General features: G+C 60.2%; 45 protein-coding genes, 1 tRNA gene and 2 pseudogenes. 38 read left to right on the top strand and 10 right to left on the bottom strand.

Annotated elements, in window-relative coordinates:
- The 8 genes and pseudogenes from ACMV18_RS01245 to ACMV18_RS01210 all read left to right on the top strand — a co-directional run.
- Positions 1 to 249: pseudogene (locus tag ACMV18_RS01245) on the top strand (hybrid sensor histidine kinase/response regulator); the annotation flags it as partial.
- A 2-nt stretch (positions 250 to 251) separates the two neighbouring features.
- Positions 252 to 959: a response regulator transcription factor gene (locus ACMV18_RS01240; RefSeq protein WP_420816377.1), complete on the top strand. Its 708-nt coding sequence runs from the start codon at positions 252 to 254 to the stop codon at positions 957 to 959.
- A 35-nt stretch (positions 960 to 994) separates the two neighbouring features.
- A complete protein-coding gene (locus tag ACMV18_RS01235; protein ID WP_420816375.1) occupies positions 995 to 1,906 on the top strand; it encodes a DUF4394 domain-containing protein in 912 nt (303 codons plus the stop codon).
- Positions 1,907 to 1,949: 43 nt separating this feature from the next.
- A complete protein-coding gene (locus tag ACMV18_RS01230) occupies positions 1,950 to 2,513 on the top strand; it encodes a methylamine utilization protein (protein ID WP_420816374.1) in 564 nt (187 codons plus the stop codon).
- A complete protein-coding gene (locus tag ACMV18_RS01225; RefSeq protein ID WP_420816373.1) occupies positions 2,510 to 4,855 on the top strand; it encodes a putative bifunctional diguanylate cyclase/phosphodiesterase in 2,346 nt (781 codons plus the stop codon). Before ACMV18_RS01230 ends, ACMV18_RS01225 begins: the two co-directional genes overlap by 4 nt.
- A 55-nt stretch (positions 4,856 to 4,910) precedes the next feature.
- Positions 4,911 to 6,017, top strand: a complete 1,107-nt coding sequence (locus tag ACMV18_RS01220; RefSeq protein WP_374256273.1) for a PA0069 family radical SAM protein — start codon at positions 4,911 to 4,913, stop codon at positions 6,015 to 6,017.
- A 114-nt stretch (positions 6,018 to 6,131) separates the two neighbouring features.
- On the top strand, positions 6,132 to 7,616 hold the full coding sequence (locus ACMV18_RS01215) for an argininosuccinate synthase (RefSeq protein WP_420816372.1): 1,485 nt from the start codon (positions 6,132 to 6,134) through the stop codon (positions 7,614 to 7,616).
- Between the two features lie 60 nt (positions 7,617 to 7,676).
- Positions 7,677 to 7,994 carry a pyrimidine/purine nucleoside phosphorylase gene (locus ACMV18_RS01210; protein WP_374256271.1) on the top strand — a complete coding sequence of 106 codons (318 nt, stop codon included), beginning with the start codon at positions 7,677 to 7,679 and terminating at the stop codon, positions 7,992 to 7,994.
- Positions 7,995 to 8,078: 84 nt separating this feature from the next.
- Here the strand turns inward: ACMV18_RS01210 and murB are convergent, their stop codons facing one another.
- Positions 8,079 to 9,143, bottom strand: coding sequence for a UDP-N-acetylmuramate dehydrogenase (gene murB, locus ACMV18_RS01205; protein ID WP_420816371.1), 1,065 nt, complete (start codon positions 9,141 to 9,143; stop codon positions 8,079 to 8,081).
- A 35-nt stretch (positions 9,144 to 9,178) separates the two neighbouring features.
- Between murB and ACMV18_RS01200 the strand changes: the two genes are divergently transcribed.
- From ACMV18_RS01200 to ACMV18_RS01190, 3 genes are read left to right on the top strand one after another with little or no spacing between them, the layout of a single operon-like run.
- Positions 9,179 to 9,670 (top strand): YajQ family cyclic di-GMP-binding protein, encoded by a 492-nt coding sequence (locus tag ACMV18_RS01200; RefSeq protein ID WP_420816370.1) that lies wholly within the window; start codon positions 9,179 to 9,181, stop codon positions 9,668 to 9,670.
- 18 nt (positions 9,671 to 9,688) lie between these two features.
- Entirely contained in the window at positions 9,689 to 10,342 is a 654-nt protein-coding gene (locus tag ACMV18_RS01195; RefSeq protein WP_420816369.1) for a retropepsin-like aspartic protease family protein, read from the top strand.
- A 13-nt stretch (positions 10,343 to 10,355) separates the two neighbouring features.
- On the top strand, positions 10,356 to 11,093 hold the full coding sequence (locus tag ACMV18_RS01190; RefSeq protein ID WP_374256264.1) for a pseudouridine synthase: 738 nt from the start codon (positions 10,356 to 10,358) through the stop codon (positions 11,091 to 11,093).
- A 12-nt stretch (positions 11,094 to 11,105) separates the two neighbouring features.
- Here ACMV18_RS01190 and ACMV18_RS01185 read toward each other — a convergent pair whose 3' ends face one another.
- Both ACMV18_RS01185 and ACMV18_RS01180 read right to left on the bottom strand, forming a co-directional pair.
- Positions 11,106 to 12,137 carry a putative bifunctional diguanylate cyclase/phosphodiesterase gene (locus ACMV18_RS01185; RefSeq protein WP_420816368.1) on the bottom strand — a complete coding sequence of 344 codons (1,032 nt, stop codon included), beginning with the start codon at positions 12,135 to 12,137 and terminating at the stop codon, positions 11,106 to 11,108.
- Positions 12,138 to 12,156: 19 nt separating this feature from the next.
- Positions 12,157 to 13,437 (bottom strand): diguanylate cyclase domain-containing protein, encoded by a 1,281-nt coding sequence (locus tag ACMV18_RS01180; RefSeq protein ID WP_420816367.1) that lies wholly within the window; start codon positions 13,435 to 13,437, stop codon positions 12,157 to 12,159.
- A gap of 188 nt (positions 13,438 to 13,625) precedes the next feature.
- On the opposite strand from ACMV18_RS01180, the gene ACMV18_RS01175 reads away from it, so the two are divergent.
- The 4 genes from ACMV18_RS01175 to ACMV18_RS01160 all read left to right on the top strand — a co-directional run bounded on the left by ACMV18_RS01175 (position 13,626) and on the right by ACMV18_RS01160 (position 19,335).
- Positions 13,626 to 14,597: a bifunctional riboflavin kinase/FAD synthetase gene (locus tag ACMV18_RS01175; RefSeq protein ID WP_420816366.1), complete on the top strand. Its 972-nt coding sequence runs from the start codon at positions 13,626 to 13,628 to the stop codon at positions 14,595 to 14,597.
- A gap of 18 nt (positions 14,598 to 14,615) precedes the next feature.
- Positions 14,616 to 17,549 carry an isoleucine--tRNA ligase gene (ileS, locus tag ACMV18_RS01170; protein WP_420816365.1) on the top strand — a complete coding sequence of 978 codons (2,934 nt, stop codon included), beginning with the start codon at positions 14,616 to 14,618 and terminating at the stop codon, positions 17,547 to 17,549.
- Positions 17,549 to 18,088 (top strand): signal peptidase II, encoded by a 540-nt coding sequence (gene lspA / locus ACMV18_RS01165; RefSeq protein WP_420816364.1) that lies wholly within the window; start codon positions 17,549 to 17,551, stop codon positions 18,086 to 18,088. Before ileS ends, lspA begins: the two co-directional genes overlap by 1 nt.
- 110 nt (positions 18,089 to 18,198) lie before the next feature.
- Entirely contained in the window at positions 18,199 to 19,335 is a 1,137-nt protein-coding gene (locus tag ACMV18_RS01160) for an aminotransferase class V-fold PLP-dependent enzyme (protein WP_420816363.1), read from the top strand.
- 1 nt (position 19,336) lies between these two features.
- Here ACMV18_RS01160 and ACMV18_RS01155 read toward each other — a convergent pair whose 3' ends face one another.
- Entirely contained in the window at positions 19,337 to 19,957 is a 621-nt protein-coding gene (locus ACMV18_RS01155) for a rhomboid family intramembrane serine protease (protein WP_420816362.1), read from the bottom strand.
- A gap of 203 nt (positions 19,958 to 20,160) precedes the next feature.
- Between ACMV18_RS01155 and ACMV18_RS01150 the strand changes: the two genes are divergently transcribed.
- The 4 genes from ACMV18_RS01150 to ACMV18_RS01135 all read left to right on the top strand — a co-directional run bounded on the left by ACMV18_RS01150 (position 20,161) and on the right by ACMV18_RS01135 (position 23,309).
- Positions 20,161 to 21,945, top strand: coding sequence for a methyl-accepting chemotaxis protein (locus ACMV18_RS01150; protein ID WP_420816361.1), 1,785 nt, complete (start codon positions 20,161 to 20,163; stop codon positions 21,943 to 21,945).
- A gap of 33 nt (positions 21,946 to 21,978) precedes the next feature.
- Positions 21,979 to 22,063: transfer RNA gene (locus tag ACMV18_RS01145), tRNA-Leu, on the top strand.
- A 76-nt stretch (positions 22,064 to 22,139) separates the two neighbouring features.
- Complete coding sequence (gene cysM / locus ACMV18_RS01140; RefSeq protein WP_420816360.1) at positions 22,140 to 23,042, top strand: cysteine synthase CysM; 903 nt, start codon at positions 22,140 to 22,142, stop codon at positions 23,040 to 23,042.
- Positions 23,043 to 23,069: 27 nt separating this feature from the next.
- Entirely contained in the window at positions 23,070 to 23,309 is a 240-nt protein-coding gene (locus tag ACMV18_RS01135; RefSeq protein WP_420816359.1) for a sulfurtransferase TusA family protein, read from the top strand.
- Between the two features lie 19 nt (positions 23,310 to 23,328).
- Here ACMV18_RS01135 and ruvB read toward each other — a convergent pair whose 3' ends face one another.
- Positions 23,329 to 24,423 (bottom strand): Holliday junction branch migration DNA helicase RuvB, encoded by a 1,095-nt coding sequence (ruvB, locus tag ACMV18_RS01130; protein WP_374257402.1) that lies wholly within the window; start codon positions 24,421 to 24,423, stop codon positions 23,329 to 23,331.
- A 205-nt stretch (positions 24,424 to 24,628) separates the two neighbouring features.
- On the opposite strand from ruvB, the gene ACMV18_RS01125 reads away from it, so the two are divergent.
- From ACMV18_RS01125 to ACMV18_RS01115, 3 genes are all read left to right on the top strand, one after another.
- Positions 24,629 to 25,708, top strand: coding sequence for a porin (locus ACMV18_RS01125; RefSeq protein ID WP_420816358.1), 1,080 nt, complete (start codon positions 24,629 to 24,631; stop codon positions 25,706 to 25,708).
- A 174-nt stretch (positions 25,709 to 25,882) separates the two neighbouring features.
- A complete protein-coding gene (locus ACMV18_RS01120) occupies positions 25,883 to 27,307 on the top strand; it encodes a porin (RefSeq protein WP_420816357.1) in 1,425 nt (474 codons plus the stop codon).
- A 153-nt stretch (positions 27,308 to 27,460) separates the two neighbouring features.
- Positions 27,461 to 28,783 carry a porin gene (locus ACMV18_RS01115; RefSeq protein WP_420816356.1) on the top strand — a complete coding sequence of 441 codons (1,323 nt, stop codon included), beginning with the start codon at positions 27,461 to 27,463 and terminating at the stop codon, positions 28,781 to 28,783.
- A 138-nt stretch (positions 28,784 to 28,921) separates the two neighbouring features.
- Here ACMV18_RS01115 and lysA read toward each other — a convergent pair whose 3' ends face one another.
- Positions 28,922 to 30,193, bottom strand: coding sequence for a diaminopimelate decarboxylase (gene lysA / locus ACMV18_RS01110; protein WP_420816355.1), 1,272 nt, complete (start codon positions 30,191 to 30,193; stop codon positions 28,922 to 28,924).
- 172 nt (positions 30,194 to 30,365) lie between these two features.
- Between lysA and cyaY the strand changes: the two genes are divergently transcribed.
- Entirely contained in the window at positions 30,366 to 30,719 is a 354-nt protein-coding gene (gene cyaY, locus ACMV18_RS01105; RefSeq protein WP_420816354.1) for an iron donor protein CyaY, read from the top strand.
- 7 nt (positions 30,720 to 30,726) lie between these two features.
- Here the strand turns inward: cyaY and ACMV18_RS01100 are convergent, their stop codons facing one another.
- Positions 30,727 to 33,144 (bottom strand): penicillin-binding protein 1A, encoded by a 2,418-nt coding sequence (locus ACMV18_RS01100; protein ID WP_420816353.1) that lies wholly within the window; start codon positions 33,142 to 33,144, stop codon positions 30,727 to 30,729.
- 242 nt (positions 33,145 to 33,386) lie between these two features.
- Here ACMV18_RS01100 and ACMV18_RS01095 point away from each other — a divergent pair, with 242 nt between their 5' ends.
- The 7 genes from ACMV18_RS01095 to ACMV18_RS01065 all read left to right on the top strand — a co-directional run bounded on the left by ACMV18_RS01095 (position 33,387) and on the right by ACMV18_RS01065 (position 40,858).
- Entirely contained in the window at positions 33,387 to 34,466 is a 1,080-nt protein-coding gene (locus ACMV18_RS01095) for a pilus assembly protein PilM (RefSeq protein WP_374257412.1), read from the top strand.
- A 131-nt stretch (positions 34,467 to 34,597) separates the two neighbouring features.
- A complete protein-coding gene (locus ACMV18_RS01090) occupies positions 34,598 to 35,125 on the top strand; it encodes a PilN domain-containing protein (RefSeq protein ID WP_420816352.1) in 528 nt (175 codons plus the stop codon).
- Between the two features lie 8 nt (positions 35,126 to 35,133).
- A complete protein-coding gene (locus tag ACMV18_RS01085) occupies positions 35,134 to 35,817 on the top strand; it encodes a type 4a pilus biogenesis protein PilO (RefSeq protein ID WP_374257440.1) in 684 nt (227 codons plus the stop codon).
- Positions 35,817 to 36,344 (top strand): pilus assembly protein PilP, encoded by a 528-nt coding sequence (locus tag ACMV18_RS01080; RefSeq protein WP_420816376.1) that lies wholly within the window; start codon positions 35,817 to 35,819, stop codon positions 36,342 to 36,344. Before ACMV18_RS01085 ends, ACMV18_RS01080 begins: the two co-directional genes overlap by 1 nt.
- Before the next feature lie 23 nt (positions 36,345 to 36,367).
- Entirely contained in the window at positions 36,368 to 38,533 is a 2,166-nt protein-coding gene (pilQ, locus tag ACMV18_RS01075) for a type IV pilus secretin PilQ (RefSeq protein ID WP_374257415.1), read from the top strand.
- Positions 38,534 to 38,581: 48 nt separating this feature from the next.
- Positions 38,582 to 40,297, top strand: a complete 1,716-nt coding sequence (locus ACMV18_RS01070; protein WP_420816351.1) for a hypothetical protein — start codon at positions 38,582 to 38,584, stop codon at positions 40,295 to 40,297.
- Positions 40,298 to 40,303: 6 nt separating this feature from the next.
- On the top strand, positions 40,304 to 40,858 hold the full coding sequence (locus tag ACMV18_RS01065; protein ID WP_374257419.1) for a shikimate kinase: 555 nt from the start codon (positions 40,304 to 40,306) through the stop codon (positions 40,856 to 40,858).
- 72 nt (positions 40,859 to 40,930) lie between these two features.
- On the opposite strand, the gene galU is transcribed toward ACMV18_RS01065, so the two are convergent.
- Together galU and ACMV18_RS01055 are read right to left on the bottom strand one after the other, a co-directional pair.
- A complete protein-coding gene (gene galU, locus ACMV18_RS01060) occupies positions 40,931 to 41,803 on the bottom strand; it encodes a UTP--glucose-1-phosphate uridylyltransferase GalU (RefSeq protein WP_420816350.1) in 873 nt (290 codons plus the stop codon).
- Between the two features lie 22 nt (positions 41,804 to 41,825).
- Positions 41,826 to 44,672: a valine--tRNA ligase gene (locus ACMV18_RS01055; protein ID WP_420816349.1), complete on the bottom strand. Its 2,847-nt coding sequence runs from the start codon at positions 44,670 to 44,672 to the stop codon at positions 41,826 to 41,828.
- A 235-nt stretch (positions 44,673 to 44,907) separates the two neighbouring features.
- Between ACMV18_RS01055 and ACMV18_RS01050 the strand changes: the two genes are divergently transcribed.
- From ACMV18_RS01050 to ACMV18_RS01015, 8 genes are all read left to right on the top strand, one after another.
- Positions 44,908 to 45,354, top strand: coding sequence for a universal stress protein (locus tag ACMV18_RS01050; protein ID WP_420816348.1), 447 nt, complete (start codon positions 44,908 to 44,910; stop codon positions 45,352 to 45,354).
- Between the two features lie 40 nt (positions 45,355 to 45,394).
- A complete protein-coding gene (locus tag ACMV18_RS01045; RefSeq protein WP_374257443.1) occupies positions 45,395 to 45,697 on the top strand; it encodes a DUF883 family protein in 303 nt (100 codons plus the stop codon).
- Between the two features lie 27 nt (positions 45,698 to 45,724).
- On the top strand, positions 45,725 to 46,186 hold the full coding sequence (locus ACMV18_RS01040; protein WP_420816347.1) for a phage holin family protein: 462 nt from the start codon (positions 45,725 to 45,727) through the stop codon (positions 46,184 to 46,186).
- Complete coding sequence (locus ACMV18_RS01035) at positions 46,183 to 46,515, top strand: YqjK family protein (protein WP_420816346.1); 333 nt, start codon at positions 46,183 to 46,185, stop codon at positions 46,513 to 46,515. Before ACMV18_RS01040 ends, ACMV18_RS01035 begins: the two co-directional genes overlap by 4 nt.
- A gap of 24 nt (positions 46,516 to 46,539) precedes the next feature.
- Entirely contained in the window at positions 46,540 to 47,904 is a 1,365-nt protein-coding gene (locus ACMV18_RS01030; protein WP_420816345.1) for an MBL fold metallo-hydrolase, read from the top strand.
- A gap of 66 nt (positions 47,905 to 47,970) precedes the next feature.
- Positions 47,971 to 49,224, top strand: a complete 1,254-nt coding sequence (locus ACMV18_RS01025; RefSeq protein WP_374257429.1) for an NAD(P)H-dependent flavin oxidoreductase — start codon at positions 47,971 to 47,973, stop codon at positions 49,222 to 49,224.
- 35 nt (positions 49,225 to 49,259) lie between these two features.
- Complete coding sequence (locus tag ACMV18_RS01020) at positions 49,260 to 51,755, top strand: UvrD-helicase domain-containing protein (RefSeq protein ID WP_420816344.1); 2,496 nt, start codon at positions 49,260 to 49,262, stop codon at positions 51,753 to 51,755.
- Positions 51,756 to 51,783: 28 nt separating this feature from the next.
- A complete protein-coding gene (locus ACMV18_RS01015) occupies positions 51,784 to 52,521 on the top strand; it encodes a hypothetical protein (RefSeq protein WP_420816343.1) in 738 nt (245 codons plus the stop codon).
- 25 nt (positions 52,522 to 52,546) lie between these two features.
- Here ACMV18_RS01015 and ACMV18_RS01010 read toward each other — a convergent pair.
- A pseudogene (locus ACMV18_RS01010) lies at positions 52,547 to 53,047 on the bottom strand (response regulator); the annotation flags it as partial.
- Between the last annotated feature and the right edge of the window lie 126 nt (positions 53,048 to 53,173).

The raw sequence follows: 53,173 nt of genomic DNA, 5'->3' as shown, positions 1-53,173 counted from the left end.
GCGCAGGAGGCGCAGGCTATCCTTGCGCAGATGCCCGATATCAATCTGCTCCTGTCCGACATCATGATGCCCGGTGAGATGAACGGCGTAGGCTTGGCTCGCCTGGCGCGTTTGCAGCGTCCGCAGATGCAGGTGTTACTGATGAGCGGTTGCGCCCCCAGTGGGGACGAGCTCATGGACCTGCCCGTCTTGCCCAAGCCCTTCAGCACCCGCGATCTGGCGGCGGCCCTGGAAGGGCTGACCGCGTGAGCATGCCCCCGGCCCTGATTTACGTCATTGAAGACGAGCTCTCGATCGCCCGTCTGGTGCAATCCGTGCTCGTCGAATTCGGCTTCGAGGTGGAGTGTTTCCACACCGGCGCCAGCGCACTGAGCCGTCTGCCGGTCCGTCGTCCCGATCTGTGCATCATCGACTTGGGCCTGCCCGACATGGACGGCATCGACCTGGTGCGTCAGATCAGCCAGCAGTCTCCCTGTGGCCTCCTGATCCTCAGTGGTCGAGGGCACACCGCCGACCGCATCATGGGTCTGGAGTTGGGCGGAGATGACTATGTCACCAAGCCTTTCGAGCCGCGTGAGCTGGTCGCCCGTGTGCGCAGCATCCTGCGCCGTCGCGGCCAGGTGCCGGGCGGTGGCCAAAGCGAGTCGCGCCGCGTGGCACGCTTTCTGAACTGGACGCTGGACTGCTCGGCCAACACCTTGCGCTCCGACGAGGGGGGCGAGCATGTGCTGGGCGTGGCCGAAGTGCAGGTGCTGCGTACCTTCCTGGAGCGTCCGCACCAGATCCTCACCCGTGAACAATTGGTCGGACGGCGTGGCTTATCTCCCCTGGATCGCAGCATTGACGTGAGGATTTCACGCCTGCGCCGCAAGATCGAAGATGACCCGCTCGACCCGCGTATCATCAAGACCGTCTACGGCGCCGGGTACGTTTTCTCGGCGACTGTCATCTGGGGTTAGGTGCCTCGCTGCACCCGCGCGATGAGAGGGTCTCCATGCGATCTGCCAAGAAGGCTGTGAATGTTTCTCGACTTGCCGCTCGCTGCGGGATGGCCTTGGCGCTGGCGGGCGTGCTGTCTGCGTGCACCTCGCTGTCCTTGCCTTGGTCTGAGCCCACAGGGGGCAACCGCCCCGAAACGGTCTGGGCGGTCACGGCCAACCACGAACTCATCCACTTCAATGCGGGCCAGCCTGGCAAGCTGCTCAGTTCCCGTCCACTGCAAGGCCTGAGTGAGGGCGAGGTCATCGTTGGCATCGATTACCGTGTGGCCCGTGGGGTGCTGTATGCCCTCAGCAGTGCCGGGCGCCTGTACACACTCGATACCGTCCAGGCACGTTTGAACTGGGTGCCGGCTCCGCTGCTGTCCTTGTCACCGCAACAGGCCCACGGATTCGATTTCAATCCCACCGTCGACCGCATCCGCGTCATCAGCGAAGATGGGCGCAACATGCGTGTGCACCCCGATACGGGCGCGCTGGTCGATGGCGATCCCGCCCAAGCCGGTGTGCAGCCAGACGGTGCCCTGCGCTACGCCGACGCGACCGTTCGGCCGCGCGTGGCCGGCATGGCCTACACCTATAACACCCGAGATGACAAGTTGACCACCGGCTATGCCATTGACATGAGTCAAGGCACGCTGGTGACGTTGGGCAGCGCCGAGGGCGTCAGCCCTGTCGTGTCTCCCAATGGTGGCATGCTGTTCAAGGTGGGCGGCCTGGGCCTGGGGCCTTTGCGTGAGGTCTCCTTCGACATTTCGGACGTGCGCAACACCGCCTTGGCGGCCGTGGTCACGCAGGGCGAGGCCCGGACCCGTCTCTATCGCATTGATCTGCGCACGGGGCAGGCCTCCTTGCTGGGGACCGTGGGCCAGGGGCAATCCTTGCGAGGGGTGGCGATTGAGCCGTGAGGGTTGGATTGCTTGGGGGCTCGCCGCTTGTTTGAGTCTGGGCGTGGGCACCAGCGGTGCAGCCAGTTTGCAGGTCACAGTGGTGGACGAGCAAGGCCGTCCCGTACCCGATGCGGTGGTGTTCCTGGATTCGGTCCAGGCCAGCAAGGTCGTGCGGCCCATGGCGCAGGTCGACATGGCCCAGCAGAACAAGCGCTTTGTGCCCGATGTGCTCCTCGTCACACGGGGGACGCCGGTGGCCTTTCCCAACCGCGACACCGTGCGCCACCATGTCTACTCGTTCTCGCCCACCAAGCGGTTCGAGCTCAAGCTCTACGTCGGCACGCCTGCCCAGCCGGTGGTGTTCGACCAGCCAGGTGTGGCCGTGCTGGGGTGCAACATCCACGATCAGATGATTGCCTGGGTCGTGGTGGTGGACACGCCATACCGAGCCCAAGCCGACGCCGATGGCCGTGTCGTGCTGGACAACGTCCCGCCTGATGCCTACCAACTGCGCCTGTGGCACCAGCGTCTGCCCGTCGGGGCGGCTGCCCAGGCTCAGGCGCTGAGCATGACAGACAAGTCCCTGGCGCTGCGCGTTGTGCTCCGCAAGCTGGAGGCGCCATGACCGACATGGCTCGCTCGTACTGGCGAGACATGTCGCTGTCCACCCGCATCGTGCTGGTCATGCTCATCTTGCTGCTGGTCGTGCAGGCGGCAGGTGGTGCGGTCGTGCGGGCCGCTGTCGAGCAACTGGTGCGGCAAGGGGTGCGCACCGAACTGGAGGTTGGCGAGCGCGTCTGGCAACGTCTGCTGGACTTGCGCGCACAGCGCTTGCAGGAGGCGTCGGTCGTGCTGGCCGCAGATTTCGGCTTCCGCTCGGCCATCGCCAGTGGCGATCAAGGCACCATTGCCTCGGCACTGGACAACAGCAGTGCCCGCATCGGCGCCACCTTGGCGGTGATGCTGTCGCCTGACTTCACGCAGTCCACTGTCAGTGAGGGTGCGCCACCGGTGCCCCACGAGGTGTTCCAGCACTTGGGCACACAGTTGTCTCGGGTGCCGCAAGGCGGGCGATTGGCCCGCATCGGGCCGCAGCCTTACCAGTTCGTCATGGTGCCCGTGAAGGCACCCGTGTTGATCGGCTGGGTGCTGATGGGTTTCCCGCTCGACCAAGGGCTGGCCGAAGACTTTGTGCGCCTGTCCAATGTCCACATCGCCATCGTGTCCGAGCAGCCTGATCAGACCCTGGTGCCTGTCGTCTCGACCTTGCCACGGGCGCAGCAGGCCGCCCTGGTCGATGTGGTTCGTCAGCGCCTGTCGTCTGTCACGCTGGGCGAAGACATCCTCGCCGTGCGACAAGGTGCCATGGGCGCCACCGATGGCGCGATGCGTGCGATCTTCTTGCGCTCCATCTCCGAGGCACGTGGGCCATACCAACAACTCCAGTTTCACCTGATCTTGATCACCTTGGGTGGCCTCTTGTTGTTCGCCGTGGGCAGCCACCTCGCCAGCCGACGTGTGACCCGTCCTCTCAAGGAGCTCACCGAGGTCACGGGGGTGTTGGAGCAGGGCCGCTTTGACATTGCCGTGCAAGGCACGCACCGACACGACGAAGTGGGGCAGTTGGCCCGCGGTTTTGATCGCATGCGCACCAGCCTGGCCCAGCAGCATGAGCAGATCCTCAAGCTCGCCTACTGGGACCGTCTCACCGGGCTGCCCAACCGCGAGCAGTTCCGGGATCGCCTGGTGGCGGCACTCGATCAGGCAGGGCAAGGCCCCCTGGTGGTCCTCACCCTCAACCTTGATCGATTCAAACACGTCAACGAAGTGCTGGGCTATGGTTTTGGCGACGAGTTGCTCAAGGTGGTGGCCACTCGCCTGCAGCAGCACGTGGGCGCCGCAGCCGATCTGGTGGCGCGTGTGGGGGGCGACGAGTTCGTCATCCTGTTGACCCAGGCGGATGCCCAGGCCGCGCTGGCCGTGGCCGATCGCATCACCAGAGGTTTCGAGCACCCACTGGCGCTTGGGGAGCAGACGGTTGATCTCAGTGCCAGCATCGGTGCGGCCTGCTGGCCTGGCGATGGCGACGACGCCGACACCTTGATGAGCCGCTCCGAAGTCGCGATGCACGCTGCCAAGGCACGGACCACCGGCGTGGTGCTGTACGCCCCAGCGCTCGACTCGTCCAGCGCCCAGACCCTGTCTCTGCTGAGCGACCTGCGCCACGCACTGGCGCACGAGGAGTTGCGTTTGTACTTGCAGCCCAAGCTGCACACCGCTTCCGGGCAGATCAGTGCGGCCGAGGCTCTGGTGCGGTGGCAGCACCCTGAACGCGGACTCGTTCCCCCCATGGCCTTCATTCCGTTTGCCGAGCAAACCGGTTTCGTGCGCCAACTCACCTTGTGGGTGTTCGAGGAGGTGGCCCGTCAGTGGTCCAGTCTGCAAAGCGCCGAAGCCGGCCTGCGTGTGGCCATCAACCTGTCCACCCGAGATTTACTGGACCTGGATTTTCCGCAAAAGCTCAGCGCCATCATGGCGCGCCATGGTGTGCAGGCCGAGGCCTTTTGCCTGGAGATCACCGAGAGCGCGATCATGGACGACCCTCAGCGTGCCGAGAACACCCTCAACCGCTTGGCTGAGTTGGGCTTCAAGCTCTCCATTGACGACTTTGGCACCGGCTATTCGTCGCTGGCCTACCTCAAGCGTCTGCCGGTCAGCGAACTCAAGATCGACAAGTCTTTCGTGATGGGCATGGCAGACGACGACAGCGATGCCAAGATCGTCCGCTCGACCATTGACCTGGCCCACAACCTGGGCCTCAGTGTGGTGGCCGAAGGCGTGGAGACCGAAGCCATCTTGCAGCGTCTGCGCGATTGGCGGTGTGACGAAGCCCAGGGTTATTTGGTGAGCAAGCCCATGCCGGCGGCAGACTTCATCGCCTGGCGACAGCGTTGGCAGCGCCGTTGAGCGAGCCTGGTCAGAGTGGCTGACAAAATCCGTATGCTGTATGAAAATACAGTGCATGAGCGATTGGACGCCACCCCCTGATGCCCGTCTGCGTGCCATCCCCCTCAAGGGCCGTGGCACGGCCACCCGTTGGGCGCATCGCTTTGCGGCGCAGGCGCGCGAGGCGGTCGCCGATGGTTGGGAGCGCGAGGAGGATGAGACGACTGCTCGCCCCACCCAGGTCACGCCCGAGCAGGCCCGCAGCATCCTGTCGGGCAACCAGTCTCCCGACATCCCCTTCACCTGGTCCATCAACCCCTACCGCGGATGCGAGCACGGCTGTATCTACTGCTATGCCCGTCCCACCCACAGCTACCTCAACCTCTCGCCCGGGCTGGACTTCGAAACCCGTCTGGTCGCCAAGGTCAACGCCGCCGCCTTGCTGAGGCAGGAGTTGCAAAAACCCAGTCACGTGTGCAGCCCCATCAACATCGGCTCGGCCACCGATCCCTACCAGCCCATTGAACGTGAGTGGCGCATCACTCGCAGCGTGCTGGAGGTGCTGAACAGCTGCCAGCATCCCTACACCCTGATCACCAAGTCCAGCGGCGTCGAGCGCGACATCGACCTGCTGGCGCAAGCCGGTGCGCGCCAGCAGGCCTACGTGATGATCAGCCTGACCACGCTGGACGCAGCACTGTGCCGCAAGCTGGAGCCCCGTGCGGCGGCACCGTACCGCCGCTTGCAGACCATCCGGCGCCTGGCCGATGCCGGGGTTCCCGTCGGGGTCAACGTGGCCCCCATCATCCCTTTCCTCAACGAGCCCGAAATCGAGTCGCTCATCGAGGCCGCTGCGCAGGCTGGTGCGCAGTCCATCCACTACACCGTGCTGCGCCTGCCCTGGGAGGTCAAACCGCTGTTCGAAGAGTGGCTCGGCCACCATGCGCCCGACAAGGCCGCGCGCATCATGGCCCGCGTGCGTGAACTGCGCGGCGGCAAGGACTACGACGCTGACTTCAGATGGCGCATGAAAGGCGAGGGCGTCTGGTCGCAGTTGATCGCGCAACGCGTGCGCAAGGCCGTCGCGCGTCATGGGCTGGAACGGCGCCTGCCGGTGCTGGACGGCAGTGCGTTCAATCCGACCGCCTTGCGTCCGCCCTCTCCGCAACTGGGCCTGTTCTGAGTTCCCAACCCGGCTCGCCGAGGCCGAGCGGGTGATTGTTTGCCGGGCCATGCGCACCAGCAGAGCCGGGCGCGTCTAAAATCGACGCTTTCGTTTCTCTACCTAGACTCGACCATGTCCAAAACCGCCAAGCCCGTCAAGCCTGCCAAGGCTCCCAAGGCGGCACCTGCTGCCCAGCCGGTTGCTGCTCCTGCTGTTGCCTCCGACAAGGCCCAGAAGATCAAGAAGGTCGTGCTGGCCTACTCGGGTGGTCTGGATACGTCCATCATCCTGAAGTGGCTGCAAGACGAGTACAACTGCGAAGTTGTCACCTTCACCGCTGACATCGGTCAGGGCGAAGAGATCGAACCCGCACGTGCCAAGGCACTGAAGATGGGCATCAAGCCCGAAAACATCTTCATCGAAGACCTGCGTGAAGAGTTCGTGCGCGACTTCGTGTTCCCCATGTTCCGCGCCAACGCGCTGTACGAAGGTGAATACCTGCTGGGCACCTCCATCGCTCGTCCGCTGATCGCCAAGCGCCTGATCGAAATCGCAAAGAAGACCAAGGGCGACGCCATTTCGCACGGCGCCACCGGCAAGGGCAACGACCAGGTTCGTTTCGAGCTGGGCGCTTACGCGCTGATGCCTGGCGTGAAGGTCATCGCCCCATGGCGTGAGTGGGACCTGCTGTCGCGCGAGAAGCTGCTGGCTTACGCTGACAAGCACGGTATCCCTGTGGACTTCAAGAAGCGCAAGGGCGGCGCCCCTTATTCGATGGACGCCAACCTGCTGCACATCAGCTACGAAGGCGGCGTGCTGGAAGATCCGAACTTCGAGCCCGAAGCCAATATGTGGCGCCTGACGGTGTCGCCCGAAAAGGCCCCTAACAAGCCACAGATCATTGAGCTGACCTATGAAAAGGGTGACGTGGTCGCGATCGACGGCGTCAAGATGACCCCTGCACAAGTGCTGACCAAGCTCAACGAGCTGGGTGGCAAGCACGGCATCGGCCGCCTCGACAAGGTCGAGAACCGTTACGTGGGCATGAAGAGCCGTGGCTGCTACGAAACCCCTGGCGGCACCATCCTGCTGTCGGGTCACCGCGCCATCGAATCCATCACGCTGGACCGCGAAGTCCTGGCGCTGAAGGATGACCTGATGCCCCGTTATGCACGTCTGGTCTACAACGGCTACTGGTTCAGCCCCGAGCGTGAACTGCTGCAAGGCCTGATCGACAAGAGCCAGGAAACCGTCAACGGTACGGTCAAGCTCAAGCTGTACAAGGGCACGATCATGTGCGTCGGCCGTGCGTCGGAAACCGACAGCCTGTTCGACCCCACCATCGCCACGTTCGACGACGACGGTGGCGCGTACAACCAGGCTGACGCCGCTGGCTTCATCAAGCTGAACGCCCTGCGTCTGCGCATCGGGGCCAACGTCAAGGCCAAGCGTGCTGCCGCTGCGAAGACAGCCAAGGCTGCCGCCAAGCCCGCTGCGAAGCCTGTGGCCAAACCTGCTGCCAAACCCGCAGCGAAGCCCGCAGCCAAGCCTGCCGCTCAGCCCGTCGCCAAGAAGGCCGTTGCCAAGCCTGCTGCCAAGAAGGCTGCAGCCAAGTAATTGCTGCCATGAAAGGCCGGTGCCAAGGCGCCGGCCTTGTTTCATTCAGGAGATTCATACATGACCACCACCACCCTGGCCGGCACCGTTGCCACCCAAGCCAACGTCTATTTCGATGGCAAGTGCGTGTCCCACACCGTCACCCTGGCTGACGGCGTTCGCAAGTCTGTTGGCGTGATCCTGCCTTCGATGCTGACCTTCAACACCGGCGCCCCCGAAATCATGGAAACCGTTGCAGGCAAGGCCACCATCAAACTGGCCGGCTCCGACGAGTGGAAGACCTACGCCGCCGGCGAAAGCTTCAACGTGCCCGGTAACTCGTCCTTCGAAATCAAGGTCGAGGGCGAGCCCTACCACTACATCTGCCACTTCGGTTGATGGCAGGGCGAGGCGCTTCCAGCAAGCGTCTCCCACAAGCAAAAGGGCGCCTCAGGGCGCCCTTTGTTCGTTGCACGGTCGGTGTCAGACCACCACAGGCTCAGGTTCCAGACGAATGCCGAAGCGGCCGTACACCGATTCTTGAATCGCACGGGCCAGCGTCACCACTTCCGCACCGTTGGCCCCACCACGGTTGACCAGCACGAGGGCCTGTTTCTCGTACACACCTGCGCGACCAATCGACTTGCCCTTCCAGCCGCAGGCATCAATCATCCAGCCCGCAGCCAGCTTGAATGTGCCGTCTTCCAATGGGTAGTGCACGATCTCCGGGTCTCGGCCGATGATGTCGCGACATTGTTCGGCCGTGACCACGGGGTTTTTGAAGAAACTGCCCGAGTTGCCAATGACTGCCGGGTCCGGCAACTTGGCTCGGCGCACCTCGCAGATCCACTGAAAGATTTGCCGTGCATCTGGGGCCGAGATGCCAGTTTCTGCCATCTTGCGTTCCAACTCCAGATAGCCCGTGACGGGTTGCCAGGGACGTGGCAAGCGCAGTCGGACACGCGTGATCACGCTCTTGTTGGCCAGCTCTTGTTTGAAGACGCTGTCGCGGTAGGCGAACCGACACTGCGCAGCGTTGAGCGTGACGCTGCGCCCCGTGATCAGGTCCACGGCGTCCAGGGATTCAAACCGGTCTTTCAGTTCCACCCCGTAGGCGCCAATGTTTTGCACCGGCGCGGCACCCACCGTGCCAGGAATCAAGGCCATGTTTTCCAGGCCAGGCATGCCTTGATCCAGGCACCATTGCACCGTGTCGTGCCATGATTCGCCTGCCCCCACTTCCACAATCCAGGCATCGTCCCGCGTTTCGACGACTTGCCGCCCCTTGATTTCCACCTTCAACACGCATCGGTTGATGTCCTGGGTCAGCACCAGGTTGCTGCCGCCGCCCAGGATGAACTTGGCTGCGCGTCCCAGTTCCGGGTCATTGACGACCCGTTTCGCATCGGCTTCGGAATGGATGCGCACCAGGCAAGCGGCCGTGGACGGCAGTCCAAATGTGTTGAATTCCCGCAGGCTGGCGCCACGCTGCAGGTCGAGCGCGGAAGAAGAAAGCGATGAAGAAGCGGCTGCGGGTGTGGTGTGCATGGCAGAATTTTCGCAGACAAAGGAGAACAACACCCATGCCAAGTTTTGATACCAAGCTCGATCCAAATCTGGAAGCTGTCGGCAATGCCGTGGACACCACGTCCAAAGAGATCGGCACCCGCTTCGATTTCAAGGGCACCAGCGCTGCCGTCGAGTACAACAAGAAGGACAAGCAGGTCACCGTCTTTGGTGACAGCGACTTCCAGATCGACCAGGTTCGCGATGTGCTGTACAGCAAGCTGACCAAGCAAAAGGTTGACATCCGTTTCATGGACATCGGTAAGGTTGAAAAGATCGGCGGCGACAAGGTCAAGCAGGTGCTGACGGTCAAGGCCGGCATCGAATCCGATCTGGCCAAGAAAATCGTCAAGCTGATCAAGGACAGCAAGATGAAGGTGACCGCCAGCATCCAGGGCGATGTGGTGCGTGTGCAAGGTACCAAGCGCGACGACCTGCAGGCCGCCATGGCGCTGATGCGCAAGGACATCGACGACGTGCCACTGTCGTTCGATAACTTCCGCGATTGATGACCACGGAGTCTGTTCATGCACGCATCGCATTTCGTTTGGCTCCGGTGGCTGGTGTGCAGTCAGCTGGCTTTGGCGCTGGGGTCAACGTTTGCACAGAGTGTGGCCATGACAGGCTCCATGGGCAGCAAAGCGCTGTTGGTCATTGACGGTGGAGCGCCCAAGGCCCTGTCGGGTGGCGAGAGCTATCAGGGCGTGAAGGTGGTGAGTGTGGCCTCGGATCGCGTGTTGGTGGAGACGGCCGGCGGGCGTCAGACCGTGTTGCTGGGCGGTGCGCCTGTCAGCATTGGCGGCAGTAGTGCTGGCGCCCAGATCGTGCTGGTGGCCGCAGAAGGCGGGCATTTCCTGGCGCAAGGCACCATCAATGGCATGAGCACCCGCTTTGTCGTGGACACGGGCGCAACGTTGATCTCGATGGGGGTTGATGAGGCGAAGCGACTGGGTCTGAATTACGAGTCCGGTAAGCGCATTCAGACCAGCACGGCCAATGGTCCCGCATTGGGCTGGAAGTTGTCCCTGACGTCTGTTCGCATCCAAAACGTGGAGGTGAACCAGGTGGATGCTGCGATCTTGCCCATGTCGATGCCTTTTGTGCTGCTGGGAAACAGCTTTTTGCAGCGCTTTCAGATGCAGCGCGACAATGACACTTTGACGCTCAAGCGTCGTTTTTGAAGATTGAAACCGAATGGCTCGACGCCCCCGATTACCCGCTGGTCATGAATGTCTGGACCAGATTCTCTTTGCGCAAGGTTTTGGCGAGCGTCGCGTGTGCGAGGGGCTGGTCCTCAACGGCATGGTCCAGGTCAACGGAGAGGTGGTGGATGACCCGGATGCCGTCTTCCCTGAAGACCGCTTGCAACTGGTTGTGGATGGCCAGCCATGGGTGACGCACGTCAAGGCGTTGATCATGCTGTACAAGCCCGCTGGCTACGAGTGTTCACTCAAGCCCGGAGCCTGGCCTGGCGTGCACAACCTCTTGCCCGTCCCATTGCGCAGGCGCGGTCTGCAACCCGTCGGGCGACTCGATCAGGACACAACGGGCTTGCTGCTGCTCACGGATGATGGCCCCTTGCTGCACAAGCTGACCTCACCCAAGCACCATGTGCCCAAGGTGTACGAGGTCACCTGCAAACACCCCGTCACGCCCGCCATGTGCCAGAAGCTCTTGTCAGGCGTGGTGCTGGATGACGATCCGTTGCCGGTCAAAGCCGATGCGGCCGAGATCGTGGGGGAGGGGGAATCTACCCACCTTCGCCTGACCTTGTTGCAAGGCAAGTACCACCAGGTCAAGCGCATGGTCGCGGCGGTGAGCAACCGCGTCGAGGCGTTGCACCGCAGTCAAATTGGGCGCCTGACGCTGCCTGATGACATGGCGCCTGGGCAGTGGCGTTGGATTGAAGACCCCGCCATCGTGCTGCCCTGACGGCCGCTGTGATCAGATGATGTTGTTGAAGTCGGTATCGAGCCTGACGTTCTGAACGTTGGGCGCGGTCCATTCATGGACCCAATCGGCGAACTCTTCGGCCGGCATGGGGCGGCTGATGAAGTAGCCCTGCGCCTCGTCGCAACGCAGGCCGTCCAGAATCTTCCAGCCTTTGTCCGATTCCAGGCCTTCAGCCACCACGGTCATGCCCAGGTTGTGAGCCAGATCGATGGTGGAGCGCACGATCATGGCGTCGTTGAGGTCGTTCTCCATGTTCATCACGAACGACCGGTCGATCTTCAGTTCCTGCACGGGCAGCGTCTTGAGATAAGCCAGTGATGAATAGCCGGTGCCGAAGTCATCAATCGACAACAGGAACCCCATGTCGTGCAAGCGGGTCAGGATCTGCTGCGCGTGTTGCGGATCTTCCATCGTGGCACTCTCGGTAATTTCGAGGACGATGGACCCACGGTGGACACCGTGTCGCACAGCGATCGCTTGAAGCTTTTGCGGCAATTCCTTGTCGATCAGGTCCCGCGTCGACAGGTTGACGGACAACTTCATGTCCAGACCGGCCAAGTGCAGTTGTTTCCAGGTCATGGCCGTTTGCTCGACGACCCACAAACTCAAGGCGCGAATGAAGCCAGTCTGCTCGGCAAATGGAATGAATCGATCAGGCGGCACCATGCCGCGACTGGCGTGTGGCCAGCGGATCAGCGCCTCCGCACCAATCACTTCCTTGGTGCCCAGCTTGATCTTGGGTTGCAGGTAGAGCTTGAACTCGTTGCCTTCCAAGGCATGCTTCAGTTCGGTGAGCAGCGTGAGCGAAGATTCTGCGCCGGTCTCCATGCTCGGGTCGTAAATCTGCACAGGCTGGAACTGCTTGCGCGCCGACGTCAACGCTGCCTCGGAGTGAGAGAGCACCTCGTCGGCATTGACGCCATCACGCGGGAACAAGGCCAGCCCGACCTGCGCCATCAAGTCAATGGCTTGACCCTCGATGTCAAAAGGCTCGTCCATGGCGCGGAGCAAACGCTGCGCCATTTTCAAGGCGTTGGCCTCATCACAGTAGGGGATCAGGCAGCTGAACTGATTGCCCCCCCGTGCGGCCCAGCATGCAGCGCTTGTCAGGTAGCGTGCTGGCAAGACGCTGACCCACTTTGCGCAACAGCAGGTCGCCGGATGCCTGTCCCAGCACCACATTGACTTGCTTGAACCGCTGGATGTCGAGCGTGAGCAAGGCACCAGAGCGGTTCTTGCGTTGGGTTTCACGGATGTCTTTGCTCAGACGCATCCGGAAGTACGCGCGATTGGGGAGGTGGGTCAGGGAGTCGCGGAACGCGGTTTGACGAATTTCTGCTTCTCGCTCTTGGTAATAGTGACTCAGACGCGTCAGCAGCGCGGTCAGTCGTTTCATCTCGGAGGTGCCTCGAATGGCGGGTACCTCCGGAAACTCATCCTTGGTGGCTTGATGCGCCCAGTTGCTGAGACGGACCAATCCGCTTCGGATGTAGGCGGCCTCACGCCACAGGAAAAAAGAGAGGATGGCGACGCCGGTAACCAGCAGGGCCGAAATCTGCAGGGTCGCGTCTCGCCACTTCGGCAGGTCAATGCTGGACGCGGTGTGCAACCACATCACGATGCGACCGGCTCCCGGTGCCGTCGGCAGATCAAAACGCAAGTCCTCATCGGCCACCGAGTCACCGTCCAGTTCCTTGGGGTGCTCAGCGGATGGCGTGGTCAGCCAAGTCTGCAACTCGGTCGGCAGATCGGTCAGCGCGCTGGGCGTCATGGGGGTGCTGACATGCGCGGGCATGCGGCTCCAGTTGCCTTTGGGCCCGTCTTGGGTAATCAGCTGAACCTGTACGTTCGTCCAACCTTGTAGCAGGTCATTGAGTGCCGGCTGGATGGAGGTCATGGCCACATGCACCACTGGCCTGCCGTCGGCGCTCAGGACTTCGCCGCGTGCCCACAGCAGGTACAACTTGCCTTTGACGACCAATGGGGTGGTGATGCCTTGCGCCGGCAACGGAGGTGTGCCCGCCCGGCGCCAGGTGATCAAGACGTCTTGGGCTTCGCTAGGGAAGTCGGTGAGGGGTGTCAGGTCTTTGGCCAGCCAGCCGCGCCACACGTTTGGCGTGTTCGTCGCAGATTCGACCCGGTTCGCCAGCATTTCCAGGCGGTTGGCTTGTGCTGTCAGCAACAGCTTCAGTGCTTGTTCGCCCGACTGCAATTGCATGCGGGCATGCAGCTCGTCTGCGTGATGTCCGTGATATTTCAGGATCAGGACCGTGCCCGTGATCAAGGTGATCAGCAGGGCCAGAGTCGGCAGAACGAGCCTCACTGGCAGCGGTATGGACAAACGCCTGATCTGCATGGGTTCCCAAAAGTTTTGGAGGCAAGCCAGCAAATTAGCCTGCTTTCATCGTCAAGTGTGCCAATGTTGACAGAAAGCGATTGCTTTCAATGAGGCAAACAATGGGCAAGGTTACGCACTTCTGCCGACTTCGTGCGGGGGGATAATCGGCACCCATGCAAGTCTTTCGCGGTTTTCACCACGCGGCGCTGGCACCCGCCTGCGCGCTGACCATTGGCAACTTCGATGGCGTTCACCGTGGCCACCAGGCCATGCTGGCGCTGTTGCGCAATGAAGCGCAGCATCGTCGCTTGCCCACCACCGTCCTGACTTTCGAGCCTCATCCCCGGGATTACTTTGCTGCGTTGACCGGCAAGACAGATCTGGCGCCTGCCCGCATCGCTACGTTGCGCGACAAGCTGTCCGAACTCGAGCGCTGCGGCATCGATCAGGTGGTTGTGTTGCCGTTTGACCAACGCGTTGCCATGCTGACGCCGCAGGCGTTCATCGATGACGTGCTGGTGCGAGGACTGAATGCCCGTTATGTGCTGGTGGGCGATGACTTCAAGTTCGGCGCCAAGCGTGCGGGCGACTACGACCTGCTGGATGCCGAAGGCAGCCGCCAGGGTTTTGATGTTGCGCGCATGATGAGCTACGAAGTCCACGGCCTTCGTGTGTCGTCGTCGGTGGTGCGCGATGCGCTGTCAGCGGGTGACATGCCGCAAGTCGAACGCCTGCTGGGGCGCCCGTACACCATCAGCGGCCACGTCATCCACGGCGCCAAACTGGGTCGCAGCCTCGATTGCCGCACGCTCAATGTCCGATTCGGGCATGACAAGCCTGCCACCACTGGCATTTTTGTGGTGCGTACACATGGCTTGGCCGAGCAAGCTCTGGAGGGCGTTGCCAGCCTGGGCGTGCGCCCCACGGTGGAAGACGCCGGGCGCGTTTTGCTCGAGGTCCATTGCTTCGATTGGCCGTCCCATCTCGGGAAAGAAGGGGGCTACGGTAAAATCGTGCGCGTAGAGCTCTTGCACAAGTTGCGAGACGAGGCCCGATATGACGGCCTGGAGGCCTTGCAGGCCGCCATCCACCAAGACATTGCCGACGCGCGCGGGTTTTTCGAGGCTCAGCGGCGCGGCGTTTAAGCCGAACCCTGAGCCCCCATGAGCCAAGACCAGACCGCCAAGCCCGGCAAGAGCCAACAAGAAGCCAAAAAGGGTGGCGCCAAATCCGCCGATGCGGTGCCCGAGTCCAAGTACCGCGCCACGCTGAACATGCCGGACACCCCCTTCCCGATGCGGGGGGATCTGCCCAAGCGGGAGCCAGGCTGGGTGGCCGAGTGGGAGCAAAGCGGTCTGTACGACAAGCTGCGTGCGGCCCGTCAAGGTGCGCCCAAGTTCGTGCTGCACGACGGCCCGCCCTACGCAAATGGCAACATCCACATCGGTCACGCGGTCAACAAAATCCTCAAGGACATGATCGTCAAGGCGCGCCAGCTCAAGGGCCTGGACGCGATCTATGTGCCCGGCTGGGACTGCCACGGTCTGCCCATCGAAAACCAGATCGAGAAGACCTTTGGCCGCAACCTGAGCCGCGACGACGTGCAGTCCAAGGCGCGTGTGTACGCAGCTGAACAGATCGACGGCCAACGCACCGACTTCAAGCGCCTGGGCGTGCTGGCCGATTGGGCGCATCCCTATCGCACCATGGATTTCGGCAACGAAGCCAATGAAATCCGTGCGCTCAAAAAGATCATGGAGCGTGGCTACGTTTATCGTGGTCTCAAGCCCGTCTACTGGTGTTTCGACTGCGGCTCGTCGCTGGCCGAGTTCGAAATCGAGTACATGGACAAGAAGTCCCAGACGCTGGACGTGGCCTTCCTGAGCGCCGAGCCAGCCAAGCTGGCGACGGCCTTCGGCCTGAGCGAACTGACGAAGGACGCCTTTGCCGTGATCTGGACCACCACCGCGTGGACCATCCCCGCCAACCAGGCCTTGAACGTTCATGCCGAGCTGAACTACGCCTTGGTCGACACCCCCAAGGGCCTGCTGGTGCTGGCCGAATCGCTGGTGGAAAAGGCCGTGGCCCGCTACGGCTTTGAAGCCGACGACTGCAAGGTCGTGGCCACCACCGTGGGCGCCAAGCTGGAAGGCCTGAAGTTCAAGCACCCGCTGGCCCACGTGCACGAAGGCTACAACCGCGAAGCCCCAGTGTATTTGGCCGAGTACGTCAGCGCCGAAGACGGCACCGGCATCGTGCACGCCGCGCCAGCCTACGGTGTGGACGACTTCAACTCCTGCATCGCGCATGGCCTGAAGTTCGACGACATCCTCAACCCGGTGCAAGGCAACGGCGTTTACGAAGCCGACCTGCCGCTGTTTGGCGGCCAGCACATCTGGAAGGCGGCGCCCGTGGTGTTGGAAACCCTGCGTGAGCACGGTCGCCTGCTGGCCACCAAGGACATCGTCCACAGCTACCCGCATTGCTGGCGTCACAAGACCCCGGTCATCTTCCGTGCCGCTGCGCAATGGTTCGTGCGCATGGACGAAGGCGAGGGTGTGTTCACCGTCAACAAGGCTGAGAAGACCCTGCGCCAAACGGCGTTGGACGCGATCGATCAAACCACCTTCTACCCCGAGAACGGCCGTGCGCGCCTGCGCGACATGATCGCCAACCGCCCTGACTGGTGCATCAGCCGTCAGCGCAACTGGGGCGTGCCACTGCCATTCTTCCTGCACAAGGTGACGGGCGAGCTGCACCCCGATACGCTGGCGCTGATGGACAAGGCCGCTGACCTGGTTCAGCAAGGTGGCGTCGAAGCCTGGGCCAAGCTCGATCCATCCGAATGGCTGGGTGCGGAGGCGACCGAATACAGCAAGTCCACTGACATCCTGGATGTCTGGTTTGACTCGGGTACGACCTTCTTCCACGTACTCAATGCCCAAAATGGCAGCCACACCAATGCGGGGCACCATGAAGGCCCCGAAGCCGACCTGTACCTGGAAGGTCATGATCAGCACCGCGGTTGGTTCCACAGCTCCTTGCTGGCCGCCTGCGCCATCTACGGCCGTGCGCCCTACAAGGGTCTGCTGACCCACGGCTTCACGGTCGACGGCCAAGGCCGCAAGATGTCCAAGTCCGTGGGCAACGTCGTGGCGCCGCAAGAAGTGTCTGGCAAGATGGGCGCCGAAATCATCCGCCTGTGGGCTGCGTCCACCGACTATTCCGGTGACTTGGGCATTGATGACAAGATCCTGGCCCGCGTGGTCGACGGATATCGTCGCATCCGCAACACCCTGCGCTTCCTGCTGGCCAATACGTCCGACTTCAACCCAGAGACCGATGCCGTGCCGCTCAACGAGCTGCTCGAAATCGACCGCTACGCGCTGGCCCGTGCCTCGCAGTTGCAGGAAGACATCCTCGCTCACTACGAGCGCTACGAGTTCCACCCTGTGGTGGCCAAGTTGCAGGTCTATTGCTCCGAAGACCTGGGCGCGTTCTACCTCGATATCCTGAAAGACCGCCTGTACACCAGCGGTACCCACAGCCAGGCTCGCCGTGCGGCGCAAACGGCGCTGTGGCACATCACGAACGGCATGCTGCGCTGGATGGCACCGTTCCTGAGCTTCACGGCCGAAGAAGCCTGGAAGATCTTCAACGGTGGTGAAACCATCTTCACCGAAACCTACTGGGACTTCCACGAGGCCGACAAGGACACCGAACTGCTGGCCAAGTGGTCCCGCATCCGTGCCTTCCGTGAAGAGGTCAACCGCCAGATCGAAGAAGTGCGCACCCGGGGTGAAGTGGGGGCTTCGCTGCAAGCCAACCTTTTCGTCACCATCAGCGCCGACGACCAGCGTCTGCTGGCTGACCTGCGCAGTCTGGGCGATGACCTGAAGTTTGTGCTCATCGTCTCCAGCGTTGAGCTGGCCGAAGGTCACAGCACCCAGATCGAGGTCAATCCGTCCAAGGCCGTGAAGTGCGAGCGTTGCTGGCACTACCGTGATGACGTGGGCGTCAACCCCGAACACCCCACCTTGTGCGGCCGTTGCGACAGCAACCTGCACGGCGACGGTGAACACCGCGAGCACGCCTGATGGCCACCAAGAAGTCCCCGGTCGCCTCGGTGCGTGGTGGCAGCAGTCAGAGCGTGTGGCCTTGGCTGGGCATCGCGTTCATCGTCATCCTGCTCGATCAGTTCACCAAGGTGCTGATCGTGGGCTGGATGCAGCACGGTGACAGCCGTGAGGTCTGGTCCTTCTTCAACATCGTGCGGGCCCACAACACCGGCGCAGCCTTTTCCTTTCTGGCGCAAGCCGGTGGATGGCAGCGCTGGTTCTTCGTTGGTCTGGGCTTTGCTGCCACCGGCTTCATCGTTTACATGCTGCGGCAGCACGGCGGACAAAGGCTGTTTGCCTGGGCGTTGTCGCTGATCCTGGGGGGCGCCTTGGGCAATGTCATCGACCGCTTGGTCCATGGCTATGTGGTGGACTTCCTCGACTTCCACTGGGCCATCCTGTCTCCCATTTTCCCGGGTGGCCACTTTCCCGCATTCAACGTGGCCGACTGCGGCATCACCATCGGGGCGGCTTTGCTGATCGTCGACGAGTTGCGACGTGTGCGTCGCGGCGCTTGATCTGACGCAGTTTTCCCCCAAACGGGACAGGGTGGGGTAAGGCCTCACCCGGCTCGGTTCCAGCCCTGTGCTACGCTGGCTCAAACACATTGACTTTGTTTGAAGACCTTATGCCCGGCCTGCTTTCCAACATCGATCCCGACGGTCTGCTCGAGTTCTCGGTCGTCTACACCGACCGAGCGCTCAACCACATGTCCAAGCGCTTTCAGGGCGTGATGACCGATATCTCGGCCATGCTCAAGCGTGTCTACAACGCGCATGCAGTGGCCTTGGTGCCGGGCAGCGGCACCTTTGGCATGGAGTCGGTGGCCCGCCAGTTTGCGCAAGGCAAACACGTGCTGGTGATCCGCAACGGTTGGTTCAGCTACCGCTGGACGCAGATCTTCGACATGGGGCAGATCCCGTCCAGCCACACCGTCATGAAGGCGCGCCGCGTGTCGCAAGACAGTCAGTCGCCATGGGTGCCGGCTCCGATCGAGGAGGTCGTGGCCACCATCCTCCAAGAAAAGCCGGCGGTGGTGTTCGCCCCGCACGTCGAAACAGCGGCCGGCATGATCTTGCCAGATGACTATCTCCGCGCGGTGGCTGACGCCGCCCACGAGGTGGGGGGCTTGTTCGTGCTCGACTGCATCGCCTCGGGCGCCATGTGGGTTGACATGAAGGCCACGGGCGTGGACATCCTGATCTCCGCACCTCAAAAGGGGTGGAGCAGCTCACCCTGCTGTGCCATGGTGATGTTCAGCGAGCGCGCCCGCCAGGCCATCGACGCAACCCAAAGCACCACGTTTGCCATGGATCTGAAGAAGTGGCTGCAGATCATGGAAACCTACGAGGGTGGCGGCCATGCCTACCACTCCACCATGCCCACCGACGCCTTGGCGCGCCTGCGTGAGGTGATGGTTGAAACCGAGGCCTACGGCTACGACAAGGTGCGCGCCGAACAGATCGAACTGGGTCAGTCTGTGCGTGCCCTGATGGTGCGCCACGGCTATCCCAGCGTGGCGGCTGAAGGTTTCCAGGCCCCGGGCGTGGTGGTGAGCTACACCACCGACCCGGACATCCAGTCCAGCAAGAAATTCCTGGCCTTGGGGCTGCAAACGGCCGCAGGCGTGCCGCTACAGTGTGACGAACCGGCTGACTTCCGCACGTTCCGTGTTGGTTTGTTCGGTCTGGAAAAGTGGCACAACGTGCAGCGCACCGTTGCGCACCTCGATCAAGCGTTGACAGCCCTGGATGCCGGTCAATGAATCAGGCGCGCCAACCGCCTCCGCGGTTGCGCCCTGAAGAAAACGGCGGTTGGCCACGCCAGTAGCGAATCATCAGCCAGCCGCCCAACATGCCCCCCAAGTGGGCAAAGTGCGCCACGCCAGAAGCGGTGCCTGTCACGCCCAGGAACAACTCCAGCCCACCATACAAGGCCACAAACGTGCGGGCCTTCATGGGGATCGGTGGAAACAGCGGCATGATGGTCCGGGTCGGGAACACCATGGCATAGGCCAGCAGCAGGCCAAACAGACCGCCCGAAGCTCCCACGGTCGGGTTGATCCACCCACCCAGCGCGGACATCAGCAATTGACACGCCGCGGCCGTCAACACACTGGCTGCTAGGAAGGACAGGTAACGCCGTCCGCCCCAGATCCGCTCCAGTTCAGCCCCAAACATCCACAAGCCCATCATGTTGAAGAAGATGTGGCTGAACGAGCCGTGCAGGAAGGCGTAGCTGATCACCTGCCAGGGCATGAAGCGGCCGCTGTCAAACGGCCACAGCGCGAAATAAACAGACAGCAGGTGCCCGAACACTTCATCCAGGCAGAACACGGCCACGTTGATCAACAACAGAGCCTGGGTAATCGGGGGTAACGGTGGCATGCGGCGGGGTCCAAGTTGAGACGCTCATCATAGCGACCGCTCAGTATGGAAATGGTTCCGGACTGACAGCGGCGCAGGTGGCATTTTTCACAATCAAGAGATTGGTGGGCGTTTAAGTTGCTGCATGGCATGCCGATAAATCCGACAAGCGCCCGGCCGTTGGTCAGGCTTGGCATCGCCCGTTACCTTGAGAGGCCTCACTTATGCACTGGTTTGCCAAATTCAAACTGCGCTCCAAACTCATGATGGCGTTTGCCGGCGTGTTGATGGCCATGTCGCTACTGGGATTCGTCAGCATGAGCAGCATGTCATCCGTGAATGACGCTTCTCAGGAAATCTCGGATCACTGGCTGGCCAGTGAAGCACTGGTGGCCAAGATGCGCGCATCCGCTGGTGATGTGCGTGGCTTCGAAGGGCAGCACATTTTGTCCACCGAGGCCAGTGATATCGCGAAATACGATCAACAGATCAACGTTTTGGTGGACGATGTACGCAAGGCCATGGATGCCTATGCGGCCTTTGCCAAGACGTCTCAGGACAAGGCCCTGCTGGACGACTTCAAAGCGGCTTGGGCGAGCTTCTGGCAAGCCAGCCAATCGATGCTGGCCTTGTCACGCGAGAATCGCAACGACGAAGCCAGAGCGTTGATGACCGGTGCCACCCACCAGGAGTATTTGCGTGTCATCGACACGTTGAATCGCCTTCAAGAGTTCAATGTGAAGGGCGGCACGGAAGCCAGTGACCATGCCGACCGGATGTATCACAAGGCATTTTTGTTCAGCATGATCGGCGTGATGGCCGTTTTTGCGATCGGCTTGGTGGTGGCTTGGGCGATTGCAGGACAGATTGCTCGCCCTTTGGAGCAGACCGTCACGGTGCTCAATGCGGTGGCCCAAGGTGATCTGTCTCAGCGGATCGATGTCAATCGCCAGGATGAAATTGGCCATATCCAACGCGCCTTGTCGACGATGGTCGATAACTTGGCCGGAATGGTGCGTCAGGTCCGTGCGGGAGCGGATTCCGTGGCAACCGCATCGGTTCAGATTGCGCAAGGCAATTCGGACCTCAGCGCCCGAACCGAAAGTCAGGCTTCCAGCCTGCAAGAAACAGCGGCATCAGTCGAAGAAATGGCCGGCACCGTTCGCACCAATGCGGACAACGCCCGTCAGGCCAATCAACTTGCCTCCGCAGCGTCGGACGTGGCATCGCGCGGTGGAGACATGGTCAGCGAAGTGGTGCAGACCATGAATGGCATTCAGTCCTCCAGTCAGAAGATCGCCGACATCATCGGTGTGATTGATGGCATCGCTTTCCAAACCAACATCCTGGCGTTGAATGCTGCTGTCGAAGCGGCAAGAGCTGGCGAGCAAGGCCGTGGCTTTGCGGTCGTGGCAGGTGAGGTGCGCACCTTGGCGCAGCGCAGTGCACAAGCCGCCCGTGAAATCAAAACCCTCATCAATGACTCTGTTGAGAAGGTCAATGCGGGTAGCCAGTTGGTCGGTGCGGCGGGCAACACCATGAGTGACATCGTGACGCAGGTCCGCAAGGTGACCGACTTGGTGGGAGAAATCGCCCATGCCAGCACCGAACAGAGTCAGGGTATTGGTCAAATCAACCAAGCAGTCAGCCAACTGGATCAAAGCACCCAACAGAATGCTGCCTTGGTGGAAGAGAGCATGGCCGCGGCCGAGAGCTTGAAATCGCAAGCGCAGAAACTGGCTGAGTCGGTCGCTGTCTTCCGCGTGCGAGATGACGGTGGCATGACGCGATCTGTGACGCCTGTTCAGGCAAGAGTGTCGGCGCCAGCACCGCAACCCGCGCCGGCAAACAAGGCAAAAGCGTTGACGACACCCAAGCCGCCCGCTGCCCCTAAGCAACTGAGCAAGCCAACAGCAGCAAGTGCGAACAAAGCTTTGCCGGCCATTCCCGCCCCATCTGCGAGCAAGCCAGCGTCGGCAGTTGACGACAGTGATTGGGAGACCTTCTAAGTTTGTGCTATCCTTTTGGTCTTCAAAGCACCTGCCCTGGTGGTGAAATTGGTAGACGCGCCGGATTCAAAATCCGGTTCCGAAAGGAGTGACGGTTCGAGTCCGTCCCGGGGCACCACCTGATCGTTCAGGTAAGCCGTAACCCGCACGTCACCTGACGATGCGGGTTTTTTATTTGCTGAAACGAGGCTGCAATGATCTATCCAACACTCGAAGACGCCATTGGCAAAACGCCGCTCATCCGTTTGCAGCGTGTGCCGGGTGCCGAGTGTGATGCGCGCGGCAACGTCATTCTGGCCAAGCTGGAGGGCAACAATCCTGCTGGCTCTGTGAAAGATCGCCCGGCCATCAACATGATCCGGCGCGCGGAAGAGCGTGGCCAGATCAAGCCGGGCGACACACTGATCGAGGCCACCTCTGGCAACACGGGCATCGCCTTGGCCATGGCCGCAGCCATCCGTGGCTACAGGATGGTGTTGATCATGCCGGAAGATCTCAGCATCGAACGTGCTCAGACCATGAAAGCCTACGGTGCGGAGCTGATCCTCACGCCCAAGAGCGGAGGCATGGAGTACGCGCGCGACTTGGCCGACCAAATGGTGCGTGAAGGCAAGGGCGTGGTGCTGGATCAATTTGCCAACCAGGACAACCCAGCGGTGCATTACGAAACCACTGGGCCTGAAATCTGGGCAGATACGCAGGGCCAGATCACGCACTTTGTGAGTGCCATGGGGACGACCGGCACGATCACGGGTGTCTCGCGATACCTGAAAGAGCAAAGCCCGTCCGTTCGCGTTGTCGGTGCTCAGCCGCAGGAAGGCTCCCGCATTCCGGGCATTCGCAAGTGGCCGGAGGCCTACCTCCCCAAGATCTATGATCCGTCCCGTGTGGATGAGCTGATTCATGTCAGTCAGACCGATGCGGAGGAAATGGTGAGACGTCTGGCGCGGGAAGAGGGCCTGTTTTGCGGGATCTCTGCAGCAGGCGCCTGCTGGGCCGCACTGCAATTGGCGCAAAATCTCCACAACGCCACCATCGTGTTTGTGGTTTGCGACCGAGGTGATCGCTACCTTTCCACAGGTGTCTTCCCTGCCTGAAGATCAACGCCGACAGCCTGTACTGCCATGGACACTCATAAAGAAATTGATGCACGCGGCCTGACTTGCCCACTGCCTATCTTGCGAGCCAAAAAGGCGCTCTCAGACATGCAAAGCGGTGAGGTGCTGAAGGTGCTGGCAACCGATCCCGGCTCTGTCCGAGACTTTCAGGCATTTGCTCGCCAGACGGGCAATGACCTGCTCGACCAGCAGGCGCACCACACAGAATCTGGCGACGAATACACCCACTTCCTGCGTCGACGCTAAGACGGCCGTCTTTCGGCCCTTAGCCCAGAAGGTCGCCGCCTTGAGGCGCGAGCAGACCGAGGTGCCGATACGCTGCCGCCGTGGCGATGCGCCCCCGTGGCGTGCGTTGAAGGTAGCCTTGCTGGATCAGGTAAGGCTCGATCACGTCTTCAATCGTGTCTCGCTCTTCGCCAATGGCTGCCGCTACATTGTCCAAGCCCACAGGCCCGCCATCAAAGCGGTGGATGATGGCTTCCAGCAGTTTGCGATCCATGATGTCAAACCCAACCGGATCGACGTCGAGCATGGCCAAGGCTTTGTCCGCCATGTCTTTGGTGATGCGTCCTGTGCCCTTGACCTCGGCATAGTCCCGCACGCGACGCAGCAATCGGTTGGCGATCCGCGGCGTGCCGCGTGAGCGCCTGGCCACTTCCATGGCGCCTTCGGGATCGATCGGCGCCCCCAGCAATTTGGCTGATCGCGTCACGATTCGCTGCAATTCGGACGCGGAATAAAACTCCAGGCGGGCGACGATGCCAAAACGGTCTCGCAGCGGGTTGGTGAGCATGCCGGCTCGCGTTGTGGCCCCCACCAGCGTGAAGGGTTGCAAGTCCAGCTTGATGGAGCGTGCGGCCGGGCCCTCGCCAATCATGATGTCAATCTGATAGTCCTCCAGCGCAGGGTAGAGGATTTCTTCAACGACAGGACTCAATCGATGAATCTCGTCAATGAACAGCACATCATTGCGCTCAAGATTAGTTAGGATGGCAGCAAGGTCTTTCGGCTTCTCGAGCACGGGGCCTGAGGTCTGACGCAGGTTGACACCCAGTTCCGTTGCGATGATGTGACTCAGGGTCGTTTTGCCAAGTCCTGGGGGGCCAAACAGCAGGACGTGATCCAGCGCTTCTTGTCGTTTGCGAGCCGCGCCAATGAAGATTTCCAACTGCTCACGTGCTTTTTCCTGGCCGACATATTCGTCCAAGTCCTTGGGACGCAAAGCGCGCTCCAAGGCGTCTTCGCCCTGAGATGTCACAGTGGCTTCGACCATTCGTGACGCCGAAGCGTCCTCAAATTCGGTGGTTGAGGCCTTTTTCCCTCTGCGAGTAGGGCTGAAATCGTCAGTTTGAATGCTCATGCAAGCATTATCTCTTCGTAGGAGGGTGTTGCCACATGACAACGAAATGAGGCCCGGTTTGGTGCTTATGACATCTCTGTCATAAACAGATTCATAAATTTCTGCTGCAATGAGCACGTTCTCAGCGCTCTGTGCGCACCAAAAGTGTGCGCAGATATAAACACCAGATAGCGCTGAAGCATCTGGATCAACTTTGGAGAAGTCCATGAAAAAGACTCTGCTGGCTCTGGCCGCTATCGCCGCCTCTTCTGCTGCTTTCGCTCAATCCTCCGTCACCCTGTACGGCGTGGTGGATGCATCCGTTGAAAGCGTGAAGGGCGCTCACACCCTGACTCGCGTTACTTCCGACAACCTGTCGACCTCGCGTATCGGCTTCAAGGGCACCGAAGACATCGGTGGTGGTTTGAAGGCTAACTTCGCACTGGAATCGGCCTTGAAGGTTGACACGGGCGCTCAAGGTAACACTGCTCGCTTCTTCGACCGTCAAGCTTGGGTTGGTCTGACTGGTGGCTTCGGTGAAGTGCGCCTGGGTCGTCAAGACTCGCCTATCGGTGACATCGCTCGTAACGTGCTGGTCGCTCAAACTTATGACGACCTGAAGGCCGTGAGCACCCGCGCTGGTGTGGCTTACACCCGTGCCGACAACGCCATCACCTACATCCTGCCTACCGTTGTGCCCGGTCTGACTGCTTCGCTGCAGTACTCCACGGCTGTGGGTAGCTCCGCTACTGGCGGCGCTGCTGGCGCTGAGAACATCGGTGATGCCGCCTATGGCGCAAACAGCAAGGCTTACGGTCTGGGCGTGAAGTACGTTGCAGGTCCAGTCTTCGCTGGCGTCGGCTACCAATACAACACGGATGAGCTGGTCACTGCTGGCAAGCAAAAGTCCAACGCAACGCTGGGCTACGCTGGCTATGACTTCGGCGTTGCCAAGGTCACCGCTTACTTCGACGGCGAAACCAGCGCATCTCACCTGACCGGTCTGGTTGCTGGTGCTCGTCGCATGCAAGTGTACGGTGCTAAGGTTGCCGTGCCTGTTGCACCTCAGTTCACTGTGATCGCTAGCGGCTCGGTTGCTCGTAACGTCGCCACCAGCGGCAACAGCGCCTCCGATGTGCAGTTCCTGACTGTGCGCGCTCTGTACGACCTGTCCAAGCGCACTACCGTGTACGCCATGTTCACTAACGTGAACAACGACACCGCTTCGACCTTGACCTTCGGTGACGCTGTTGCCGCAGGCAAGACCTCGCGCGGTCTGGCTGCTGGTATCAAGCACACGTTCTAATTCGATCCTTCGAATTCCAACGTGCAAAAGGGAGCTTCGGCTCCCTTTTCTGCTTTCTGCGCCACCTGTTTGGATGTCTCTGGGTCACGACAGCCACGATGCTGCGCGTGCATCCACTGGTAAAACCTGCGCCACGCGCTGGGGTCTGTACCCCCGGACGCTACAGGAGGTTTTATGCAGAAGAAGTATCAAGCGCCCATCGTTCGAGGCGCATTGGCCCTGTCAATCCTTGGATGGGGGGCATCCTCGGCGCATGCGGCGCTCAGCGTGTATGGCAACGTCGATGCGGCGGTGGACCATGTCCATAAGGGGCAGGGGAGCATCGCTGACAACACCTATCTGAGCAGCGTTGTACCCACTCTGGCGGCAGCGGCAGCCGCTGCACAAGGCGGCAACTACGCCAGCACCTATCAGTTGGTCGCGGGCAAGTTGCGGGCGGCCTACGCCAATCACTCATCACTCACTCGCATCACGCCCAGCATCGCCTCACAAAACGCATTGGGCATCCAAGGCTCGGAGGACCTGGGTGGGGGCTTCAAGACGGCCTTCGTCCTGGAAGGGCAGTTCAACACCGACTCAGGCGCCCAAGGCGGGCAAGACAGCCGCATGTGGGGGCGCCAGGCTTATATCGGGCTGACCACACCGGTTGGTGAGGTGCGCGTGGGGCGCCAGTACGCGCCCATGTTCTACACCTATGCCATGTCGACCGTCGAGGCTTTGGGTGCGTCCGATCTCATGGGTTTTGGCATGGTGGTGAACTCACTGCAAAACCGTTTGGACAACGCCGTGAGTTACTGGCTGAAATACGGGGCGCTGACAGCGTCGGTGGCGGTCAGCCCCAATGGGGGCGTTGACAGCAGGATCAGCAGCGCACGAGCGCCCGTGGCCGTCGCTGGCAGCGCCAATGGTCAGATCATCGGTGGGGCCTCAGCCGGCACTGAAAGCAGTGACACTGGCGGCCGCGGTCAAACGGCAGGCCTGTTTTTGAACTATGCACTGTCATCGGCCTTGAACGTCACGGCATCGTGGCACGCCAACAAGTTTGGCAATGCGCAAGTGGTTGATGCGTTGACAGCCATGCGGTTGGTCGACCTCGATCGATTCCATTCCGTCGCCGTTGGCGCCAAGTACACCGACCCCATCGTCGGCACGACTTGGGCGATGAACATGCTGAATGGCAAGTTCCGCAATGACGCATCCAGCAATCAGCCCAGTATCCAGATCAACGTGTTTTCAGCCGGTGTGAAGCAGCCGATCCAGCAATTTGCCGTTGGGGCAGAAGTGGCTTATGGGCAGTTCACCAATTTCACCAAAGGCAAGGACATGGCGGCCATGTTCTCGGGTGACTACAACCTGAGCAAGCGCTCCAAGCTGTACGCCAGGCTGGGATGGTTGCGTGACGTCGGTGGACGCCCAGCCAGTCTGGAAACGAACACCTATCCCGGCCCCATTGGCGAGATCACTCCGACGGTCACCGGCGGGCCTGTACCGATCCTGACCGGCTTTGGCTCTACGGAAGTGCCGTTCTTCGCCGGAGGTGGTGCCAACATCGATGCGACATCTCGGGTGATCGCGGTTGGTGTACGCCATCAGTTTTGATCGACCTCACGTAACCTGAATATGGGCTTCGGTGTCGCGACTTGACGTGTAGACAAATTGCGACAACCTAGCAGAAACGAGGGTGTGGCGATCGGGTGGCTGCGGGCACTATTTCGTGGACCCTCATTCAGAGGGGTGTTTAGGAGATTTCGCATGCAAAAAACCGCACTGACCAAAGCAGTTGCGATCGCTCTGGCCACGATGGGTGCCAGCGCCGCTTTCGCCCAATCGAGCGTCACCTTGTACGGTAACTTGGACGTTGCCATCGACAGCGCCACCAAAGGTGCAGGCAAGATTGCCGGCACGGTTTGGTCGCTGAACCCAGCGGCAGCCGCCAACGTTGGTGCAGAAAGCCACGTCGTGCGCATTGCTCCTAGCGTGTCGTCTTCCAGCGCGCTGGGTGTCAAGGGTACCGAAGACCTGGGCGGCGGTTACAAGGCCGGTTTCGTCCTGGAAGGTCAGATGGGCATCGACACCGGCGCGCAAAACGGTCAAGACTCCCGTATGTGGGGTCGTCAAGCATTTGTGGGTCTGACCACGCCAGTTGGTGAAATCCGCCTGGGTCGTCAGTACGCGCCCATGTTCTACACCTTCGCGTTCTCGACCGTCGAGGCGTTGGGCGGTGCCGACCTGCAAGGTTTTGGTCTCGTGACCAACAACCTGCAAATCCGTCAAGACAACCAGATGAGCTACTGGGTGAAGACCGGTGGCTTGACGGCAGCCCTGTCGTATTCGCCGCAAGCTGGCGTGCCTGACAAGATTTCGTCGATGCGCGCTCCTGCCTCGACAAGCTCCACCGGGCAAATCTTGGGTGGCGCTACGGCTGGAACCGAGGCTGCAGAGCAAGGCGGCCGCGGTCAGGCAATCGGTTTGTTTGCTAACTACGCTGTGAGCGATGCGCTGTTGTTGAACGCGTCTTACCACATGAACAAGTTTGGCAACGCCACCGCTGGGTCGTATAACGCTACGTCTAGTACCTATACCGCAATGTTTGCGCTGGACAAGCACATCGGTTATGCACTCGGTGCAAAGTACACCGTGCCTAATTTGGGTACCCAAGTGTCGGGCGTTTTCCACTCGGGCAAGTACGAGATGGATGCGGGAAGCGTCGTCCAGAACATCAAAACCAACACGTTTGCTCTGGGTGTGAAGCATCCGATTGGCAATTTCGCGGTCGGTGCCCAGTATGCCGTGTCGAAGTTCACCAACTTCTCTGAAGGCAAGGATACGGCTCTGATGCTCATCGGTGACTACAACTTCTCCAAGCGCACCAAGGTTTACACCCGCTTCGGTTTTGCGAAGGATGATGCTGGTAAGGCGGCAAACATTGGTTTCGGTCCCTACGGCGTCAACGGTGGCCCGCTGCCAGTTCTGACTGGTCTGGGTTCGCAAGAAACCCCATTCTTCTCGGGTGCTGGTGCCAACATCGGCAACACGACCCGTATGCTGGCCATCGGTGTCCGTCACCAGTTCTGATCAAGCAACTGCTTGAGTTTGAACTCAAAGCCGCCTTCGGGCGGCTTTTTGCATTCCGTCGTCTTGACACACTGCTTGCACCATGAAAAGCGCCTCCCGAGGGAGGCGCCATGCGTTGCAGCAAGTGTTTTCTGGGTGTCAGTTCTGGATCAGTTTTTCCAGCGCAAACAGTGCGTCGACAGACTCACGTTCGCGGATCAACCAAACCTGGTTGCCATCGACCATCAACTCGGCTGCACGGCCACGCGTGTTGTAGTTGCTTGCCATGGTCATGCCATATGCCCCGGCGGACAGCACGGCCAGCACATCGCCGGGCTGCACAGCCAAGCTGCGATCGCGCCCCAGCCAGTCACCCGACTCGCAAACCGGACCGACGACGTCCCAAACTACAGGGGCACCCTCGCGCTGACGGGTATTCACAATGCCCATGTAGGCCTCATACAGAGCGGGGCGCATCAGGTCATTCATGGCCGCATCGACGATGCAGAAGTTTTTCTTCTCGCCGGGCTTCAAGAACATGACTTCTGTCAGCAACACACCGGCATTACCTACCAGCGAGCGGCCTGGTTCGAAAACCAGTTCCCGATGGCCGTGGCCGCGTGCGTCGATCTTTGCCAGCAATTGTTTGATCAACTCATCTGCGCCGGGCGGCGTTTCGTCGGTGTAGGTGATGCCAAGGCCGCCACCAAGGTCCAGGTGATGAATGGGGACACCTGCACCTTCAATGGCTTCAACCAAGTCCAGGACACGGTCCAGCGCGTCCAGATAGGGGGCAATCTCGGTGATCTGGGAGCCGATGTGGCAGTCAATGCCCGTCACCTCAATGCCGGGCAACGCGGCGGCACGCTGGTAGGTGTGGATGGCCTGCTCATGCGCCACACCAAACTTGTTGCCTTTCAATCCCGTCGAGATGTAGGGGTGCGTGCCAGCATCGACGTCTGGGTTGACGCGCAGGCTCACGCGCGCCGTCTTGCCCATTTCGGAAGCCACCTGTGAGAGCACTTCAAGTTCAGCGGTGCTCTCGACATTGAAGCAGCGCACGCCAGCATCCAATGCCAGACGCATTTCCGCACGCGTCTTACCAACGCCCGAGAAAACAACCTTGGAGGCATCACCGCCAGCGGCGAGGACACGAGCCAGCTCGCCGCCCGAAACGATGTCGAAGCCGCATCCCGCTTGCGCAAATGTTTGCAGCACCGCGATGTTGGAGTTGGACTTGACCGCGAAGCAAACCAAGTGTTGGCGCCCAGCTAGCGCCTGTTGATAGGGTGCCAGTGCTGCCAGCATGGCCTTGCGCGAGTACACGTACAGCGGTGTGCCGTATTGCTGAGTCAAATCGCGCAAGCGCACGTCGTCAAGGTACAGGTCCTGGTCTTTGAAGGCGAAAAAGGGGGAGCCGGGGAGCGTCATCGTGCAGAGGTATTTTGGGGTTGCGAGGCCGCTTGAGCGGGGGCGGGCAGATACAGCGGCCCCTTCATGCCACAGCCGGCGTGAAGGGCAATTGCCAGCACGTAGGCTGCGGTCAGCAGGGCTCGTAAAATTGTCGGCTTGCGATTCATCCCCACATTCTAAGGAAGCTCAGATGTCCACAGTTGCCACGCCCTCCGGTTTGAGTGACGCGCAATACGATGCCGCGATCCGAGAAGCTTTGGCGCGCATTGAGCAAACGGTGGACAAGTGGCTGGAAGACGATGTGGTGGACATCGACGCAGCGCGTACCGGAGGCATGCTGACGCTGTCGATGCCGAACCGTTCGCAGTTGATCGTGAATGCCCAGCCGCCATTGCACGAATTGTGGCTTGCTGCGCGCAAGGGCGGCTTTCATTTCCGTTTGGGCATCAATGGGCGCTGGATGGACACCAAAACGGGCGAGGAATTCTTTGCCGTGCTGTCTGCGTGCGCCACGGAGCAAGCGCAAACACCGTTGACGTTCTGACCGTCTGTCAGTGCGTGCCACCGTGAGGTGGCTTGTCGCCAAACAGATCCAGGATGCCCTTTTTTTCTGCATCGGTTGTGGCTGCGGGGGCTGAGTGGGCTCCCTCTCCGGCTTCAGGTCCTAACTCGCGGACACCTGTGCCGGATGTGTACTCTTCATAAAACCACTCGCCGCCAATGTTGACCACCCCTTCAGGTGGTGTCGGCTCTTCGACGGGCACATTGCGCAAAGCGGTGGTCATGAAATCAATCCAGACTGGCAGCGCCAAGCCGCCACCGGTTTCTTTGTCCCCGAGTTTTCTGGGCTGATCGTGGCCAATCCAGACCACTGCGACGTTGTGCGCGGTGTAGCCTGCGAACCATGCATCCATGGAGTCGTTGGTCGTGCCCGTTTTACCGTAAAGATCGGGGCGTTTGAGGGTGGCCTGTGCCCGGGCAGCGGTGCCCGATCGCGTCACTTCCTGCAGCAAGCTGCTCATCACAAATGCATTGCGCGCATCGATGGTGCGCATGCTTTCGTCCAGTGGCGTCGGGCGATAGTTGGCCAGTGTGTGGCCGCGGTTGTCGGTGACTTTCAAAACCAACTGGGGGTTCACGCGATAGCCGCCGTTGGCAAACACGGCATAAGCCCCGGCCATTTGCAAGGGCGTGACGGAGCCAGCCCCCAGCGCCATGGTGAGGTATGCCGGATGTTTGTCTGCCTCGAATCCAAAACGAGTGATCCAGTCTTGAGCGTATTTGGCGCCGACTGAGCGCAGCACGCGAATGGAAATCATGTTTTTGGATTTGGCCAAACCACGGCGCAGCGTCATGGGGCCCTCAAATTTGCCGTCGTAGTTTTTGGGCTCCCACGCTTGGCTGCCGGTCGTGCCTGCATCGAAGAACAGTGGGGCATCATTGACCACGGTGGCGGGTGTGAAGCCCTTTTCCAGTGCCGAGGAGTAAATGAAGGGCTTGAAGCTGGAGCCGGGTTGTCTCCACGCCTGAGTGACGTGGTTGAACTTGTTGCGATCGAAGTCAAACCCGCCCACCAAGGCGCGGATGAGTCCGGTCTGCGGGTCCAACGATACAAAAGCGCCCTCAACCTGTGGCAACTGAACCACCGACCAGCGGTCATCTTTGTCCTTCAGGACACGGATCACAGCACCTCGGCGAATCTGTTGCTTCGGTGTCGCTTTCTCGGTCAGGGCGTTACCAACAAGCTTCAGCCCTTCCGGCCCGATGATCAACTGCTCGCCAGACTGCAGCACAGCAACCAACTGCTTCGGTTCTGCGCGCGTGACAATGGCGGCGCGGATGTCTTCACTGTCTGGGTGATCTTCCAGGGCTTCCGCGATGCGCACATCCATCTGGTGCGGATCATCCGGCAGGTCAACATAGGCCTCGGGGCCGCGCCAGGCTTGGCGGCGATCGAAATCCAGCAAGCCTTTTCGAAGTGCCTTGTACGCAGCCACTTGTTCCGTCATGTTGACGGATGTGTAGGCATTGATGCCGCGGGTATAAGCGTCGGCGCCGTATTGCTCATGCATGAGCAGGCGGGCGGCCTCGGCGACGTAGGCAGCTTCGATGGCGATCGGGGCCTTGGTTCGGTAGTGAAGCACTTCTGCCTTGGCTTCTTCCCGCTGGTCAGCGTTGATGAAGCCGTTTTCATACATCCGGTCGATGATGTATTGCTGCCGGATGGTTGCGCGCTTGGGGTTTCGGACTGGGTTGTAGGCAGAGGGTGCCTTGGGCAGCCCTGCGAGCATGGCCGCCTCGGCCACGGAAATATCCTTGAGCGGCTTGCCAAAATAAGTGTCGCTGGCCGCTGCAAAACCATACGCACGTTGCCCCAGGTAGATCTGATTCATGTACAACTCAAGAATCTGGTCCTTGCTGAGCAGGCTTTCGATCTTGAGCGCGAGCAGAATTTCGTAGATCTTGCGGGTGAAGGTTTTTTCCGTGGGAAGATAAAAATTCCGCGCCACTTGCATCGTGATCGTCGATGCACCCTGACTCCGTGACTCGCCAAAATTGGCCAAGCCGGCGCGAATTACCCCCACGTAATCGACCCCGCCGTGTTTATAAAAACGCGCGTCTTCGATTGCCAGTACGGCATCTCGCATCACTTTGGGAATTTCTGCGATCGGCAAAAACTGGCGACGTTCTTCCCCGAACTCTCCGATCAGGACTTGCTCGCTGGAGTAGACGCGCAGAGGCATCTTCGGCTGATAGTCGGCCAGGCCCGTCACCTCTGGCAGATTCGGATACGCCACCGCCAAGCCAATCGCGGCCAGACACAGGCCGGCAAAAACGCCAGCAACACCTAGCCCGCACAGCACCAACAAGGGTTTGAGGATCCATGTCCACCACCATGCATGCTGGGCGCGCTGAGTGCGGTCGGGTGCCGGGGCGGGGGGGGATGCTTGTTGTTCGGAATCGCTCATGAGGTGGGCGTCAGGATGGTGCTGAGATTATAGAAACCTCGGCCCAACCCCGTTTTGACCAGGGTACGCACAGACGTGTGGCACAAATGTCGTGTAATTGCAACTGTCTGTAAGGCGTGTGCAAGGCGCAACGAGCTTGGGATTTCTCCTGCATTAACGCCTTTCATTGTCAAAACCTTTGCTGATAGCATTGAAGTGGTTTATTAACTTTCCAGCGTCAGGGACGGCGCATGGAGGACGGTGTGAGCTTTCTTGACACGCTCTTGGGCCGCAAGCATCCGCCAATGATCGGACTGGATATCAGTTCATCGAGCGTGAAGCTGGTCGAATTGAGCCAGACGGCGTCTGGCGAATATGTATTGGATCGATTCGCGTCTGAGCCCTTCGAGAAGGGCTGGATTGCTGACGGCCAGATCGAAAAGTTCGACGAAGTGGCCGAGGCTGTTCGCAAGGTCGTTGCCAAAAGTGGCGTGAAGACCAAGCAGGTCGCCATGGCGATGCCCCAGTCGGCGGTGATCACCAAAAAGATCATGCTGCCGGCAGGCCTGCGCGAGGAAGAGATGGAGATGCAGGTGGAGGCGGAAGCCAACCAGTACATCCCCTTCTCGCTGGATGAGGTGTGCCTGGATTTTTGTGTCGTGGGTCCGAGCCCGACGTCCGCCGGTGACGTTGAGGTCATGATTGCGGCCTCGCGCAAGGATCGGGTTCAGGACAGGCAGGCATTGGCCGAAGCAGCGGGGCTGAAGCCTGCCATCTTGGATATTGAGTCTTACGCGTCCAGACTCGCTGTACGTCGACTCGTGGAGACTTTGCCCGGTGAGGGTAAGGATGCGTTGATCGCGTTGTTCGAGATCGGGGCAGAGAACACCAGTTTGAAGGTGCTGCGCGATGACGAGCTCTTGTACGACCGTGATCAGGCTTTCGGTGGCGCTCAGTTGACCCAGTTGATTTCTCGGCAGTACGGCTTTTCGTTTGAAGAGGCCGAAGTCAAGAAGCTCAATGGTGACCTGCCTGAGGACTTCCAGTCGACCATCCTGAGTCCCTTTGTGGACAGCTTGTCTCAGGAAATTGGGCGTGCGTTGCAGTACTTCTTCACGAGTACGCCTCACCACAAGGTTCATTACGTCATGTTGGCTGGCGGCACGGCTGCCTTGCCAGGTCTGAAAGATCGTGTGACTGAGCTGACGGGCTTTGCCGCCATGGTGGTCAATCCTTTCGAGGGCATGAAGCTTGGCTCTGCTGTGCGTGAGAGCAAGTTGCGTCGTGAGTCGCCGTCTTATCTAACCGCTTGTGGCTTGGCCATGCGGAGGTTCCTCGCATGATTTTGATTAACCTTCTGCCCCACCGCGAAGAGAAGCGTCGGCTGCGCAAGCAGGCTTTTTTTGTCGGGTTAGGCATTTCCGTCGTGGCGGGTGCCGTGATCTCGGCGCTTTGATACGGTGTCCAGCAGCAGATGATGTCCGCACATCAAGAGCGCAATGCGTTTTTGGTGGCTGCAAACAAGAAGCTGGACGAGGAGATCAAAGACGTTTCGACCTTGAAGGGTGAAATCGAGGCTCTGAAGGCTCGTCAGCGCGCTGTGGAAGATCTTCAGACCGACCGCAACATGCCTGTCTATCTGCTCAACGAACTGGTGCGCCAGACACCGGAGGGCATCTATCTGACCGCGGTCAAGCAAGACGGGCAGAGCGTCATGGTGTCGGGCGTGGCTCAGTCGAACGAGCGGGTGTCAGAGTTCTTGCGTAACACGAACACCAATTCGGAGTGGCTGGAGCACCCGGAGCTTCAAGAAATCAAAGCGCAGGTTTCCAACGCCAAGGATGCGCGAGACAACAAGCGTCTGTTTGAGTTCTCCGTCAAGGTGGGACTCAAGCGGCCTCAGGATGTCTCTGCGGCGGCCTCTGCAGCAAGTGGCGTAGCCAAGACGACGCCATCGGCCTCTGCGCCCAAACCAGCTGCCTCTGCAGCGAGTCTGCCTTGAGGTTTGATATGGCCAATCCAAATTTGAATATCGACCTGAATGCTCTGTTTGAGCAGGCGCAGTCTCAATTTCAGGGGCTGAATCCCAATGAGCCAGGCCAGTGGCCCATTCTCCCTAAGCTGGCTGCCTTTTTGTTTGCAGCTTTGGCTGTACTCGCAATGGCGTGGACCTTGTTGCTGTCTGGCCAGAGTGACGAGTTGCAATCCGAGCGAGACAAAGAGCCTCAACTGAAGGAAGAGTATCGTTCCAAGGTCGCGCAAGCCATCAACTTGGGCGAGCTGCGTAAACAGCGGATTCAGGTTGAAGAGTACGTGAAGCAGCTGGAGAAGCAGCTTCCTGGCAAGGCTGAGATGGACGCATTGCTGTCTGATATCAACCAGGCTGGCCTGGGGCGCGGATTGGATTTTGATCTATTCCGTCCTGGGCAAGTGGTGGTCAAGGACTACTACGCAGAGTTGCCCATTTCGATTCGTGTCACCGGGCGTTATCACGATATCGGTGCCTTTACGGGCGATATCGCCAATCTGTCGCGTATTGTGACCTTGCACAATCTGCAGATTGCGAACGTCAACGCGAAAGACACTTCCGGGCAGTTGTACATGGAAGCGACAGCTCGGACCTATCGCTACTTGGATCCGGCCGAGGTGGATGCCATGCGCGCAGACAAGGACAAGAAGGGGAACAAGAAATGATGCGTAAAGCACATTGCGTTGCCTTGATTGCAGCAGTTTCTCTGTGCGCCTGTAGTGGCGAACAGGACGAGTTGCAGGCATGGATGGATCAGCAGCGGCATGAGGCTCAGCCGACGGTGCAGCCCTTGTCTCCGCCTCAAAAGTTTCATCCTCAAGCGTACGCAGGCATGGAAGGGTCAGAGCCCTTCAGTACACAAAAGTTGTCTGGGGCGCTTCGTCAGGAGGCTCGGCAACCTAACTCCGCAGTCGCTGCGGAGTTGAGCCGTCGCAAGGAACCTTTGGAAGCGTTCCCGCTTGACTCCATGACCATGGTGGGTAGCGTGGCTCGCAAGGGGTTGCCCTATGCGCTGTTGAAGGTTGATAACTTGCTTTATCAGGTCAAGGTGGGGGACTACCTTGGGCAGAATTACGGGAAGATCTTGAAGATCACCGAAACTGAGATCTCGTTGCGCGAGATCGTGCAAGACGCCGCAGGCGAATGGATTGAACGTCCAACCACCCTGCAGTTGCAGGAGGGTGGACGATGAAGACGAAGCTGGAGACTATGAATATGAAATCGTGGCGTGTTGCGATGACGGGCCTGTCTTTGGCCATGGTTTCTTCCCTGACTTGGGCTGCTGCTGCCATCGAAGCGATCACCAGTGGGCAACAAGGCAACGGCGATGTGATCCGCATTGAGTTGTCCGAGCCGTTGGCTGCAGTGCCGGCAGGCTTTGTTGTGCAGACGCCTCCGCGTATTGCGATTGACTTGCCCGGCGTGAGCAGCAACCTCCCGCGCAACATGGTTGAGGTCAACCAAGGCAACGTTCGCACGGTGAATGTGGCCCAGGGTGGTGACCGCACGCGGTTGGTGCTGAGCTTGAAGCAGGCAACGACTTACCGCGCCCAATTGCAGGGCAAGTCGTTGTTGTTGGTCCTTGATCCAGCATCGGGGACTGCACCCGAGGCCGTGCAACAAGTCGCTGCGGCGACGGTGAAGAAGCCGGCAAAAGAAGACACAGTGCATTTTGCCGAGAACAAAAACGTCAGCACCATGGCGCTGAAGGACTTGGATTTCCGTCGTGGACAAGATGGCTCTGGGCGGGTCGTTGTCGAGTTGCCGAACAGCCAAGTGGGTGTGGACATCAAGCAGCAGGGGCAAAACCTGGTGGTTGAGTTCATGCGCGCCAGTTTGCCTGAGCGCTTGAAGCGTCGCTTTGATGTGACTGATTTCGGTACCCCCGTGCAGAGCATGACGGCCGAGCAAGCCGGCGACAAGGTCAAACTGGTGGTGTCGCCCAAGGGTGACTGGGAGCACTCTGCATATCAGAGCGACAATCAGTTCGTCTTGGAGGTTCGTCCTCGCAAACAAGATCCCAACAAGCTGACTCAGGGTCCAGGTTACGCAGGCGAGAAGTTGTCGCTGAATTTCCAGAACATTGAAGTTCGGGCGTTGTTGCAAGTCATCGCTGACTTCACCAACTTCAACGTAGTGACCAGCGATACCGTGACAGGTAACGTCACGTTGCGTCTGAAGGACGTGCCTTGGGATCAGGCTCTGGACATCATTCTCCAGGCGAAGGGCTTGGGTGTTCGCAAGTCCGGCAATGTGTTGTGGATTGCGCCGAAGGACGAGATCAATACCAAGGAAAAGCTCGACTTGGAGGCCAAGGCTCAAGTCGCAGCCTTGGAACCGTTGCGAACGCAGTCGTTCCAGTTGAATTACACCAAGGCTGAAGAAATTGCCAAGGGTTTGACGGGGGACAGCAGCGGTGGCAGCGCGGGTTCTAAGACTCGAATCTTGTCGCCACGTGGCACGGTCATTTACGAGACTCGTACGAATCAACTGTTCGTGAACGACATTCCATCCAAACTGGAAGAAGTTCAGCAGATGATCACGAAGATCGACATTCCTGTTCGTCAGGTGTTGATTGAGGCTCGCATTGTGGAGGCCACCGACACGTTTGGCCGTAATCTGGGCGTGAAGTTGGGTGCTGTTGACCTGCGTGGACTGCGTGGCGGAACACCTGGCTTTGGTGTGGGCGGTGACAACCGCGTGGCGATTACCGGTACCTACCAAGGCGTTGGAGAACAAACGCTGCAGGCCACTCAGACGTCGGGCAGCTACACCCCCAACAGTTACTTCGTGAACTTGCCTGCGTCAGGTATCAACGGGTACACCGCGTCGTCCATTGCTTTGTCTTTGTTTGGGGCCAACTCCAACCGTTTCCTGAACTTGGAGCTGTCGGCACTGGAAGCAGATGGCAAGGGCAAGATCATTTCGAGTCCACGAGTGATCACGGCAGACCAAGTGAAGGCCTTGATTGAGCAAGGTACCGAACTGCCCTATCAAACCGCGACTTCGTCTGGTGCCACGGCCATCGCCTTCCGCAAAGCCAACATGAAGTTGGAAGTCACGCCGCAGATCACCCCTGAAGGCAGCGTGATTCTGGATGTGGATGTGACCAAAGACAGCGTGGGTCAGATCACGACAGCAGGTTACGCGATTGACACCAAGCACGTTCAAACCCAGGTTTTGGTGGAGAACGGCGGCACGGTTGTGATCGGTGGTATTTTCATGCAGACGGAAAACAGCACGGAGACGAAGGTGCCTTTGTTGGGCGACATTCCCGTGTTGGGCAACCTCTTCAAGACGCGCTCGGCCTCCTCTGGTCGCTCCGAGTTGTTGATCTTCCTGACGCCCAAGGTGGTGTCGGACAAGGGTTCGTTGCGCTGATTTTTAGCGGCTAGAGTATTTGGGGAAACCTAGAGATTAGGGGTTCAAATGAAATGCAAATTTTGGCTTGCTGCATTAGTGGCGGTAAGTAGTCTGGTGGGTTGCGGCGGTGGTGGTAGTGATGCCGGAACATCACCATTCGGAAGCAATACAAGTACGTCCAGCACCGCTACTGCTTTGATTATGTCGTTGAGCAAGACGACAGTTTCAAATACGGATGCTACGCCTGTTACCGTGACTGTGACAGCGGTGAACGACTCAGGCGAAGTTGTGGCGAAGGCGCCTATTGCCTTTGAGGTATCGGGTGGACAGCTTTATCGTACGAGCACTGTCACGGGGACGGACGGCAAGCTTACTGCTACGGTTGACTTCTCGGCAGATAAGTCGAATAGAGTGGTTACAGTAAAAGCTACGTCGGGCAACGTTTCGGAGACACGGTCGTTCAGCGTCACCGGCATCAAAATCGCCACAACGCCGCTTCCAAGCGTGCTTTCGCCGGGGGACGTTGGAAAAGTTGACATCGCTGTCACTGATGCAAGTGGGTCCGCCATCTCCGGCTTGGCAGTTTCTGCTAGCAGTTCGCTTGGATCTATTAGTAATCTCGCTGAAACTGGCTCGGCGACTGGTGTGTATCGGTATAGCTTTACTTTGCCCTCCACCTACACGTCTACTGAGTTCCAAGTTGCGGTTTCTGCCGGCGGCGTCTCTCAGACTGTCACAATTCCTGTTACTCAGTCCACGTCCGTTGTCGTTCCTGACGCTGCGGTCATCGGTTCTGTTGACTTGGCTGTCGAGCCAACCGTTATTGCTGCCAATACGTCTGGATCGACCGCCAATCAAGCGACTGTGCGTTTTAAGGCGTTTGATGTTTCAGGAAATCCGCTCGCCAATGTGCGGGTAAGTTTTGATGAGAATGCTGTGTTGCCCGGCAAGGGGACGTTTGCATCAGCAGCCAGTGTGTTGTACACGGACGCAGATGGAGTTGCTACGACAGCCTACATCCCTGGCACGGCAACTACCGGTCCAAATGGATTGGTGCTGAGAGCTTGCTATAGCAGGACAGATTTTGTTCCATCGTCTTCCGGCACTGCCTCAGCTGGTTCTGCGGCGTGTCCAGTGGCAACGACAAATTCAGCTACCATTATTAAGGATGCGTTTAACATCACAATCGGTCCCAATGACAAGATCGAGGAGACCTCTGATGGTCTAAGGTATGTTGTTAAGTATGTGGTTCAAGTTGTAAATGCATCAGGCCAAGCCAAGGCTAATGTGCAAATCACCCCAACTTTGGATCTAACTGGTTTCGAGAAGGGTTCGTACGGTTACGATGGATCTGCATGGGTGAGAAATAATACGCTTCCGTCAACCGCGACCTACGCAGATCGCGATAACTCGGATCAAACGTATTATGGGTGCGCCAACGAAGATGAGGATAGGAATGGGGTTAATGCCGGCACTTCGGAGGATCATGATAATGACAAGGTGCTGGAGCCTCGTAAATCCGACGCCGCAATCTCGTTTATCGATGCAACTCAAACCAAAACGGATGCTACCGGTGCGGTTGGTCTGCAGGTTACCTATTTGAAGAATGTTGCCTCATGGCTTCGCATTAAAATCTACGTAACCGGGGTCGTGTCGGGTACGGAAGGTACTGGTACGTTTACGGAGGTGCTGCCATACCCGTCTGGAATTCTTGGCTCTGAGGCAAAACCTGCATTTGCAGATAATCCTTATGGCAAAGGTACCAGCTGCAGTGTTCACTGACGTTTCATGGTGATCTCTCTCATCGGCCTCCCCGGCGGCGGTAAATCCACCGTCGGGCGGCAACTGGCCAAGCGCATCGGGGCGAGGTTCCTCGACTCCGATGCGGTTCTGGAAGAACGGATCGGCATGCCGATCCGTTCGTATTTCGAGCAGTTCGGTGAAGCGTCTTTTCGCGATCTGGAGCAGCGCGTCCTAGACGAGTTGACTCAGTATTCCGAAGGGCCGCTGATCATGGCAACCGGTGGTGGGGCTGTGCTTCGGCCCGTCAACCGTGAACATCTGCGTGATCGAACGACGGTGATTTACCTGCGGTCGTCGCCTGACGAGCTGTATCGCCGTTTGCGACACGATACGCAGCGCCCCTTGTTGCAAGTTGCCGATCCCTTGGCCAAGTTGCGCGAGTTGTACGACCAGCGCCACCCACTGTACGAGGAGGTGGCGCACTACACGGTGGATACCGGCCGACCGACCGTTGCCACCTTGGTCAACATGATCATCATGCAACTGGAGGTGGAGGGTAAATTGCCGCCTCCCAGTGCAGAGAAATCAGCATCGACCTGAATGAAAAAGGGGCCTCAGTGATGAGGCCCCTTTGTTTTGCATTGTTTTAGGTCTGTGGCAAAGCGTTGAAGGTCAGTCCAGCTTCAGTCGCTTGAGGTAGTCACGGAACCAGGCGCCCACCTGTGGATGGGTGAGGGCCAACTCGACGTTGGCTTCCAGGAAGCCTTCTTTGCTGCCGCAGTCGTAGCGCTTGCCTTCGTAGCGGTAAGCGTAGACCTTCTCGCTGGCGAGCAGGCCAGCAATGCCGTCGGTCAGCTGGATTTCATTGCCCACGCCGCGAGGCTGGAGGCGGATCTGCTCAAACACCGCAGGCGTGAGGATGTAGCGGCCTGCCACGCCCAAACGGGAAGGCGCCACTTCCGGCGCGGGCTTCTCGACGATGCGCGTGACGTCCATGATGCGGTCGTTGACCATGGTGCCCGCCACGATGCCGTAGCGCTTGGTTTGCTCGGCAGGGACCTCTTGCACGGCCAACACCGAGCCTTGCAGTTGTTCAAACTGATCGACCATTTGCTTGAGGATGGGCCGCTCGCCCACCATCAGGTCGTCGGCCAGCAGCACGGCAAAAGGTTCGCCGCGCACCAGGCGCTCGCCACACAGCACGGCGTGCCCCAAGCCCAGGCTCTTGGGCTGGCGCACGAACACGCACTCCATGTCTGCAGGTTTGATGGATTGCACGAGTTGAAGCAGTTCGTTTTTGCCGGCCTGCTCCAGTTCGTATTCCAGCTCGAAAGCGGTGTCGAAATGGTCTTCGATGGGGCGCTTGTGGCGACCGGTGACGAAGATCATTTCGCGGATGCCGGCGTTGTAGGCTTCTTCGACCGCGTACTGGATCAAGGGCTTGTCAACGACCGGCAGCATTTCCTTGGGCTGCGCCTTCGTGGCGGGCAAAAACCGTGTGCCCAACCCGGCCACCGGGAAGATGGCCTTGGTGATGATGCTCATGGGTACTGCTTTCTGATGAGGCTCAACCCAGACGCTGGAATTGCTGCTTCACACGCTCCAGCGTGGTGGTGAAGTCGGCCACGCGGGCCTTTTCTTGTTCCACCACGGCGGCAGGTGCACGGGCCACGAAGCTTTCGTTGGAGAGCTTGCCTTGGGCCTTGGCGATTTCACCTTCCAGACGGGCAATTTCCTTGCTCAGGCGAGCCTTCTCGGCCTCCACGTCGATCTCGACGTGCAAGGCCAGGCGGGCTTCGCCTTGCACGGCCACAGGGGCCATGGCGGTGGCGGCCGCAAACGCGGCTTCGTCCAGCAGCTTGACTTCACTGAGCTTGCCCAATGCCTTGACGATGGGGGCGGCCTGCTCGATGAAGGCGGCGTCGCCGGTGGTCAGCAGAGGCACGCGCTCTGCGGGCGACAGGTTCATTTCGCCACGCAGGTTACGGGCGGTGCCCACCAGGGCCTTGAGCTTGGCCATCCAGGCGTCCGACTCGGCGCAGACCTTGCTCAGGTCAGCTTGCGGATAGGCCGCCACCACGATGGTGTCGTCCGAATCCGCTGCCTTGCGGCCAGCTACAGGGGCAACCACTTGCCACAGCTCTTCGGTGATGAAGGGCGTGATGGGGTGCAGCAAGCGCAGCACGGTTTCCAGCACGCGGATCAGGGTGCGGCGGGTCGCGCGGGCGGCGGCCTCGTTGCCGGTGTCCTTGGCGGCGTTGAGCTGTGCCTTGGCGATTTCGATGTACCAGTCGCAGTACTCATCCCATACGAACTGGTAGATGCTGTTGGCCACGTTGTCGAGGCGGAACTCGGTAAAGCCTTGCGCCACGGCGGCCTCTACGCGCTGCAGCTCGGACACGATCCAGCGGTCCGCCGGGCTGAAGTCCAGATAGCCGGTGGCAGCGCATTGGCCGGGTTGCTTGTCGAGGTTCAGGCCGCAGTCCTGACCTTCGGTGTTCATCAGCACGAACTTGGTGGCGTTCCACAGCTTGTTGCAGAAGTTGCGGTAGCCCTCGCAGCGCTTGGAGTCAAAGTTCACTGCGCGGCCCAGGCTGGCCAGCGCCGCAAAGGTGAAGCGCAGGGCATCTGCGCCGTAGCCAGGAATGCCTTCTGGGAATTCCTTTTCGGTGGCCTTGCGCACCTTGGGTGCCGTCTCGGGTTTGCGCAGGCCGGTGGTGCGCTTGTCGAGCAGCGGGGCCAGGGCAATGCCGTCGATCAGGTCGACCGGGTCCAGCACATTGCCTTCGGACTTCGACATCTTGTTGCCTTGGGCATCGCGCACCAGGCCGTGGATGTAGACGTGCTTAAAGGGCACCTTGCCGGTGAAGTGCTTGGTCATCATGATCATCCGGGCGACCCAGAAGAAGATGATGTCGTAGCCGGTGACCAGCACGGACGACGGCAGGAACAGGTCCATTTCCTTGGTCTGCTCAGGCCAGCCCAGGGTGGAGAAGGGCACCAGTGCCGACGAGTACCAGGTATCCAGCACGTCTTCGTCGCGGGTCAGCTCGCCCTCGTAACCGGCGGCCTTGGCGCGGGTGCGGGCTTCGTCTTCATTGCGGGCAACGAAGATCTCGCCGTTGCTGCCGTACCAAGCGGGAATCTGATGACCCCACCACAGTTGGCGGCTGATGCACCAGTCCTGGATGTTCTTCATCCACTGGTTGTAGGTGTTGACCCAGTTCTCGGGCACGAACTTCACCTCGCCCGATTCCACCGCTTCAATGGCTTGCTCGGCAATGGACTTGCCCTGCGCGCCGGGCTTGGTCATGGCGACGAACCATTGGTCGGTCAGCATGGGCTCGATGATCTGGCCGGTGCGGGCGCAACGGGGCACCATCAGCTTGTGCTTCTTGACTTCGACCAGCAGGCCTTCGGCTTCCAGTTGGGCCACCAGGGCCTTGCGGGCCACGAAGCGGTCCAGACCGCGGTAGGCCTCGGGGATCTCGGTCAAGTGCGACACCACCTTCGCTTCGAGCGTGAAGATGGTGATCATCGGCAGGCTGTGACGCTGGCCGACCTGGTAGTCGTTGGTGTCGTGGGCCGGGGTGACCTTGACGACGCCGGTGCCGAATTCCTTGTCGACGTGTTCGTCGGCGATCACGGGCACGAGGCGGCCGGTGATGGGCAGCTTGACCAGCTTGCCGATCAGATGCTGGTAGCGCTCGTCTTCGGGGTGAACCATCACGGCGGTGTCGCCCAGCATGGTTTCGGGTCGGGTGGTGGCCACGACCAGGGTCTCATCGCTGCCCTCGATGGGGTAACGGATGTGCCACATCGAACCGTCTTCTTCCTCGCTTTCGACTTCGAGGTCTGACACGGCGGATTTGAGGATGGGGTCCCAGCTCACCAAGCGCTTGCCGCGGTAGATCAGGCCTTCTTCATACAGGCGCACGAAGGTTTCGGACACGACCTTCGACAGCTTGTCGTCCATGGTGAAGTATTCGTGTTCCCACGAGACTGAGTCACCCATGCGGCGCATCTGTTGGGTGATGGTGGAGCCGGATTGCTCTTTCCATTCCCAGATCTTGGCCACGAAATTTTTGCGACCCAGGTCATGACGGGTCTGGCCCTTTTCCTGCAGCTGGCGCTCCACCACGATCTGGGTGGCGATGCCGGCGTGGTCAGTGCCCGGAATCCACAGCGTGTTGTGGCCCTTCATGCGGTGGTAGCGTGTCAACGAGTCCATGATGGTCTGGTTGAAGGCATGGCCCATGTGCAGCGTGCCGGTCACGTTGGGGGGCGGCAGCTGGATGCAGAAAGACGGCTTGGACTCGTCGAGCGTGGGCTTGTACAGACCACGTTGCTCCCACTGGGGGCCGTACTTGGCTTCAATGGGGCCGGGTTCGAAGGATTTGGCGAGTTCGGTCATGGTGTGGGGGCGCTCTGCGCGCAAATGCTGGCACTGAAAAATCAGCGGCAAACCGCGATTTTAGTTGGTGCCTGCGTGCTTGGGGCTCATTCGATGGATGAAGGGCTTTTCTGCGATGGATCAAGCATGTTGACCTTTCTGGTGTTGCTGTCATGATCAAGTCTTGGCTGGAAGGCCAAAGTGGTTCTACGATCAAAGTGACCGCTGTGAGACGGTCTGTTTTCAGGAGTCACGCATGTACGAACATTTGCTGGTGCCCGTGGATGGCAGCGAGTTGTCCAACAAAGCGATTGAGCACAGCATTGGTTTGGCCAAGATGCTGGGCGCATCAATCACGGGGTTCACGGCCGAGCCGCCATTGCCGGTGCTGGTGGTGGAGCAGGCGGCTGTGGCGTATGACGTCGCCACCTTTCAAGATCACGAAAAGCGCTGTGAAGCGCATGCACGCGAGCTTTTGTTGGCCTTTGCGGAAAAGGCCAAGGCAGCCGGTGTGCCGTTTGACGGGCAGTTTGTGATCACCGACAACATTCAGCAGTCGATTGTGGATGTGGCGGCCAAGCAGGGTTGTGATTTGATCGTCATGGCCTCACATGGTCGTCATGGGCTGGATGCCTTGATTCATGGTTCGTTGACCAAGAGCGTGCTGGCGCACAGCCAGGTGCCGCTGTTGGTCTTGCATTGATCGACGATTGGGTTTCACCAAGGAGAGCTAAATGAGCGAATTGACCTCTGCACAAAAAGACAAGCTGATGTCGGACCTGAAGCTGGTGATGGCGGATGCCGAAGCCTTGCTGGCTGCGACCGCACACGATGCCAGTGGCAGCGTGGCCGAGTTGCGTGAGCGTGTGGCGCATACCTTGGCCAATGCCAAGAATGGCCTGATCGATGCACAAGCGGCCGTGGTGGACAAGGCCAAGGCTGCCGCCAAGGCAACCGATGGCTATGTGCACGAGAACCCCTGGAAGTCGGTGGGCATTGCTGCTGGCGTGGGGCTGTTGTTGGGCATGCTGATCGGCCGTCGTTGATCAGCGCATTGAAGACCTCGTATCGGCATGGCGGAATCTGAGCGCGCAGGCGGCCTGGGGGCCTCACTGCAGGGGCTGTTGGCCACATTGATGGCCATCTTCCAGACGCGTCTGGCATTGCTGGTGACCGAGGTCGAGGAAGAAAAGCGGCGCCTGCTGGCCACTGTGGCCTGGGGCGCCGTTGCCGTTTTGATAGGCTGCTTTGGCTTGGCTTTTGCAGCGGTGTTTGTGACAGTACTGTTCTGGGACTCGCACCGTTTGGCGGTGTTGGGGGGCATGACCGTGCTGTTTTTTGCGTTGGCGGCGTGGGCCATGTGGCGTGTGCGCCGGCTGGTGCAGGCCTCGGGCGACATGCTCGCGGCCACGTTGGCGGAGCTGGATGCGGACCGGCAAGCATTGATGCGGGCCGCATCACCTCAAGAGGCCTCGCCTGAGCCCGTGGCAACGGTCAAGTCGCCTGCTGAGGCGGCCCGGGAGGCCGGGTTGTGAGCAAGCCACCTTTGGATGATTTGGCGCTGCGCAAGTTGATGTTGCAGCAGCGCTGTGCGGTGCAGCGTGAAGTGCTGGCCGTGCAGGTTCGACAAACCTTTGCCCCGGCTGTGCGAACGGTGGCGCAGGTGAAGGCGGGCGGCCAATGGGTCAAACAGCACCCTTGGTTGGTGGCCTTGGCGGGTGGGCTTTTGCTGGCCTGGCGACCCCGTGCGGCGGTGGGCTTGTTGGGCCGCGGCTGGGGGCTGTGGCAAACGTGGCGCCGACTGCGGCCGACCGTGCAACGCGTGCTCGAATTGGTGAGGCAGGCGCAGCCGCCTCAGGCCTGATTCGACGATCAAGGAATTTCAAACATGTACGTGACGTTTTACGGTGCCACGGGCACGGTGACTGGCTCCAAGACGCTGGTGGAAGTGGGTGGCAAGCGCCTGTTGGTGGACTGCGGCCTGTTTCAGGGCTTCAAAACCCTGCGTGAGCGCAACTGGGAGCCCTTGCCGTTTGATCCGCGCGGCATTGATGCGGTGTTGCTGACGCATGCGCACATTGATCACAGTGGATCTTTGCCTCTGCTGATTCGCAATGGTTTCAAAGGCCACATCTACATGACCGCCGCGACGGCGGAGTTGTGCGAGATTTTGCTGCAAGACACGGCACACCTGCAGGAAGAAGAGGCACGGTATCGCAACCGACACAAGGCCACCCGACACGAGCCGGCCGAGCCGCTGTACACCGTGCAAGACGCGCAAGAGTGCCTCAAGCGCATCAAGCGGATTCACAGCGATGGCAAGCTGGACCTGGGTGACGATGTGCAGATTGAGTTCACGCCAGCCGGGCACATTCTGGGTGCGGCGAGCATCCGCATTGCCCATGGCGGCAAGGCGATCTTGTTCTCGGGAGACCTGGGGCGGGACGACGATCTCGTCATGTGGCCCCCTGCCACCGGGCAGAAGGCCGACTGGGTGGTGATCGAATCCACCTACGGCGACCGCCTGCACCCCAACATCGACGCCATCGATAAGCTGGGCGACATCGTGCGCCGCACCGCTGCGCGCGGCGGCTCCATCATCATTCCGGCGTTTGCCGTGGGTCGCACCCAAGAGGTGCTGTACTCGCTGTATCGACTGAAGCAGGCCGGAGCCATTCCGGATCTGCCTGTGGTGCTGGACAGCCCCATGGGCGTGGCGGCGACCGGCATTTACGACCGTCATCGTGAAGGTCATCGCCTGACGCCGGAAGAGTGTCAGGGCATCCACCACATGACGCGTTTCGTTCGCAAGGTTGAAGATTCCAAGGCCTTGCTGGGGCAGCGTTTCCCGCAGGTCATCATTGCCGGCAGCGGCATGGTGACGGGCGGTCGGGTGCTGCACCACATCGCGCATTTCGGCCCCAATTCGCGCAACTCGATCGTGCTGAGCGGCTTCCAGGCCGGCGGTACGCGGGGGGCATCGCTGGCGGCGGGGGCGACCTCGTTGAAGATGTTTGGCGAGTACGTGCCCATCCGCGCCGAGGTGTGCCAGATCGAAGGCTTGTCGGCCCACGGCGACCAACACGACCTGTTGAGTTGGCTGGGTGCTTTGGGCAAAAAACCGTCGCAGGTTTTTGTCATTCACGGTGAGCCGCAGGCCGCCGATACCCTCAGATTGCGCATTGAGGAACAGTTGTGCATTAAATCGAGGGTTCCTGACTACAGAGAGACGTTCAAGCTGGACGAGGCTTGACCTGTCGCAAGCCCCTGATCACGTCAGCCGGATACCGTCGGGATTCCTTTTGATGGATTTCCGACCATGTCTGCTGATTTCGCCTCTCTGAACCCTTCATCCTCTGCCCACATCGACGAGGCGTTGGCCAGTCAGTTGCGTGACAGCGGGCTGAAGTCCATGCGCTTGGGCGGACGTGAGTTGCTGCCCATCGTGCAGGGGGGCATGGGCATTGGCGTGTCGGCACATCGTTTGGCCGGTACCGTGGCCTCCATGGGGGGCGTGGGGACCTTGTCTGCGGTGGATGCGCGCCGCCATCACCCTGACCTGATGGCCCGCACTGAGGGCTTGTCGAGCCGTGTGGGGCAAGACGAAGATACGCGCCGCCAAGTGGATGCAGCCAACCGTGAGGCCGTGGCCCGCGAAGTCAAGGCGGCGCGTGAGCAGTCGCAAGGCCGAGGCTTGCTGGCCATGAACGTCATGCGCGCGGTGAGTGATTACGCCGGCTACGTCAAAGCCTCGCTGGAAGCTGGGGTGGATGCCGTGGTGGTGGGGGCCGGGTTGCCGCTGGACCTGCCCGATCTGGCGCAAGATCATCCGAACGCCTTGCTGATCCCGATCTTGTCGGACGCCCGCGGCGTGCAACTGATCGTCAAGAAGTGGGAGCGCAAGAAGCGCCTGCCCGATGCCATCGTGATCGAGCACCCCCGTTTGGCAGGTGGACACTTGGGCGCCGCCAAGATTGCTGACCTCCATGACCCCCGTTTTGACTTTGAGCGCGTGATCCCAGACTCGCTGGCGTTCTTGCGTGCGGCCGGCATTGAAAAAGAGATTCCGTTGATTGCGGCGGGTGGCATCCGCTCGTATGAAGACATCCAGCGCGTGCAGGCCTTGGGCGCAGCCGGCGTGCAACTGGGGACCCCGTTTGCCGTGACCGAGGAGGGCGATGCCCACCCCGAGTTCAAGCGCGTGCTGGCCGAGGCCCGCGACGAGGACATGGTCGAATTCACCAGCGTGGCAGGTTTGCCGGCCCGTGCCGTGGGCACGCCATGGTTGAAGGCTTACCTGAAGATCGAAGACCGTTTGCAGGCGGTCGTGCATGCCAAGAACCGTTGCACCAAGGCCTTTGACTGCCTGGCGCAGTGCGGTTTGCGCGACGGCTTGGCGGGCTGGGGCCAGTTCTGCATTGACAACCAGTTGGCCGCAGCGCTGCGGGGGGATGTGAAGAAAGGGCTGTTCTTCCGCGGTGCGGGGGCCTTGCCTTTTGGCGCGCAGATCCGTTCGGTGCGTGAACTGATGGAGCGCTTGATGACCCGTCAAGCGGCCTTGGGTCTGGCCTGAGCGCCACAGCCTGCCGGGGAGCCTAAAATCCCCGGATGATTGAGCACAGCGCGTCCCCGGATTTGTTTTCGTCGCCTGCCCCCGGCAGTGCATCGCCCCTGCTGGCGGGTTTGAACCCAGAACAGTTGGCGGCCGTGACGGCGCCCCCGGGGCCTGCCTTGATTTTGGCGGGGGCCGGCTCGGGCAAGACCCGCGTGCTCACCACCCGCATTGCCTGGTTGCTGCAAACCGGGCAGGCCACGCCGGCGGGCATCATGGCGGTGACGTTTACCAACAAGGCCGCCAAGGAAATGCAGGCCCGTTTGTCGGCCATGTTGCCGGTCAACACCCGCGCCATGTGGATTGGCACCTTCCACGGCCTGTGCAACCGCTTCTTGCGCGCCCATGCTCAGATCGCTGGCTTGCCACAGGCGTTCCAGATTCTGGATACGCAGGACCAACTGTCTGCCGTCAAGCGGGTCATCAAGGCCCTGAAGTTTGACGAAGAGAAGTGCATTCCCAAGCAGACCACCTGGTTCATTGCCAACGCCAAGGACAACGGCCAGCGTCCGCAGGACCTGCAGCCGCGTGACGAGGTCGGTCGCATGCAACTGGCGGTGTACCAGGCGTACGAAGACCAATGCCAGCGAGAAGGCGTGGTGGACTTTGCCGAGCTGATGCTGCGCACCTACGAAATCATGCGCGACAACCCGGCTGTGCGTGACCATTACCAGCGCCGCTTCAAACACATTCTGGTGGATGAGTTTCAGGACACCAACCGACTGCAGTACCTGTGGTTGAAAATGTTTGCGGGCAACCCGGCCGTCACTGGCAACAGCGTGTTTGCTGTGGGTGACGATGACCAGAGCATTTACGCTTTCCGTGGCGCGCAGGTCAGCAACATGGGGGACTTCGAGCGCGAGTTTCGCGTCCAGAAAGTCATCAAGCTGGAGCAGAACTACCGCAGCCACGGCCACATCCTGGATGCGGCCAACACCCTGATCGCGCAAAACAGCAAACGCCTGGGTAAAAACCTGCGCACGGATGCCGGGCAGGGCGAACCCATCCGCATCTACGAAGCCGCCAGTGACTTTGCCGAGGCGCAGTGGGTGGTGGACGAGGCTCGCCAGTTCAAACGCGACGGCCAGCCGCTGCACGAGGTGGCGGTGCTGTACCGCAGCAACGCGCAGTCGCGCGTGATGGAGTCGGCCCTGTTCAACGCCGGGGTGCCTTACAAGGTGTATGGCGGCCTGCGCTTCTTCGAGCGCGCCGAAGTCAAGCATGCGCTGGCCTATCTGCGACTGATCGAGAACCCCAACGACGACACCAGCTTTCTGCGCGTGGTGAACTTTCCTGCACGTGGCATTGGTGCGCGCAGCGTCGAGTTGCTGCAGGATGCCGCACGCAGCACCGGGCGCAGCCTGTCGCAAAGCGTCACGGCGGTGCCGGGCAAAACAGGCGCCAACCTGCAGGGATTTGTGGCCATGGTGGATGCCATGCGCGAGGCCACGCGAGGCCTGACACTGCGCCAGATCATCGAGCATGTGGTGGAGGCGTCTGGCTTGGCCGACTTCTATCGCAATGAAAAAGAAGGCCAGGAGCGGCTGGAGAACTTGGCCGAACTGGTGAACGCGGCCGAAGCCTTTGTGACCCAAGAGGGTTTTGGCAAAGATGCCGTGGCCTTGCCCATTGACGAGTCGGCCGGCAGCATCGCGGCGGGCTTCCCGGCGGCTGTGGCCCCGGTGGACACCTTGCCGGATGCCGAGACGGGCGAAATCATCTCTCCCTTGCTGGCCTTTCTGACGCACGCCTCTTTGGAAGCGGGGGACAACCAGGCGCAAGCCGGGCAAGACGCCGTGCAGTTGATGACCATCCACGCCTCGAAGGGTCTGGAGTTCAACAACGTGTTCCTGACCGGTCTAGAAGAAGGGCTGTTTCCGCACGAAAACTCGTCCAACTCCACCGATGGGCTGGAGGAAGAACGCCGCTTGATGTACGTGGCCATCACCCGGGCGCGCCGTCGTTTGCACATCAGCTTCTGCCAGACGCGCATGCTGCATGGCCAGACGCGCTACAACATCAAGAGCCGCTTTCTGGATGAGTTGCCTGAGTCGGCCTTGAAGTGGCTCACCCCGCGCAACCAGGGCTTTGGCTCGGGCTTTGGTCAGTCGTATCAGGATGCCTGGTCCAGTGGCAAGGGCATGGGCTCGATGGTCGGTGCCGGGGCGCAGCCCTATCGCTCATCGGGTGGTGGTGCGTCCTCACATGGCGGAGGCAGTCGGGGTGGTTATGGTGGTCAGTCGTATGGCGCTTATCCCAAGCGCGAGGAGTCCTTCAAGGATTTGACGGCGCCGCTTCCCAAGGCCATGGCACAAGCCAAGTCCGAAGGGGGCTTCAAGGTGGGGCAGTCGGTGTTCCACAACAAGTTTGGTGAAGGCGTCATCCTGACGCTGGAAGGCTCGGGCGCCGATGCCCGCGTGCAGGTCAACTTTGGCCGACACGGCACCAAGTGGTTGATGCTCAGCGTGGCCAAGCTCACGACCATTGAGTGAGACCGTTTTTCAAGCAGAGAGAGTGTGTATGTTGATGTCGACCCGTTTGTTGCGTCCTGTGGGCGCTGCCGTTCTGGGCCTGGTGGCTGCTTCGGCCGCGCAGGCTTACAAGTTCAACGCGCTGGATCAACTCCAGTCGCAAGGCGAATTCCGTCAGCTGTCAGAAGACCTGAGCGCCACCTTGGTGGATCGCCAGCACGCGCCCGCATCCGGCCTGGGCCTGATCGGTTTTGATGTGGCCTTGACGGCTGGCGGCACGAGCATCCAGAGCAAAGCCATTGTCGAGCGCGCCACGGGCTCCAGCAATGTGCCCGGCACCTTGCCAACCGTGGCACTGCGTGCGCAAAAGGGTTTGCCGTTTGGGGTGGACCTGGGCGTGTCGTACACCATGGTGCCCGGCAGCTCGGTGTCGGCGGTGGGGGGCTCGGTGAAGTGGGCCTTCGTGGAAGGGGGCGTGCTGACGCCTGCCGTGGCCGTTCGCCTGCATGCCAACCAAGCCAACGGTTTGGGCGAGATGAGCCTGCGCAGCCAAGGCGTGGACCTGTCCATCTCCAAGGGCTTTGCCTTCTTCACGCCGTATGCCGGCGTGGGTGTGGTGGCCAGCCAAGCCTCGACCAAGAACGACCGCTGGGCTGCTGAGCGCTACACCCAGACACGCGTGTTTGCGGGCGCCAACCTGAACCTGCTGGTCACGAACCTGGCGTTCGAAGCCGACAAGACTGGGGAAGATACCACCGTGAGCGTCAAGTTTGGCGTGCGCTTCTGACACGCACCTGATGCGCGCTTGTGAATCAGACCAGACCGTTGCGAATCGCGTAAACGGTCAGTTCTGAGTTGTTGGTCAGCCCCAGCTTTTCCAGCACCCGTGCGCGGTACACGCTTACGGTCTTGGGGCTGAGCAGCAGTTGTTCTGCAATGTCCGACAGCCGCTTGCCCGAGGCAATCATCACCAGCGTCTGCAGCTCTCGATCCGAGAGCTTCTGGTGGGCATCTTCCTGCGCGGGCGTGGTGAGGTTGTCTACCAGCATCTGCGCCATTTCTGGTGTCACGTACTTCTTGCCCTGTGCCACGGTTTTGACGGCAGCCACGATCTGGGCGGCGTCGCTGCCCTTGTTCAAGTAACCGGATGCCCCGGCCTTGAGGGCTCGCATCGCGTACTGGTCTTCGGGGTACATGGACACCACCAGCACCTTGAGTGTGCTGCCTTCTTCCTTCAGTACGTGCAACACATCCAGACCGCTGCGACCGGGCAGGTTGATGTCGAGCACCAGCACGTCGCACGCCCGAGTTCGACACCAAATGCTGTAAGTGGTTGATTTGACTAGGTTGACCTAGTCAGCGTGCCACTACAGGAGGGATAACTGGAGTTCGTTGCTGAGCTTTTTGACCTTCAAGGCGGCCATGGTGGCGGCCTGATC

The organism is Aquabacterium sp. (assembly GCF_048860245.1).
GTDB lineage: Bacteria > Pseudomonadota > Gammaproteobacteria > Burkholderiales > Burkholderiaceae_C > Aquabacterium.
Note: the sequence above shows the minus strand (reverse complement) of the source record. Positions and strands in the feature narration are given on the sequence as shown.

Coding starts and splice junctions, on each gene's coding strand:
- ACMV18_RS01240 (WP_420816377.1), top strand. CDS start 252: ATGCCCCCGGCCCTGATTTACGTCATTGAAGACGAGCTCTCGATCGCC.
- ACMV18_RS01235 (WP_420816375.1), top strand. CDS start 995: ATGCGATCTGCCAAGAAGGCTGTGAATGTTTCTCGACTTGCCGCTCGC.
- ACMV18_RS01225 (WP_420816373.1), top strand. CDS start 2,510: ATGACCGACATGGCTCGCTCGTACTGGCGAGACATGTCGCTGTCCACC.
- ACMV18_RS01220 (WP_374256273.1), top strand. CDS start 4,911: ATGAGCGATTGGACGCCACCCCCTGATGCCCGTCTGCGTGCCATCCCC.
- ACMV18_RS01215 (WP_420816372.1), top strand. CDS start 6,132: ATGTCCAAAACCGCCAAGCCCGTCAAGCCTGCCAAGGCTCCCAAGGCG.
- ACMV18_RS01210 (WP_374256271.1), top strand. CDS start 7,677: ATGACCACCACCACCCTGGCCGGCACCGTTGCCACCCAAGCCAACGTC.
- murB (WP_420816371.1), bottom strand. CDS start 9,143: ATGCACACCACACCCGCAGCCGCTTCTTCATCGCTTTCTTCTTCCGCG.
- ACMV18_RS01200 (WP_420816370.1), top strand. CDS start 9,179: ATGCCAAGTTTTGATACCAAGCTCGATCCAAATCTGGAAGCTGTCGGC.
- ACMV18_RS01195 (WP_420816369.1), top strand. CDS start 9,689: ATGCACGCATCGCATTTCGTTTGGCTCCGGTGGCTGGTGTGCAGTCAG.
- ACMV18_RS01190 (WP_374256264.1), top strand. CDS start 10,356: ATGGCTCGACGCCCCCGATTACCCGCTGGTCATGAATGTCTGGACCAG.
- ACMV18_RS01185 (WP_420816368.1), bottom strand. CDS start 12,137: ATGGCGCAGCGTTTGCTCCGCGCCATGGACGAGCCTTTTGACATCGAG.
- ACMV18_RS01175 (WP_420816366.1), top strand. CDS start 13,626: ATGCAAGTCTTTCGCGGTTTTCACCACGCGGCGCTGGCACCCGCCTGC.
- ileS (WP_420816365.1), top strand. CDS start 14,616: ATGAGCCAAGACCAGACCGCCAAGCCCGGCAAGAGCCAACAAGAAGCC.
- lspA (WP_420816364.1), top strand. CDS start 17,549: ATGGCCACCAAGAAGTCCCCGGTCGCCTCGGTGCGTGGTGGCAGCAGT.
- ACMV18_RS01160 (WP_420816363.1), top strand. CDS start 18,199: ATGCCCGGCCTGCTTTCCAACATCGATCCCGACGGTCTGCTCGAGTTC.
- ACMV18_RS01155 (WP_420816362.1), bottom strand. CDS start 19,957: ATGCCACCGTTACCCCCGATTACCCAGGCTCTGTTGTTGATCAACGTG.
- ACMV18_RS01150 (WP_420816361.1), top strand. CDS start 20,161: ATGCACTGGTTTGCCAAATTCAAACTGCGCTCCAAACTCATGATGGCG.
- cysM (WP_420816360.1), top strand. CDS start 22,140: ATGATCTATCCAACACTCGAAGACGCCATTGGCAAAACGCCGCTCATC.
- ACMV18_RS01135 (WP_420816359.1), top strand. CDS start 23,070: ATGGACACTCATAAAGAAATTGATGCACGCGGCCTGACTTGCCCACTG.
- ruvB (WP_374257402.1), bottom strand. CDS start 24,423: ATGAGCATTCAAACTGACGATTTCAGCCCTACTCGCAGAGGGAAAAAG.
- ACMV18_RS01125 (WP_420816358.1), top strand. CDS start 24,629: ATGAAAAAGACTCTGCTGGCTCTGGCCGCTATCGCCGCCTCTTCTGCT.
- ACMV18_RS01120 (WP_420816357.1), top strand. CDS start 25,883: ATGCAGAAGAAGTATCAAGCGCCCATCGTTCGAGGCGCATTGGCCCTG.
- ACMV18_RS01115 (WP_420816356.1), top strand. CDS start 27,461: ATGCAAAAAACCGCACTGACCAAAGCAGTTGCGATCGCTCTGGCCACG.
- lysA (WP_420816355.1), bottom strand. CDS start 30,193: ATGACGCTCCCCGGCTCCCCCTTTTTCGCCTTCAAAGACCAGGACCTG.
- cyaY (WP_420816354.1), top strand. CDS start 30,366: ATGTCCACAGTTGCCACGCCCTCCGGTTTGAGTGACGCGCAATACGAT.
- ACMV18_RS01100 (WP_420816353.1), bottom strand. CDS start 33,144: ATGAGCGATTCCGAACAACAAGCATCCCCCCCCGCCCCGGCACCCGAC.
- ACMV18_RS01090 (WP_420816352.1), top strand. CDS start 34,598: ATGATGTCCGCACATCAAGAGCGCAATGCGTTTTTGGTGGCTGCAAAC.
- ACMV18_RS01085 (WP_374257440.1), top strand. CDS start 35,134: ATGGCCAATCCAAATTTGAATATCGACCTGAATGCTCTGTTTGAGCAG.
- ACMV18_RS01080 (WP_420816376.1), top strand. CDS start 35,817: ATGCGTAAAGCACATTGCGTTGCCTTGATTGCAGCAGTTTCTCTGTGC.
- pilQ (WP_374257415.1), top strand. CDS start 36,368: ATGAAATCGTGGCGTGTTGCGATGACGGGCCTGTCTTTGGCCATGGTT.
- ACMV18_RS01070 (WP_420816351.1), top strand. CDS start 38,582: ATGAAATGCAAATTTTGGCTTGCTGCATTAGTGGCGGTAAGTAGTCTG.
- ACMV18_RS01065 (WP_374257419.1), top strand. CDS start 40,304: ATGGTGATCTCTCTCATCGGCCTCCCCGGCGGCGGTAAATCCACCGTC.
- galU (WP_420816350.1), bottom strand. CDS start 41,803: ATGAGCATCATCACCAAGGCCATCTTCCCGGTGGCCGGGTTGGGCACA.
- ACMV18_RS01055 (WP_420816349.1), bottom strand. CDS start 44,672: ATGACCGAACTCGCCAAATCCTTCGAACCCGGCCCCATTGAAGCCAAG.
- ACMV18_RS01050 (WP_420816348.1), top strand. CDS start 44,908: ATGTACGAACATTTGCTGGTGCCCGTGGATGGCAGCGAGTTGTCCAAC.
- ACMV18_RS01040 (WP_420816347.1), top strand. CDS start 45,725: ATGGCGGAATCTGAGCGCGCAGGCGGCCTGGGGGCCTCACTGCAGGGG.
- ACMV18_RS01030 (WP_420816345.1), top strand. CDS start 46,540: ATGTACGTGACGTTTTACGGTGCCACGGGCACGGTGACTGGCTCCAAG.
- ACMV18_RS01025 (WP_374257429.1), top strand. CDS start 47,971: ATGTCTGCTGATTTCGCCTCTCTGAACCCTTCATCCTCTGCCCACATC.
- ACMV18_RS01020 (WP_420816344.1), top strand. CDS start 49,260: ATGATTGAGCACAGCGCGTCCCCGGATTTGTTTTCGTCGCCTGCCCCC.
- ACMV18_RS01015 (WP_420816343.1), top strand. CDS start 51,784: ATGTTGATGTCGACCCGTTTGTTGCGTCCTGTGGGCGCTGCCGTTCTG.